This is a genomic window from Luteococcus sanguinis (assembly GCF_039527675.1).
GTDB classification, from domain to species: domain Bacteria; phylum Actinomycetota; class Actinomycetes; order Propionibacteriales; family Propionibacteriaceae; genus Luteococcus; species Luteococcus sanguinis.
The window spans coordinates 1-49,250 of record NZ_BAAAKI010000011.1 but is presented as its reverse complement, the minus strand read 5'-3'; the positions used below and the strand labels follow the sequence as shown (position 1 = coordinate 49,250).

Below are 49,250 nucleotides of genomic sequence, written 5' to 3'. Positions count from 1 at the left end.
GCGCGGCCAGGTAGCCCTGCAGACGAACCGACGCCGTTCCGTCCTTGGCCTCATGGCCGATGACCGCGATCCGCCGACGACCCAGTGACAGCAGGTGTTCCACCATCGCGCGCGATGCGGACACCGAATCGACGGCGACGTGGTCGTAGCCGTCGGGGACGGCCCGTTCGCCCAGCAGCACCATGGGCGTCTGGGCATCGCGTCCGTCGAAGTCTGCTGCCCGAAGGGAGAGAGGCGAGAAGATCACTCCGTCGACCGCGTGCCCCTTCATGCCGTCCAGCACGACCTGCTCCTCGGCCCGGGAACCGTTCGTGACGTCCATCAAGGCGATCCACCCGAGGTCACGGGCGATCTCGGTGAACCGCTGCGCCAGCTCGGCGAAATAGGGAGAGTCGATCTGCGGGATTGCGAGGGCGATGAAGCCACTGCGCCCGTACTTGAGTTGGCGAGCGGCGATGTTGGGTCGGTAGCCAAGATCATTGATGGCTGCCTGCACCTTGGCGCGGGTACTCGCCTTCACGTGCGGGTAGTCGTTGACGACATTGGACGCGGTGCGCACAGAGACTCCCGCCCGCTCTGCCACGTCGATCAGTCGAATCGCCATGGTGGGAGCCTAGCCACGTGCCGACCTGTTGCGTCACAAAATTGCAACGGAGGAAAATTGTTTCCGAAAAGTCTGGACACACCAGTTGCAGCGTTGCAAAGCTTGATCAAAGCACTGGCCGGGCACCGGAGCCCGACCCATGGACGTCCTTGACGTAGAGGGCGTCACGACCCAGCGGAGGCTTCCATGAACCATCCCTCGACCACCTCGCTCACCCGCCGCGGCATCATTGGCGGCGGGCTCGGCCTTTCGGCGGCCGGCCTGCTGAGCGCCTGCGGTGGCGGCAAGAGCGCGACCGGTGATTCCGTCGCGACCGGCGCCGCCGCGAGTGCGGCCGCCACGGCCTACGACGGCCCTGAGGTCACCCTGTCCTTCTGGAACGGGTTCACGGGCGGTGATGGCGCCTACATGAAGAAGTTGGTCGACAAGTTCACGGCCGAGCACCCGAACGTGAAGATCACCACCCAGACGATGCAGTGGGCCGACTACTACGCCAAGCTGCCGACGGCCGTCCAGGCCGGCAAGGGCCCCGATGTCGCGATCATGCACGTCGACTCGGTGGCCACCAACGCCGCCCGCAAGATCATCCAACCCCTCGACGACGTCGCCAAGGCACTCAGCCTGACCGAGAGCGACTTCGCGCCCGTCCCGTGGCAGGCCGGCATCTACAACGACGTGCGCTACTCCATCCCGCTGGACGTGCACCCGATGGGCTTCTTCTACAACAAGGACGTCATGGACAAGGCGGGTCTGGACGCAGACAAGCCGCCAACCAACAATGACGAGTACATGGACGCGCTGGACAAGCTGAAGGCCAAGGGCATCCAGGGCCACTGGGCCAGCCCCTTCCAGTTCACGGGCGGCATGTCGCTGTACGCGCTGGTGCACCAGTTCGGCGGCTCCCTCTTCTCCGACGACGCAGCCACCGCCACCTGGGACTCCGAGCAGGCGGTCAAGGCCTTCACCTGGTGGACCGACCTGATCAAGAATGGCCACTCGCCCGCCAAGGTCGCCCAGGACGCCGACATCATCGCCCTGCAGAACGGCAAGACGGCCTTCAACTGGAACGGCATCTGGTCCATCAACAGCCTCAACGAGAAGACGGGGCTCAAGTGGGGCGTCGCCGCTCTCCCGACGATCGGTGAGAAGGCGGCTGACTGGGCCGGTTCGCACCAGTTCGTCCTGCCCACCCAGAAGACGGCCGACCAGAACAAGTCCACCGCCAGCCGCGTCTTCCTCAACTGGATCTCGCAGCAGTCGCTCGAATGGGCCAAGGGCGGCCAGGTTCCGGCCCGCAACTCGGTGCGCGACTCGGCTGAGTTCAAGGCGCTCACCGAGCAGGCCACCATCGGCGCCCAGATCAACGACCTGGTCTTCCCGCCCGCCGTGCCCGGCATCGCGGACGTCATCGGTGAGTTCTACAAGTCCTGCAATGAGGTCACCCTCGGCTCGAAGGACGCTGCCACCAGCCTCAAGGAGTCGGCGGCTCGCGCCACCAAGATGCTTGAGGCCAACAAGAAGAAGTACCAAGGATGAGTTCCCCCGCGCTCGGTCCCGCCCTCGGCCAGCCGGCCGGGGGCGGGACCCCCGCGTCGGTGGCCAGGGGCAAGCGGGTGCATGGAAACCCCTTCATCCCATGGCTGTTCCTGGCGCCCTACCTGCTGCTGTTCATGCTGTTCGTGCTGGTGCCCGCCGGTTACGGCCTGTGGATCAGCCTCCATGACTGGGACTTCACGCTGCCGGGGCGCCCGTGGGTCGGCGCGGAGAACTACACGAACCTTTTCGACCCCGAGTCGGTTGCCTACGACGACTTCTGGAATGGCATGAAGAACACCGGCCTGTTCACGCTGATGTCCGTGCCCCTCCTGATCACCGTCCCGCTGCTGCTGGCCCTGCTGCTCAATCGCCAGTTCCCGGGACGTACCTTCTTCCGCGCCATGTTCTTCGCCCCCTATGTGCTTGGCGTGGCGGTCATCGGCCTGATGTGGCGCTACTTGCTGGACGGCAACTTCGGCATCGTCAATCGGCTGCTGCACACCAACATCCAGTGGACCACCGACCAGCCCTGGGCGTGGATTGCCCTGGTCGGCGTCACGGTGTGGTGGACGATGGGCTTCAACGCCATCATCTACCTGGCCGGTCTGGGCGACATTCCACCGGAACAGTACGAAGCAGCCTCCCTCGACGGGGCGAACACATGGCAGCAGTTCCGAAACATCACCCTGCCCGGCCTGCGGCCGGTCCTGATCTTCATCATGATCACCACGATCCTGGCCAGCGCCAACATGTTCGGCCAGTCGTACATGATCACCACCGGCGGCCCGGCGCAGTCGACGCAGACCGCGATCATGGTTATGACCGACCTCGGTTTCAAGCAGAACCGAGCCGGCCAGGCCGCGGCGGAGAGCTACCTGCTGGCGTTGTGCCTCGGGCTGGTCTCACTGCTCCAGTTCTGGCTGATGCGCGACAAGGACGCTGCTGCCGCCCGCAAGGTGGCCAAGGCGGCCGATCGTCGGCGCGCCAAGGGCGTCCAGGTCGATGGGTCCGTCGAGGCCTCAAGGGAGTTCGCATGAACCGCACGCCCCGCAACCCCCTGTTCTGGCTGATGATGGTGGCGTTGACGCTCGTCTTCATCGGCCCGCTGCTGATGGTCATCCTGACCTCCTTCAAGACCCGCAGCGAGTCCCAGCAGGTGCCGCCGACCTTCATCCCCGAGACCTGGACCCTGGGTGCCTACCGCACGCTGCTGAGTGACGCGGGTTCGCCGGTGATGCAGTGGTTCGCCACCTCGTTGATCGCCGCCAGCCTGCACGCGCTGCTCGTCGTCACCGTCGCATCCATGGCTGGCTATGCATTGGCCAGGATGCACTTTCGTGGACGCACTGCGATCTTCGGCCTGATCCTGTCGACCATGTTCGTCCCGGGCTTCATCTTCCTGATGCCGAACTTCGAGATGATGAGCAAGCTCCAGTGGCTCGACACCCTCCAGGCCCTGGTGGTGCCCGGCGCGGCCGGTGCCTTCGGGGTGTTCTTCATGCGCCAGTTCTTCACCGCCCTGCCCGTGGAGCTCGAGGAGAGCGCCCGCATCGATGGTGCCGGGCCGATGACCACTTTCTTCCGCATCGTCCTGCCCAACGCCAAGGCCGCCGTCATGACGCTCGTCGTCCTGAGCTTCCTCGCGAACTGGAATGACTTCGTCTGGCCCCTGTACGTCATGTACGACAAGCTCACCCTCCCGATCGGGTTGAGCCGGCTTCAGGGTGCGTACACGATCGACTACCCGGTCGTCATGGCCGGCGCATCGATCGCCGCCGTCCCCGTCCTTGTCATCTACGTGTTCTTGCAGCGCTACATCATCCAGGGCGTCGCCAGCTCTGGCCTGAAGTGAACCCATTCCCACTCCACAAGGAGACGATGATGAGTGCTCCCACCACTCGTACCGCTCGATCGCTTGCCGCCGTCGCCATCGCTGGCTTGATGCTGACGTTCTCGGCCGCTGCCCTGACCACGGCCAGTGCGGACACGCCCGCCACCTACACCAACCCGGTCTCCCAGTCCTTCGCGGACACCTATGCCGATCCGTCGGTCATCCAGGGCAAGGACGGATGGTGGTACGCCTACGCCACCGCCGACCCGCTCCGCGCCGGTGAACCCAGCGTCGTGGGCCACATCTCGCGCACCAGGGACTGGGTGAGCTGGGACTACATCGGCCCCATCTTCACCGACGCCAACCGCCCGTCCTATGCAACCGAGTCCGCCGGGCTCTGGGCGCCGGACGTCCGGTACATCGACGGACGGTACGTCATGTACTTCAGCGTCACCGACACGACGCTGAACGACGGCGTCGACAACGCGATCGGTGTGGCCACCGCCCCCACTCCCACCGGCCCCTGGACCCCCACCGCCTCACCGATCGTGGCGCCTCGGGCCAACAACCCCGGTGACTACTTCTGGACCATTGATCCCAGCGGCTTCACGGACACGGACGGCAACCAGTACCTGTCCTGGGGCTCGTACTACGGAGGCGTGCACATAACGCGCGTCTCTGACGACGGGCTGACGCGCGTCGGTGAGCCGACCCAGATCGGCCACTGGGACCGTTACGAGGGCAGCTACATCGTCGAGCACGACGGTTGGTACTACCTGATGGCGTCCTCGGCGAACTGCTGCGCGGGGCCCACCACCGGCTACTCCGTGTTCGCGGGGCGCTCCCGATCGCCGATGGGGCCCTACCTGGACCAGGACGGGCTGGACCTCAACGCGTCCGTGACCGGTGGCACCATCGTCGTCACCCAGAACGGAAACACCTGGGTGGGGGCTGGGCACAACGCCATGTTCACCGACGCATCTGGGCGTGACTTCCTCGTCTACCACGCCATCGACCGCAATGACCCATGGCTGGCCAAACCCTTCGGCATCAACAAGCGCCCCATGCTGATCGATCGCATCGACTGGATCGATGGCTGGCCGCGGGTGAATGCCGGCTTCGGGCCTTCGGACGCCCCGATGGCCGCACCGGTGGTGAACTCCTTGGTGGGTGCAACCCCGGCGTCGCCCGCCGACGGGATGTCTCGGACCACTCCCGTGGCCGACCCCCAGGGCGGCGTCTCCGCCCTGGTCAACGGCACCTCGTCCACCTCCGCACTGCCGGCCGGTGACGTCCGCGTCCGGATGGACGTGAAGTCAGGCGCGAAGACCCAGGTCTTCCTCGGTTCGGGCCGTGACCAGGTGAAGGTGGTCATCGACCCCATCGCGCACCAACTCAGCCTTCAGGTACGTGGACGGGTCGTCACAGACGGGCTCCCGGAGCTCACGGGTTGGGCCAGCGTCGTGGTCGAGGTGGATCGTGGAAACCTGACGGCCCATGTATCGCCGGAGGACTTGTCCGACCCGGCGGCGATCGTCCGAACCACGGTGGCGGGCTTATCGCTCCCCGCCGCGCCGGTACGTGTCATCGGCAATGGTCTGGTCGACAACTTGACTGCCGCCCGACCCGCGGTCGAGGCCGTGGCCCTGAGCCCGCAACCGGCCCGCGGTGCAAGCTTCTTCACCGACGAGTTCAACGCTTCGATGGATCCCTCATGGCAGTGGGTACGCCCGCAGGCTGACGTCTCGCTCACCTCCGACTCACTGGTCTGGCCACTCAGGTCTGTCGACCTGACCGGCGCGGGGGGTTCGGGCGCGTTGTTGCTGCGCGAGGCCCCGCCGGGCGACTGGATCGCGGAGACGAAGTTCACCCTTGATCTTGGCCAAGACTCGAACGACCGCAACTACCAGCAGGCCGGACTGGTGGTGCACAACACCGATGACGACTTCGCTCGCCTCGGCTCGGTCTCCATCTGGGGCACCCGCACCGTCGAGTTCGGACGCGAGACCGCAGCCGCTCCGGATGGACGGGTCAACTACGGCGGCGCCATCGTCGGGGCGAACGCTGCGACCATGTGGATGCGGATCGCGCACCACACGGCCGCCAACGGTGAGCAGCTCTACCGGGCAGCGATCAGCCGCGATGGCACCAACTGGTCCTGGGGCGCCACGTGGACCTTCGCCGCCGGCACGAATCCCAGGATCGGTCTGTACACCGGAGGCGGTGCAACCCCTGCGGCTGCCGCCAGCTTCGACTGGTTCCGCATCGACACGGCCACCGCTGCCCCGGGTACATGGCCCAACTGATGAATCCGCGCCGCTTCCGGCGGGCAGCGGCCGTGGGTGCCTTGGTCCTGGTTTCCCAGGGTGCCCTGGTCGCGTGCTCGACCGGCTCGACCACGCCTGCGGTCAGCAGTACATCGGCCGCGACCCCATCGTCGGAGACATCCATGTCCGGTTTCACCAACCCCGTCTTCGCGGCCAACTTCCCTGACCCACAGGTCATCGACACCGGCTCGGGGTATCTCGCGATCGCCACCAACGGCAATGGGATGAACGTCCAGACGCTCACCAGCGATGACATGGCCAATTGGGAGCAGGGCGTCGACGCGCTGCCATCGGTGGCCACGTGGTCGACCTCGGGAAAGGTATGGGCGCCGGAGATCATCAGGTGGAGCGATGGGACATGGCGCCTGTACTACACGACCCGCGCGGAGGACCCACAGTGGCAATGCCTCTCGGTGGCCACGTCCGCAACGGCCGAGGGCCCGTACACCGACTCCTCCGCCAAGCCCCTGGTGTGCGAGACGGCAGAAGGAGGGTCCATCGACCAGACCCCCTTCATCGACAGCTCTGGCAAGGCCTGGCTCTACTGGAAGAACGACGGCAACGCGATCGGGGTCGACACCTGGATCAAGGCGCAGCCCCTGTCGTCGGATGGGTTGGCGGTCACCGGCAAACCCACGAAGCTTCTCCAGCAGGACCAGCCGTGGGAGGGGCACCTCGTGGAAGCCCCCGCCGTGGTCGAGGTCGACGGCGTCTTCCACATGCTCTACTCGGGCAACGACTATGGCTCCGCCGACTACGCGGTCGGGCACGCCGTCTCGACCTCGCCCACCGGCCCCTTCACGAAGGACCCAGAGCCGGTGCTGGTCACCAACGAGGTGGCGGCTGGCCCCGGCCATTGCCAGCTGCTGAAGGTGCGTGGGCAGTGGTGGATGGTCTACCACGCCTGGGTTCCCGACTCCGTGGGGGACGAAGTGACCGGGCGCCAGATGTGGTTGTCGAAGGTCACCTTCGACGGCCGCAAGGCTAACGTCGAACCGCCCACCGCCGAGCAGCCAGCCCTTCCCTGACCCCTCCGCGTACGACACTCCCGAAGACACGAAAGAGCAGCCATGAACGAAGCACTCCGCCTGGCCCAGCTGAGCCCCGCCTCGCAGCAGGACGGCACGCATCCCCGTCCCACCCTGTTGCGAGCGGGCTGGTGCAGCCTGGACCGACAGGTCGGCTTCGCCCACGACGACCAGCAGGTCGGGCTGGACGAGCACTGGGAACGTGACGCCGAGCCGTTCGGACGGACGATCCAGCTCCCCTTCGCGCCCGAGACCGAGGCGTCGGGGGTGGGGGAGAAGGGCTTTCATCCCTGCGTCTGGTACCGGATCATCCTCACCGCCGACGACCTTGCCGCGGCTGGCCAGGCGGACGGGCGTCGGCTCGTGCTGCACTTCGGCGCCGTCGACCACGAGGCGATGGTCTTCGTCGACGGGCAGCTCGTCGGCACGCATGTCGGGGGGCAATCGGCGTTCAGCTTCGACATCACGAATGCGCTGGATGATGGTGACGAGCATGTGGTCGTCGTCCGCGCCTTCGAGGACCCGTTGGACATCCGGCTGCCCCGCGGCAAGCAGGACTGGCTCGAGGATCCCCACGTCATCTGGTACCACCGCACGACGGGCATCTGGCGCAGCGTGTGGCTCGAGTCCGTGGCCCCACTGCACATCACCCGGCTGGTCTGGCGGACGTCCATCACCACCGGCACCATCACCGCCCTGGTGGAGCTGAACCGCCGTCCCGCCGAGCCGCTCGATCTGCAGCTGGCGGTGGCGCACGAAGGGCAGGCGCTGGCCGCCACCAGCACGCTTGTCAACGACCGCGTGATCAGCGTCACGATGGAGCTCGCCGGCCAGAACAATGGCGTCAACTACGAACAACTGCTCTGGCAGCCCGGGCATCCCACGCTGCTGGACTGCGCCGCCGTCATCGGGGACGACCAGATCACCGGGTACCTCGGCCTACGAGAAGTCGGAACCACCACGCACCGGATGACGATCAACAACCGTCCCGCCGTGCTGCGCTCCGTGCTGGAGCAGGGCTACTGGCCCGCATCCCACCTCACCCCGCCGTCGCTGGAGGCCATGCGTGAGGAGGTTCAGCTGATCCTCGACCTCGGCTTCAACTCGGCCCGCATCCACCAGAAGGTGGAGGATCCGCGGCTGCTCTTCTGGGCCGACAAGCTGGGTCTGACGGTCTGGGGTGAGAGCGCAGCCGCGTACACCTTCGACTCGGTGGCCGTGAAGCTGCTGACCGGCGAGTGGGTCGACATCGTGCGCCAGTACGAGGGGCACCCTTCGATCATCGCCTGGGTTCCGTTCAACGAGTCCTGGGGCGTCACGCACCTGGCCGACGACGAGCAGCAGCGGGCGTACACCCGCGGACTCTCGGATCTCACCCGAGCGCTGGATCCCACCCGTCCGGTCGTCTCGAACGATGGTTGGGAGCACACCGACTCCGACCTGCTCACCATCCACGACTACGAGTGGCGCGGTGAGGTGCTGGCCGACCGCTACACCGATGCCGGGCTGGACGAGATGCTCAACACCAGCGGTCCCGCCGGGCGAGCCATCGCCGTCGGCGTCGACCAGGGCTACGACATTCCCGTCCTGCTGACCGAGTTCGGCGGCGTGGAGTTCGTCACCCAGCCCAGTGCCGACCAGACCTGGGGATACTCATCGGCGAAGGACGCTGGCGACTTCGCAGACCGGGTGCGTGAGATCATGGACGCGGTGAAGGCGTCCCCGATCCTCGGCGGCTACTGCTGGACCCAGCTGACCGACACCCTTCAGGAAGCCAACGGACTGTGCGACGAGCACCGAGTCCCCAAGCTTCCCATCGAGACCCTCAAGGAGTTGATGGGCGAATGAGCCCCGCGACGGTTTTCGGAACCCTGCCCGACGGACGCGAGGTGCGAGCCCACGAGTTGGTGGCTGGCCGGCTCCGCGTGCAGGTCCTGGAATTGGGCGCCATCGTCAACCGGGTTGAGGTCGACGGCCAGGACGTCGCCATCGGCTTCGACACCCTCGAGCAACAGCAGATGGCCAAGGCCTACTTCGGGGCGGTGGTCGGACGCTACGCGAACCGCCTCGCCAAGGCCCGGTACGCGGTTGACGGACGCGAGTTCCGCGTCACCGCCAATGAGGGTGCCAATGCTTTGCACGGCGGTGTCGAGGGCTTCGATGCCCGGCTGTGGACGGTCGTTGCCAACGATGACGCCTCGATCACGCTGGAACTCGTCAGCCCGGACGGCGACCAGGGTTTTGGTGGCGAGCTGACCGCCCGTGCCACCTACACCGTGGCCGACGATGCACTGCGGCTGGAGCTGTCGGCGACCACCGATGCCCCCACCGTCTGCGCGCTGACGAGCCACCTGTACCTCAACCTCGCTGGTTCGGGGAGCATCGACGACAACATCCTGCAGGTGAACGCCAGTGGTTACGTCCCGATCGACGCGGAATCAATCCCCTTGGGGACCATCGCCGACGTGGCCGGGACCCCCTTCGACCTGCGCCAGCCCACCCGAGTCGGGGACGCGGTGCGGACTGACAACCCCCAAGTCAGCCTTGCCAAGGGCATCGACCACTCGTTCGACATCGACGGGGAGGGCTTCCGCCGGGCGGCTCGGGTGGAGTGCCCGACCAGCGGTCGCGTCGTCGAGGTCTGGTCGGACCAACCCGCGCTGCAGGTGTACACCGGCAACTTCCTGGACGGCCTGTGGACGGCCAGGGGCGGGCGTCGGCTCCGGCAAGGCGACGCGCTGGCCCTGGAGCCGCACGTCCACCCCGACACCCCGAACCAGCCCTGGGAAGGGGATGCCGTGTTGCGCCCGGGCGAGATCTGGAACTCGACGATCGAGTGGCGCTTTGCCGGCTGAGGGTTGGCATGTGGCTGTGCCCCGCGTGGGTTTCGGCACCTCGGGCTGAACCGAGGTATCCGAATCACGCGGCGCACGAGCCGCGCCAGTCAGTGCGCGGTGCGGGCCCGCCAGGCGCTGGTCACCATCTCGTCGATGGAGTGGCGCATCTTCCAGTCCAGGTCGCGGCCCGCGGCGGTGCCGTCGGCGACGATCCGAGCCGGGTCACCCGGGCGACGCTCCGCCAGCACCGGCTCGAAGCTGTGCCCGGTGCCGCGCTGCATGGCGTCCATGATCTGGCGCACGCTCAGCCCGTCGCCGGACCCTAGGTTGTAGACCGGCGCGAGCTCGCGCCCCTCGGCCATCGCCTTCGCGGCGGCGACGTGGCTGGTGGCCAGATCGGCGACGTGCACGTAGTCGCGCACGCAGGTGCCATCCGGGGTGGGGTAGTCGGTGCCGTTGATCCGCGGGGTCTTGCCGGCCAGCAGGGCCTCGATCACCAGCGGAAACAGGTTGTGCGGGCTGGTGTCGTAGACGTCCGTGGACCCTGACCCGACGACGTTGAAGTAGCGCAGCGAGGCGTGCTGCAGCGGGGTCGCACCCTCGGTGAGCGACAGCGCCTTGGCCTGGTCGGCGATCAGCCACTCGCCGATCAGCTTGCTCTGGCCATACGGCGACTCGGGACGGGTGGGGCAGTCCTCGGTGACGATGTCGACGTCCGGGGTGCCGTAGACGGCAGCCGAGCTGGAGAAGACGATCTTGTTGACGCCCTCGTCCTGCATCGCCTGCAGCACGCTCGCCGTGCCTTGCACGTTCTGCTCGAAGCAGTGCAGCGGACGGGTCACGGAGACGCCCGCGTACTTGTAGCCGGCGATGTGCATGACGCCCGCGACGTCGTGCTCGCGAAGGGCCTTGCGAACGGCGCCGGTGTCCTGCACCTGCGCCTGGATGAGGGTCACGCCGTCCGGGACGAACTCCGCGTGCCCGCTGGACAGGTCGTCCAGGACGACCGGAGTGATCCCCTGCTCGATGAAGGCGCGCACCACGTGTGCTCCGATGTAACCGGCTCCGCCGGTGACCAGCCAGGACATGTTTCTCGTGCTCCTCTCCGGGCTGCCGCGGGGACGGGGCACTGGGCCCAGGCGACGGCCATCGTGCTTCGATGCTATCGAGCCTGACAGTGGTCCCGCTGTGGGGATGCTGTGGTGTGGGGGTGGCCCTGCCGGGGACCTCCGCAGGATCGTGGGCATGTCGACGCCCAGCCCATGCGGAGGTCCCCTGGTCAGCTGTCCGTGGTGATGCCACCGCGGCTGAAGACAGCCGACGACCTGCTCAGAGGTTCACGATCATCTTGCCGGTGTTGGCGCCGTCCAGCAGATCGATGAAGGCCTGTGGGGCGGCGTCGAGACCGTCACGGGCGGTCTCGTCCCAGTGGATGGAGCCGTCGGCGATCCAACGGCCCATGTCCCGCTCGAAGCCCGCTCTCGCCTGCTCTGCGTACTTGGCGATCACGAACCCACGCAGCGTGAGCCGCTTGCCGATGGCCAGCGCCAGGTTGTGCGGGGCGGTGGCCGGCTCGGTGGAGTTGTACTGGCTGATGGCCCCGCACATCGCCACCCGGCCGTCGGTGCGCAGGTTCGCGATCGCGGCCTCCAGATGGTCACCGCCGACGTTGTCGAAGTACACGTCGATGCCCTCCGGGGCGGCCTTCGCGAGCTGCTCGGTCACATCGCCGTCGTGGTAGTCGAAGGCAGCGTCGAAGCCGAGCTCCTCCAGGCGGGCGATCTTCTCGGGGGTGCCAGCCGAGCCGATCACTCGGGAGGCGCCCTTGAGCCTGGCAATCTGTCCGACGATCGAGCCGACTGCTCCCGCCGCGCCGGAGACGAAGACCGCATCGCCCTCACGCATCTCGGCGGCCAGCAGCAAGCCCGCGTAGGCGGTCAGGCCGGGCATGCCCAGTACGCCCAGGTAGGCGCTGTCCGGCACGTCCCCGGCTGTCACCGGTCGCACCGCATCACCGGCCAGGATGGCGTGTTCCCGCCACCCCAGGCCGTGGGTCACCGTGGTGCCCACGGGCAGCTGTTCCACACGTGACTCGATCACCGTGGCGACGGCGCCGCCGTCCAGCGGCTGGTCGATCTGGAAGGGGGGCACGTAGGACTTGACGTCGTTCATGCGGCCGCGCATGTACGGGTCCACCGACATGATGGTGTTGCGGACGAGGACCTGGCCGTCGTCGAGGTCGGGCAGGTCGACCTCGACGGTGCGGAAGTTGTCAAGGGTGGGCTTCCCGTCGGGGCGGGAGGCGAGGTGGATCTCGCGGGTGTGTGTGGTCATCCCTGTACTCCTGTGGGTGGTGGTCAGTGGGTCAGCAGGTCGAGGAGACGGCGTGCGGCATCAGCTGACGAGGCCGGGTTCTGCCCGGTGACCAGCGTGCCGTCCGTGACGACGTAGTTGTCACCGTCGGGGCCTTTGCTGTAGCGGGCCCCCGCTTCCTTGAGGGAGTCCTCGACCAGGAACGGAACGATGTTGGTCAGCCCGGCGGCCTCCTCCTCGCCATTGGTGAAGCCAGTCACCGAACGGTCGGTGATGAACGACGTCCCGTCCTGCTTCTTGATCGCATGCAGCACGCCGGGGGCGTGGCAGACCAGGCCCAGCGGCCTGTCGGCGGCGTCGCTGTCGAGGATGATCTGCTTCGAGGTGGGGTCGTCCACGAGGTCCCACAGCGGGCCGTGGCCGCCCGGGTAGAAGACCGCGTCGAACTCGGTCACGTCAACCTCCGACAGAGGGATGCTGGTCGTCAGGGCAGCCTTGGCCGCGTCGTCGGCCTCGAATCGACGGGTGGAGTCGGTCTGCATCTGCGGCAGCGTGCTGGTCGGGTCGACCGGCGGCCGTCCGCCCTTCGGTGAGGCGAGGGTGATGTCGTGTCCGGCATCGCGGAACACGTAGTAGGGAGCGGCGAACTCCTCGAGCCAAAAACCGGTCCTACGGCCGGTGTCACCAAGTTGGTCGTGGGATGTGAGGATCATCAGGATGCGGGACATGGCATTTGCCTTTCGATGTTTCGTGCAGTGGTTCCATGGTCAATGGTGGTTGTGCCCCGGGTTGGGGGCGGGGGTTCACTGCTCAGGGCCCACGGGGTCGGAAACGCGAACCAAGCACTTGTTGATGAACTCGCCGACGCCGTGGTCGCCCAGGTCCCGTCCGAAGCCGGAGCGACCGACACCGCCATAGGGCAGCCCGGCGGGCGGTGGCCTCGGCGAGGCGGGAGGGTCAGTCCTCGACGACGACGACGTCGACGCGGATGTTGCCGCGGGTCGCGTTCGAGTAGGGGCACACCTGGTGGGCCTGGTTGGCGAGCTGCTGCGCCTCGTCGTGGGGCAGGTCGGGGATGACGACCTCAAGGGTGACTGCCAGGCCGAACCCCTCACCGGCCTTGCCGATGCTCACCCGGGCACCCACCGAGGAATCGCCGAGATCCTTGTGCGCGTGGCGGGCCACCAGCTGCAGGGCGGAGTGGAAGCAGGCGGCATAACCGGCGGCGAACAACTGTTCAGGGTTGGCGCCCTCACCGCTGCCCCCCATCTCCTGCGGGGTGGCCAGGTCGAACGAGAGCCGGCCGTCGGCGGTCTGGACGTGGCCGTTGCGGCCCGCGCCGGTGGCGATGGCCTCGGTGGTGTAGACGGGTTCGATCTCGATCATGGTGCCTCCTGGGTGGCGTGGCGTGTGTGCGAGGGCTCGGCTGCCCCGCGGTTGCTAGACAACGTAGCGCGCAATTGGATTGCACACAATCAGATTGTGCCTGATGTTATGCTTGGAGTGTGAGTGACCAGATCCCCGACCTCGAGCAACAGCTCTGCTTCTCCCTGTACAGGGCCAGCAGGGCGGTGACGCGCGCCTACCGGCCACTGCTTGAGGACATCGGCCTCACCTATCCCCAATACCTCGTCATGCTCGTCCTGTGGAACGCCGACAAGCCCGTCGGTGTCAATGACATCGGAGCTCGGCTGCACCTCGACAGCGGCACCCTGACCCCCCTGCTGCGACGGCTGGAGCAGGCTGGTCTCGTCACCCGGTCGTGGAGCGACAACGACGAACGGCGCCGCCTGATCAGCCTGACCCAGGAGGGGAGTTCGCTGCGGCGCAGGGCAACCGGAGTTCCCGCAGGGATGCTCGCGCTCTACCCGGGCCCACCAGAAAAGCTCGTCCAGGTGAAGGCATTCCTGGACGACCTGTCCACCCAACTCGAGTGACAACCACCATCCAGGAGGTTCAATTCCATGCCCACCACCACCACGCCCCGCTCCCAAAAGCTCGCACGGATCGGGCTCGGAGCGTTCATGGTCTACGCCGGCGTCTCCCACCTGAGCTTCAAGCGTCAAGAATTCCAAGCACAGGTGCCCGACTGGTTCCCCGGTGACAAGGATTCCGTGGTCATCGGCTCCGGTGTCGCCGAAGTCCTTGCCGGCACCGCGATGCTGGCGCTGCCGCGTCATCGCCGGCTGACCGGTGTTGCCCTTGCTGGGTTCTATGCCGCGATCTTCCCCGGAAACATCGACCAGTATGCGGCGCGCCGAGACGGTTTTGGCCTCGACACCGATGGCAAGCGACTCGCGCGGTTGTTCGGCCAGCCCGCCCTGATCGCCGCGGCGCTGTGGTCGGCCGGCCTGCCCCGGCCGTAGCAGAAGACCGACTCCCGGCCCCACGCCCGGGGGCCAGCGCAACCGGTCGGCATCTCGACGTCGAGGTGCACGCGCAGCGCACCCCCTGTCAGGGCGGGGACGAGGCGCAGGTGCCTGGGGTGGAGCGACTGCTGTGACAGGGCTCATGGCGGCCGGAGAGTCCGTCGCGTTTGGCCTCGCTTTGGGGACTTTCCGTCGTTCATACACACGGGCGCCGGTCCTGGAATCTCCTTGTTCAGCGCAGGGTTGGTGCAGCGCCGAGCATGGGAGGGCGCCGCCGAACCCTCGTCCGACGGCGCCCGCCGTGCTGTGCTTTGGTTGGCGACGATCAGGTGATCGACGCCTGGTAGATCTCGTCGATGGAGTTGGCGAGGATCTGGTCGAACTCCTCCTCGCTCTGGTCGGCCGACAGACCCTCGGTCAGCGCGCGGGAGAAGGACGCGATCAGCCCGTGGTTGCGGGCCAGGCGCTCGTTGGCCTCCTGACGCGAATAGCCGCCCGACAGGGCCACCACCCGCAGGATCCGCGGATGCGCGATCAGGTCGACGAACAGGTCGTCCTTGGTCGGGATGGTGAGCTTGAGCATCACCTGCTTGTCGTCGCCCAGGGGGTCGAGATGCGCGAGGAGTTCCTCGTGCAGCAGGTCTTCGGCCGCCTCCTTGTCGGGGGCGTTGATGTCGACCTCGGGTTCGATGATCGGCGCCAGCCCGCGGGCCAGGATCTTGTTCGCGACGTCGAACTGCTGCTCGACGATCGCGTGGATGCCGCCCGGGTCGGCGTTCTGGATCACCGAGCGCATCTTGGTGCCGAAGATGCCCTTGTCGACGGCCCGCGCCAGCAGGTCGTCCAGGTCGGGGATGGGCTTCATCATCCGGACGCCCTCGGACGCGTCCTGCAAGCCCTTGTCCACCTTCAGGATGGGCAGGATCTGCTTGTTCTCCCAGAGGTAGGCGGCGGTGTCCTTGCCCTCGACCTGGGAGTCCATCGTCTTCTCGAAGAGGATGGCCGCCAGGATCTTCTCGCTCGTGAACGACGGCGAGGTGATGATGCGTTCGCGCATCTGGTGGATCAGCTCGAACATCTCGGCTTCGCTGCCGTACTTGCTCTCGTCGATGCCGTACAGCTTCAGTGCCTTGGGGGTTGAGCCGCCGCTCTGGTCGAGCGCTGCGACGAATCCCTGGCCAGAGGCCATGCGGCTGGTTTGCGTACTCATGATTCCTCCTGCCTCAAGGCTACGCCGGAAACTATCGTCGGGCCCATGAATGCGACTCCCTGCCTGGTGATCGACCCCGCCGTGCTGCAGCGCACCATCGACGCGATGGCTGCACTGGTCGGCGGGCAGGGGTTGGACCTGCGGCCGCACGTCAAGACCCACAAATGCCTCGAGATTGCCCGTCTGCAGCGTGACGCCGGCGCCCGCGGGATCACTGTCGCGACGCTGGGGGAGGCCGAGGTCTTCGCTGCCGCCGGTTTCGACGACATCACCGTGGCCTACCCGGTCTGGGTGGACGAGAAGTCCGGCGCCCGGCTGCGATGCCTGCGGGAGCAGGCATCCGTCCGGGTGGGTGTCGACTCCGTGGACGGTGCGCGCCAGATCGCCCGGCACTGCCCCGCGGCCCAGGTGCTGGTCGAGATCGATTCCGGGCACCACCGGACGGGTGCCGGCCCGGCCGAGGCGGGAGCGGTCGCCGCAGCCGCGAACCAGGCCGGGCTGGAGGTGGCAGGTGTCTTCACCTTCCCGGGGCACTCCTACTCACCGGAGGCACGCGCCCAGGTCGCCGCCGCCGAACAGGATGCGCTGTCCGCCGCCGTTGGCTCCTTGTCGGCTCAAGGGATCGCGTCCCCCGTTGTCAGCGGCGGATCCTCACCCAGCGCCCAGTTCGTCCGTTCCGGTGTGCTGACCGAGCTGCGTCCCGGCGCCTATGTCTTCAACGACGCCCAACAGTGGGAACTCGGTGCCTGCACGGCAGGCGACATCGCCCTGACCGTGCACGCGACGGTCGTCAGCCATGCCGGCGGACGACTGGTGCTGGACGCAGGATCCAAGGCCTTGGCAGCCGACCGTCCGGCGTGGGCCAGCGGATCGGGACGCCTGCTCGACCACCCGGACGCCCGCATCGTCATGCTCTCGGAGCACCACGCCGTGTGCGAGCTGGATGGCCCGCTGCCGTCGCTGGGCAGCACTGTGCGCGTGGTTCCCAACCACTGTTGCAATGCGGTGGCCCTGGCCGACGAGTTCGTCGTCGGGAACTGGGACGGGGAACGACTGGACGAGGTGGACCGCTGGCAGGTTGATGCCCGCAACCGCAACCACTGACCGGGCCAAAGCGCTGGAATTGTCGCCCAAGATTTTCCAGAACGGGTGCTGGGGTCGCTCTCCACGGATTTGGGCGACTCATCCTGCGTTTCCAGACGAGCATCTGCCTTGGGGTGAAGTGGCAGAGTCGCTGGTGACGAGCATTTCCGGCCCGAGCCGACGTCGACAACGACGAGCAATGGAGGAAGCATGGAAACCACCACCCTTGGCCATTCCGGCATCACGATCCCCCGGCTGTGCATCGGCGGGATGAGCTTCGGTGAGGTCTTCCCCGACTTTCACCAGTGGGTGATCGGCCAGGACGAGACCCAGGCGGTGATCCAGCGGGCGCTCGAACTGGGCGTGAACTTCATCGACACCGCCAACACCTACGCGCGTGGCACGAGCGAGAAGTTCATCGGCGAATCACTACGACGGCTCCAGGTGTCCCGGGAGAGCGTCGTCCTCGCGTCCAAGGTCTACTTCAACGACGGACACCTATCCAAGGAGGCGATCGAGCGGGAGATCACCGGCACGCTGGAGCGGCTCGGCACCGACTACCTGGACCTCTACATCATTCATCGCTTCGACTACGAAACGCCGATGGAAGTGACGATGGAGGCGCTGCACGGTCTGGTTGCCGACGGACGGGTGCGCGCGCTCGGTGCATCGGCCATGTACGGCTACCAGTTGCACAACCTTCAGGCGGTGGCCGACCAGAACGGCTGGACGCGCTTTGCCAGCCTGCAGAACCACTACAACCTCCTCTACCGCGAGGACGAGCGCGAACTGATCCCGGTGGCGCGCCAGTACGCAATGGCGCTGACCCCCTACAGCCCGCTCGCCTCCGGACACCTCACGCGCCCGACCTGGGATTCCGACTCGGTGCGCTCGACCACCGACGGCACGATGAAGCAGAAGTACGACCGCGGACGAGAGCTGGACATGCCCGTCATCGAGCGCGTGGCGAAGGTCGCGCGCGACCACGACGTCCCCATGGCCGACGTGGCACTGGCCTGGCAGTGGGCCCGCGGTGTCGAGGCGCCGATCGTGGGTTGCTCCAAGCCGAGCCGGGTGGACGAGGCCGTGCGAGCTCTGGCTCTCCAGCTGTCCGAGGATGAAGTCTCGTTCCTGGAGGAGCCCTACGTGGCGCACGAGTTGGTCGGTCCGCTGGTTCGTCCGGGCGAGAAGGAACTGGCCGGGACGGTCACCAAGCGGAGCTGACCGGCCACGATCCCGGCCTGACCAGCCACGATCCCTGAGCCTCTTGAGGGGTCCTCAAGCCAGCTGCACTGAAGAACGGACGACTCGGCGCACTTGAACGATCCAGTCGCGGATGTGGTTCGCTCACGTCCGATTCTCAGTGGGATGGAAGCGCGCGTGCCCCTCGACGGTGACTGCAGCTGCCATTCATAGCCGCCGCGACCGCAGTCAGTGCTGCATGTCGACGAAGCGCGAGTAATGCCCCTGGAAGGCGGTGACGATCGTCGCCGTCGGACCATTTCGGTGCTTGGCGACGATCAGGTCTGCCTCACCGGCGCGAGAGGAGTCGCGGTCGTAGACGTCCTCCCTGTTGAGAAGGATTACCATGTCGGCGTCCTGCTCCAAGGAGTTGTGGACGATGATGCCGTCCGCGATGAAGTTGTGGGTGCCCAGCACGGTGGCGTCGTAGACCTCCTGCTCGCCGATGGGCTCGATGCTCTTCACGGCATCCCAGTAGACGTCACTGGTCGCGTGCGCCTGCAGGTGCTCATCCTCGAGCAGGGTCGCGACCCCGGCGAGGCGCTGCCAGCTTGGCGCGTGCTTCCACGGGGTTGATCCGCAGAACTGGATGGACATGGTTTTGGCCTTCACGTTGGTGAGTGCCAGGTAGACCTCGTCGCACTTGGCCCCACGGTCGCCGTGGACTCCGATCTGCTCGCAGAAGGTCCTCTGCTGGTCCACCCCGTTGATGATCAGGTGGTAACCGTCCCGATGGGCTCCTTGCTTGACGGTCTTGATTCTGGCGACGATGCCGAACCGCAGCAGTAGGCGTGCGACATCGTCGACGAGACGCCGACTCGTGGACGCGTAGTAGATGCGTCCCTGTCCGGCACGGTCGTCCCAGCGCACCGATCCGTCCGTCGCCCACAGGTGATGCAGGAACAGTGCGACCTGCTCGTTGGGAGCCCGGAACACGCGCTCAGGGACGAACTTCTCGTGGCTCTGCAGACCAAACAGTCCCAACTCGTCCAGCCACGCCGCGATCGGGTTACGGCGCCCATGCGTCAGCCGGTAACCGGCGGGCAACCGCAGGGTGGTCACCCTCGCAGCCGCGTACTCATCACGGATTCCGGTGATGCCGAAGCGGCGCTTGGCGGCCGCTGATACGGCGGCGAGGTTGTGCTCGTCGATGGACGCGTAACGGATCGGCTGGCGTCGTACGAACGACCCGTCCCCGATCAGGTGCCCGAGCAGCACCACCTCGTCCTCGTCCATGGTCTGAGGCTGAATCGGCTCTGGGGACGTGCGGGGTGTCGCCAGTCGGGTTCCCTCCACCAGCTCACCAAGGGGCATCCATCCCTCCCAGGTGAGGAAGGGATGGTTTGCCGTCGCGTCGATGACGCGACCGGAGGTCAGTGTCAGGCGAAAGACCGGCTTCGTTCCACTGGGGAAGGCATGGGTCATCGTCGCTGGCACCAGCCGATGGTTCTCGTCGAGCGACCACACGGGGATGTTGCGTTCGGCGCCCGCCAACAGCTCGCCCATCGTGATCTCGGCGCCCGTGTCCGCGCGCAGAACCCGCGTTCCAGCGGTGAGGCAGCCTGACTCGCGAAGGTCGGACAGCATCGGCTTCTTGTCCGTGCGCTGTTCCGGGCCACGGTTGAGCTGCGACAGGGCAATCACGGGAAGCTCCAGCTCCTTGGCCAGCAGCTTGATCTGGCGGCTGAACTCCGAGACCTCCAGCTGACGGCTCTCGACCTTCTTGCCGGAGGTCATCAGCTGCATGTAGTCGATGATCACGAGCTTGAGGTCGTTGCGCTGCTTCAGCCGCCTGGCCTTCGCGCGGATCTCCATCATCGTCAGGTTGGGGGAGTCGTCGATGTAGAACGGTGCCTCCGAGACCTGCGCGGTCTTGCGGACGACGCGCGACCAGTCCTCCTCGGTCATCTTGCCGCCGCGGATGTGGTTCAGCGCGACCTGTGCTTCGGCCGAGAGGAGACGCATCACGATCTCGGTCTTGCTCATCTCGAGCGAGAAGAAAGCCGTTGTCAGATGGTGTTTGATGGCTGCCGCTCGGGCAAAGTCCAAGGCCAAAGTTGACTTGCCCATCGCGGGCCTGGCGGCAATGATGATCATCTGACCAGGATGCAGACCGTTGGTGAGCTCATCGAGCTCGGCGAATCCGGTCGGGACGCCGGACATCAAGCCGCCGCGGTTTCCGATGGCCTCCATCTCGTCGATGGTGGGCTCGATCAGCTGGGACAGGGGGGTGTAGTCCTCGGAGGTCTTGCCCTCGGACACCTCGTAGATCGCCTGTTGCGCCGCGTCGACGATGTCCGTGACGTCGCCCTGGCCCTGGTAGCCCAGCTGGGAGACCTTGATGGAGGCCTCGACCAACCGTCGCAGCACCGCCTTGTCGCGGACGATCTCGGAGTAGTAGCCGGCATTCGCGGCGACCGCGACCGATGCCAGAAGGTCGTGCAGGTACAGCGCGCCGCCGACCCGCTCCAGTTCGCCTCGCTTGCCGAGTTCGTCGGCAACGGTGATGGGGTCGACCGGCTCACCGCGTCCGTACAGGTCGAGCATCGCGTCATAGATCAGTTCGTGCGCAGGACGGTAGAAGTCGCGACCCTTGACCACCTCGACGACGTCGGCGATGGCGTCCTTGCTCATCAGCATCGCCCCGAGCACGGACTGCTCGGCCGCCAGGTCCTGCGGCGGGGTGCGGTCGATGCCGGCCGGTGCCTGGCCCATGCCGGGGTTCTCGCCCATCGCTGCTCCTCACTACGTCCTGCGCCCGGCGTGCCCAGACCCTCGACGACAGTCTTGCGAGAGCCACTGACAGATTTTCGGCATCGGCAGGCTCCCGCGCAGGGACACGGTACCCGCTCCGGGGGCAGGGCAGCACTGCCGCATGTTCCTGGGCTGAAGAGTTTTCCACAGGCCCTGTGGAGAACCGGCAAGCGTTTGTGGAGTGCCCTGGGGACCCCCTGTGGACAAGCCAGTCCGGCCTGTGGGCAACGTGCTCCCGCAAACTCCCAACTGCCCGCCGACTAGGACAAATGTCCGCCGGGGAGCAATTTCCCAACAATGCCTGGCTGTGCACAATGTCACACGCCCAGAACGAGACAAGGGTTTGACACACACCCCATCGGGTGCGCTATAGGGCACTTCGTGGGCCTCTTGTCCACAGCGGGTGTGCACAGACCGGGCGTCTCGATGGCAAGCTGATCAAGCACTTCCCTGCTCGGAGCCTGATGACCTTGGCGTGCGCCGGCATTTGGGTTTGAGTACCCCCATGGGGTATGATCGGGGCATGTCCGAAGAGCATCCCACCCATGGCTACATCCACGACAAGGATGCCTACCTCAAGCGGCTCCGCCGCATCGAGGGTCAGGCGCGTGGCCTGCAGAAGATGATCGAGGACGACAAGTACTGCATCGACATCTTGACGCAGATATCTGCCACCACCAGCGCACTTGAATCAGTGGCCCTCGGGCTGCTGGACGAGCATCTCAACCACTGCGTCCGCCATGCGGCTGAGCAGGGTGGACCGGTGGCGGACGAGAAGATCCGCGAGGCCAGCCTGGCGATCGCCCGGCTCGTCCGCTCCTGAGGGTCTGCATCCAACCAAGCCCAACCAGCACGATCAACGAACAGCACCAATACGGAGGATTCCATGATCAGCAACTACATCGTCACCGGCATGACCTGCGGTCACTGCGTCAACCACGTCACCGAGGAGGTCTCGGCCATCGACGGCGTGCAGTCGGTCGACGTCCAGCTCGAGGGCGGCACCATGGCCGTCACCTCCGACGCCCCGGTCGACCTGGAGCTCGTCAAGGACGCCGTCGCCGAGGCCGGCGAGTACACCGTCGTCCCCGCCTGACACCGACTGACAAGCGCCTGACTGGCCCCGAGCCTGACTCCGGGGCCAGCCCCTCTCGCGGGGGCCAGGCGCACACCCCTCCAGCACGGAAGAAGCAGCTGTTGCCCACCATGACCACGGACGCACGCCACACCGTCGAACTCGACCTGCAGGGCATGACCTGCGCGTCGTGTGCTGCCCGCATCGAGAAGAAGCTGAACCGAGTCGACGGCGCCCGCGCCACCGTCAACTACGCCACCGAACGGGCCACGGTGCTGGCGCCGAAGACCGTCAGCAGCGATGACTTGATCAAGGTCGTGGAGAAGGCCGGCTATGGCGCGAGCATCCCGGTGCCCGATGCCCCATTGCCCGACCACGCCGCCGACCTGAAGCGTCGGATGATCCGTTCGATGATCTGGTCGATCCCGGTGGTCGCGATGGCCATGGTCCCCGCCCTGCAGGTGCCGGGCTGGGCCTGGGCCTCCTGGATCCTCGCCACGCCGACCGTCTTCTGGGCGGGTTGGCCCTTCCACAAGTCGACCTTCGTCAACCTGCGGCACGGCACGGTGACCATGGACACCCTGGTCACCATGGGAACCTTCGCCGCCTACTTCTGGAGCATGTACGCGCTCTTCTTCGGCTACGCGGGCTACCTGCCCTACAAGCACGATTTCGAGCTGCACCTGGGGCACAGTTCACCGTCCGGCAACATCTACTTCGAGGCTGCCGTCGCGATCATCTCCTTCCTGCTGCTCGGACGCTGGATCGAGGCCCGCTCCCGCCAGCAAGCAGGCTCTGCCCTGCGGTCGCTGCTGGAGATGGGCGCCAAGGAGGCGACCGTCCTGGAGGGCGGAGTCGAACGCCTCGTCCCGATCGGCGCCGTGCGCGTGGGCGACGAGTTCGTCGTCCGTCCCGGTGAGAAGGTCGCCACCGACGGCGAGGTGGTCGAGGGCCACTCCGCCGTGGACAACGCGATGGTCACCGGTGAGTCCGTGCCGATCGAAGTGGGCCCCGGCGACATGGTGATCGGTGCCACCACCAACACCTCCGGACGACTCGTCGTGCGCGCCACCGCCGTCGGCACAGACACCCAGCTCAGCCACATCGGACGACTCGTCGAGCAGGCCCAGACGGGAAAGGCCGCGGCCCAGGCGCTGGCCGACCGCATCTCCGGGGTCTTCGTCCCCATCGTCATCGCGATTGCGTTGGTCACCTTCGTCGGGTGGAAGTTCGTCGCGATGACTGGCACCGCCTTCGCCTTCACTTCCGCGGTCGCCGTGCTGATCGTGGCCTGCCCCTGTGCCCTCGGCCTGGCGACCCCGGTCGCCCTGCTGGCGGGCACGGGACGAGGTGCCCAGCTTGGCATCGTCATCCGCGGCCCGCAGGCGCTGGAGCAGGCCAACGACGTCAAGCAGGTCTTCCTCGACAAGACCGGCACCCTGACCACCGGCGAGATGTCCGTCGCAGCGACCACGCCCGCCGAGGGCACTGCCGTCGACGAACTGCAACGCGTCGCCGCCGCCCTCGAGGGCCACTCCGAGCACCCGATCGCCCGCGCCATCGCGTCCCTTGCCGACGCCAGTGGGGCGCAGGTCACCGAGTTCACCAACATCCCCGGACGCGGTGTCCAGGCCACTGTCGACGGACGTCCCTCGCTGGCCGGCAACCCGGCCCTGCTGCGGGAGCAGGGGTACGAGATCCCGGCCGAGCTGACGGCCGAGGTGGCAGCGGCCGAGGCAAAGGGGCAGACGGTGGTCCTCGTCGGATGGAACGGGCAGGCTCGCGGAGCCTTGGCTGTCAGCGACACTCCCAAGGCCGACGCGGCCCAGGCCATCGCCGCCTTCAAGGCGCTCGGCCTCACCACCACGATGCTCACCGGCGACAACGAGGCGGCAGCGCGCGCGGTCGCCGAACCGCTGGGCATCGACCACGTCCGCGCCGGCCTGATGCCGGCCGACAAGGTCGCCGCCGTCGAACAGGGCCAGCGCACCAGCCAGGTCGCCATGGTGGGCGACGGGGTGAACGACGCCGCTGCCCTGGCCCAGGCCGACCTGGGCATCGCGATGGGCTCGGGAACCGACGCGGCCATCAATGCCAGCGACATCATCTTGATGCAGCACGACCTGCTGCTGGCCGCGGACGCGATCCGGCTCAGCCGGCGCACCCTGGCCACGATCCGCGGCAACTTGTTCTGGGCCTTCTTCTACAACCTGATCGCGATCCCGGTGGCCGCCTTCGGGCTGATGAACCCGATGCTGGCCGGCGCGGCAATGGCGTTCAGTTCGGTGTTCGTGGTGATGAACTCGTTGCGTCTGACCACATTCCGTCCCACCCACTGAAGCACCCGCACGATCACCCCGCACGGGCCCTGTAGTCACCCGTCGCCCGCTCAAAGGGATGTTCCGGGGTGACACGATGAGGCGGTCGAGAGGCTCATCGGGCCCACCGACAGGTCCAGGGACTCGAAACTGCATGGCTGAGTGGCGAGGTCGCCCGGACCAGGCACGGCGGTGGCCGGGGGCTCGGGGGCCCCGGCCACTGTGTTGATCAGGCCACTGTGTTGATCAAGCCGCTGTGCGGATCAGGCCACTGTGTTGATCGAGCCGCTGTATTGGGCGGCTTGTTTCTCGTCGTCGGACCGGTTCAGCGTCCGTAGACGGCCTTGGCCTTCTCCAACGCCGACACATAGCCGGCGCGCTCGTAGGCGTCCACTGGAATGTCCCGCGGCACGGCCAGCATCCCGCGCGCCTGGTCGAGCGTGAGCTCCTTGCGGCGCAGCCAGGTCTCCAGCCCCTCGACCAGCGTGGTGGCGTACTCGGCTCCATGCCGCACGAGCGCCGAGGTGGTCATCACGACGTCCGCACCGGCGAGGATGTACTTCACGACGTCTTCGCTGGTCTCCACGCCCGTGGTTGCGGCGAGGGAGGCATTCACCCGTCCGCGCAGGGCCGCGATCCAGGTGCGGGGGAGCCGCGCCTCGAACGGGCTCGAGAGCACCAGGCCCGGCTGGACGACCAGCTTCTCGATGTCGATGTCAGGCTGGACGAAGCGGTTGAACAGCACCAGGCCGTCGGCTCCCGCCTTGTCCAGCTGCACCGCCAGGTGGCCGAAGGAGCTGAAGTAGGGCGACAGCTTCACAGCCACCGGTACGCTCACCGCGTCCTTGACCCCCTGCAGGATCTCCAGGTGGCGTGCCTCAACCTCGGCGCCGGAGATGTTCACCTCACCCGGCACCAGGTAGATGTTCAGCTCGATGGCCGCGGCACCCGCGTCCTGCATACGCCGGGCCACCTGCACCCAGCCGCCGGAGGTGGCGCCGTTGACCGAGGCGATCAGCGGTACGTCCACCGCCTTCGCGCCGGCCTCCACCAGTTCCAGGTAGCGGGAGGTGATGCCGCCCTCATTGGCCGGCACGGTGGGGAAGTAGCTCATCGCCTCGGCGAAGCTCTCCTCGTGCACCTCGGTCAGCTGCTCCGCGCGGGCCTCCTCGTGGCGCAGCTGCTCCTCGAACAACGAGTACATGACGACCGCTCCCACCCCCGCATCTGCGAGCGCCTTCACGCCGTCCACGTTCTGCGACAACGGGCCGGCGGAGGCGACGACGGGGCTCTTCAGCTGCAGACCGAGGTAGTTCGTGCTCAGGTCGACCTCACCCGCCGCGATGGAGCGCCCCGAGGAGGGCTTTGGCGTCGACTGCCGCTCGACGATCGGGACGATGCCCGGTCGCAGCTGGTCGGTCGCATTCGACCCGGCCGCCGACTTTGCAGCGGCGGAGGCCATGGCGGCGCGAAGCGCCTCACTCATCTCGACCATCAGGCGTCCTTTCTGGCATCGGCGGCGAAGGCCTCGGCGGGTGCCGTGGCCATCTGTTCGTACTCCATCCAGCGGCGCTCCACCTGGCCCTGGGCCAGCTCCAGCAGGCGCTGGGCCTCCTCGGGATCGGTGCGCTGCAACATCTTGAAGCGCAGCTCGGCCTGGTGGTACTCCTGCAGCGAGAGGCGCGGACGCGGGGAGTCCAGCAGGAAGGGGTTGCCCCCGTCGTTGCGGATCACCGGGTTGTAGCGGATCAGCGGCCAATGGCCGGAGTTCACCGCCTTGTACTGCTGCTCCAGGCCCTTGCGCATGTCGATGCCGTGGCTGATGCAGTGGCTGTAGGCGATGATCAGGCTCGGCCCGTCATAAGCCTCCGCCTCACGGAAGGCCTTCAGTGTCTGTTGCGGGTCGGCGCCCATCGCGACGCGGGCGACGTAGACATTGCCGTAGGCGATCGCCTGCAGCGCCATGTCCTTCTTGTTGGTCACCTTGCCACCAGAGGCGAACTTCGCCACGGCACCCAGGGGCGTCGACTTGGAGCTCTGGCCACCGGTGTTGGAGTAGATCTCCGTGTCGAGCACCAGGACGTTCACATTGCGTCCCGACGCCAGTACGTGGTCCACGCCGGCCGAGCCGATGTCGTAGGCCCAGCCGTCGCCACCCACGATCCACACGCTGCGGCGCAACAGGTGGTCTGCGACGGACGCGAGGTCTGCGACCTCTGGTCCGTCCAGGGTCTTGAGCACCGTCAGCAGCCGGTTCAGGCGCTCGGCCTGCCGTGCCAGGTCGCTCTCCAGCAGCTGCGGGCCGTTCAGCAGGCCGTCGACCAGTTCGTCGTCCGCAATCTCCCCGCGCAGCTGCTGCAAACGGGTGCGCGCCAGATCGGCATGCATGTCGGCGGCCAGGCGCATGCCCAGACCGAACTCGGCATTGTCCTCGAACAGCGAGTTCGACCAGGCCGGTCCGCGTCCAGCGGCATTCTTCGCCCACGGCGTGGTCGGCAGGTTGCCGCCGTAGATGGACGAGCAGCCGGTGGCGTTCGCGACGGTGGCCCGGTCGCCGAAGAGCTGGGTCAGCAGCTTCAGGTAGGGGGTCTCACCGCAGCCGGTGCAGGCTCCGGAGAACTCGAACAGGGGCTCCAGGAACTGCGTGCCGCGCACCGTGCCGAAGTCGACGCGGGAGCGGTCGTTGACCGGGATCGTCTCGAAGAACTCGACATTCTTCTTCTGTTCGGTGCGCTCGAGGACGGGCGCCAGGTTGATCGCCTTGCGCTGGGGCTGGCCGATCGGGTGCACCGGGCAGGCCTCGACGCACAGCCCGCAACCGGTGCAGTCCTCCGCGTAGACCTGCAGGGTGTACCGGGTGTCGGGCAGGCCAGCCGCATCGATCTCGGCGGAGGCGAAGGTCGCCGGGGCGCCCTCCAGCGTGCTCGGGTCGTAGTACTTCGCGCGGAGCACGGCGTGCGGGCAGACAAAGGAACAGTTGCCGCACTGGATGCAGCTCTCGGAGTCCCACACCGCGATCAGGTCCGAGATGTTGCGCTTCTCGTACTTGGTGGTGCCGGACGGGTAGGAGCCATCCACGGGCAGCGCCGAGACCGGGAGGTCGTCGCCGCGACCCTCCAGCATCCGGGCCGTCACCTCGCGCACGAACTTCGGGGCCGTCGAGGGCACTGCCGCGAGCAGGTCGTGCTCACTGGTGGCGGTCGCAGGCACCTCGACGTGGTGCAGGTGCTCCAGCGCCGAGTCGACCGCCGCGTGGTTCTTGGCGACGATTTCTGCCGACTTCTTCGAGTAGGTCTTGGTGATCGCCTTCTTGATCTTGTCGATCGCCTCGTCACGGGGCAGCACGCCCGAGATCGCGAAGAAGCAGGTCTGCAGGATCGTGTTGGTGCGTCCGCCCAGACCGGCCTCCCGTGCCACGGACGACGCGTCGATCGCGTAGACGTCCACACCAAGATCAATGATCTTGGTCTGCATCGACTTGGGCAGGTGCTCCCAGGCCTGGTCGGCCGCATAGGGCGAGTTGATCAAGAGGGTGGTGCCCGGACGCGCGAACTCGAGCACGTCCACCCGCTCCAGGATCGACCAGTGGTGGCAGCCGATGAAGCCGGCCTTGTTCACCAGGTAGGGCGCCCGGATCGGCGTCGGCCCGAAGCGCAGGTGCGAGACGGTGCGCGAGCCGGACTTCTTCGAGTCGTAGACGAAGTAGCCCTGGGCGTAGGTGTCCGGGTCGGAGCCCAGGATCTTGATCGTGTTCTTGTTGGCGCCGACGGTGCCGTCCGAGCCGAGGCCGTAGAACAGCGCGCGCAGCGTCTTCGGGTCCTCGATGTCGAGGCTGGCGTCGTAGTCCAGGCTGAGGTGGGTGACGTCGTCGTTGATGCCGATGGTGAAGCGCGGACGCGGCTTGTCCTTGGCCAGCTCGTCGAACACGGCCACCACCATGGCGGGCGTGAACTCCTTGCTCGACAGGCCATAGCGGCCGCCGGTGACCAGCGGCATCGTGCTCCGCTCGCCCTTGCTCAGGGACTCGCCCAGCGCCGTCACCACGTCCTGGAAGAGGGGTTCGCCGTTGGCGCCCGGCTCCTTGGTGCGGTCGAGGACGGCGATCCGCTGCACGCTGGCGGGGATCGCGGCCAGCAGCGCTGCGGTCGGCATCGGGCGGTACAGGCGCACCTGCGCGCAGCCGACCTTGCGGCCCTGGGCGTTCAGGTGGTCGATGGTCTCGCGCACCGTCTCGGCGCCCGAGCCCATGATCACCACGATCCGCTCGGCCTCGGGGTCACCGAAGTACTCAACCAGGTTGTACTGGCGCCCGGTGCGAGCGGCGAAGCCGTCCATCACGTTCTGCACGACACCAGGTGCCCACTCGTAGTAGAGGTTCGCGGTCTCGCGGCTCTGGAAGTAGGTGTCGGGGTTCTGCGCGGTGCCGCGGATGAAGGGGTTGGCGGGCGACAGCGCCCGGGCCCGGTGCTCCTGGACGAGCTTCTCGCTGACCATTGACTTCAGCACCTCGTCCGACAGCCGTTCGAGGGTGTTGAGCTCGTGGCTGGTGCGGAAGCCGTCGAAGAAGTGCACGAAGGGGATGCGCGTGTGCATGGTCGCGACCTGGCTGATCAGCGCCATGTCGTGCGCTTCCTGCACCGAGGCGGACGACAGCAGGGCGACGCCCGTCTGGCGCACCGCCATCACGTCCTGGTGGTCACCGAAAATGCTCAAACCCTGCGTGGCAAGCGAACGCGCAGCGACGTGGAAGACCGTGGAGGTCAGCTCACCGGCGATCTTGTACATGTTCGGGATCATCAGCAGCAGGCCCTGGGAGGCGGTGAAGGTGGTGCACATGGCACCGGCCTGCAGTGCACCGTGCATCGCGCCGGCCGCGCCGCCCTCGGACTGCATCTCGACCACCGTTGGCACCTGGCCGAAGATGTTCTGGCGTCCGTGGGCCGCCCACTCGTCGGCCAGCTCGGCCATCGTCGACGACGGCGTGATCGGGTAGATCGAGCACAGCTCGTTCAGCCGGTAGGCCACGTCGACCGCAGCCTCGTTGCCGTCCACGATCAATCGTTCGCCCGGCTCGATGGGGGAGGCGCCATGGCCGCCAACCTGCGCGAGGATGCCGTGCGCGCTCTCCGGGATCGGCGGGGCCAGCGTTGCCCCGTCCTCCATCCGGTAGGCAGAACTGGTGGCCACGAGGGCCTCGGCCTCCGGCTGGGGAGGAAGCACCTGGGTCATGTCAGTTCTCCGGAATCATCTCGATGGCGTGTGCGGGGCACTGGTCGAAGCAGCTGGCGCAACCGGTGCACTTCTCGTAGTCGAAGCGGTAGCGGTGGTCCTTGCCGAGCTTGATGATCGCGTCCTCGGGGCAGGCCCCCAGACAGCCGTCGCACTCGAAACAGTTGCCGCAGCTCAGGCAACGCTTGGCCTCGAACACGGCCTCCTCGTTGGTGAGGCCCTGGACGACCTCGTCGAAGGTGGTGCCCCGGGTCGCGGCGTCCAGCTCGGGCTGTTCGCGCCGGTCGTGGTCGCCGAAATACCACAGGTGCAGGTCGTCGAAGCCGACGATCGGGTGCTTCATGGGCGCGCTGCCCGCGAACTGGTTCAACCAGGCGTCGATCTGCTTGGCGGCCTTCTTGCCGTGGCCCACGCCGATCGTGACGGTGCGCTCGGAGGGCACCGCGTCGCCGCCGGCGAAGATGCCGGGCACGTCGGTCATCAGCGTGTTCGGGTTGACCTGGACGACGTCCCCGTTGAAGCCCATGCCGGGAATCGCGTGCAGGAAGGCGGTGTCGGCGTCCTGGCCGATCGCCAGGATCACCGTGTCGGCCTCCAGCTTCTCGAACTGGCCGGTGCCACGGGCCTTGCCGTTCTCGTCCAGTTCCATGATCTCGACGGTCAGCTCGTCGGGGTCCATGGACGAGATGGTGCGCAACCAGTTCATCCGGACGCCCTCGCGCTCGGCCTCCTCGGCCTCGAAGGTGTGGGCGGGCATCTGCTCGCGGGTGCGGCGGTAGACGATCACCGATTCCTCGGCGCCGAGGCGACGGGCGACTCGCGCGGCGTCCATGGCGGTGTTGCCGGCGCCGTAGACGGCGACCTTGCGTCCGATCACGGGACGCTCACCGGAGGCGACGTCACGCAGGAAGCTGACGGCGTCGACCATCCGTCCGGCATCCTGGTTGGGGATGTCGACCCGCTTGGACAGGTGGGCGCCGACGGCCACGAAGACGGCGTCGAAGCCGCCCTCCTTCTGTTCGGCGAGCAGGTCGCTGACCGAGTGGTTGAGGGTGATCTTCACGCCCATCTCGACCAGGCGCGCGACCTCGGCGTCCAGCACGTCGCGGGGGAGGCGGTAGGCGGGGATGCCGTAGCGCATCATGCCGCCGGGCTGCTCGGAGGCGTCGCGGATCTCGACCTCGTGGCCCAGCCTGGTGAGGTGATAGGCGGCGCTCAAACCGGAGGGTCCAGCGCCGATCACGAGCACCTTGTAACCCGTACGGGCGCGGGGCTTGTCGAACTTCCAGCCCTTCTCGATGGCGCAGTCACCAAGGAAGCGCTCGACCGAGTGGATCGAGACCGAGCCGTCCAGTTCCACGCGGTTGCAGACGTTCTCACAGGGGTGGTAGCAGACGCGTCCGTGGATCGCGGGGAAGGGATTGTCGCGGGTCAGCTGGCGCCACGCGGCCTCCTCCTGACCGTGCTTGATCAGCCGCAGCCACTCCTGGATGTTCTCACCCGCCGGGCAGCCGGCATTGCAGGGCGGCAGGAGGTCGACGTAGATAGGCATCCTCGTCCGAACCGGGCCCACGCGACCGGCGGTGCTCGCCAGGTCGGGAAGCTGGGTGATGTCGCGCGGGTCGTTGGCCATCGTCTCCCTCTCTCTCGCCGACGAGACGGGCTGGCAGCCTCGCCGGGCTGGGCGCCGGGCGCCCAAGTACTACCGATGGTAGTTCCGGGCCTTCCAGCGCTTTCGAGGGGGTCCGGGAAGTGACGGGTCGTGGCATCCGGAGGCGCGATGGAGCTGGCGAGCACCATCGATGCTGTTGAAGGCTCGAACTGTGCCTGCCCCGCGTGGCAAGGCTGACCGGGTTCAGAGTTCGTCAACCCAGTCTTCAGGCATCCCGAGGCTGGCCCGATTGGTCAGTGGATTCGGCAGGAAGGCTGTGTCGAGCAGGTCGACCACTTTCTCCGGCCACGTCGTTCCTGGCGACGTGGAGCGCAGTAGGCGGGCCATGACGACGAGTGCGCCGAACAAGCGTTCGCTCTGCCCGGCGGGAAGCAGCTTCAGTTCTGGCTGCGTCCTCAGCGCCGAAGTTGGTGCGGGTGTGAATGATTTGTTCCACAAGCGCGCGTGATGGGCGCAGGTGTTGCGGATGATGGTCAGCTGCTCCATCCATCGGACGAGAGGCGGCGTCTTCCGTGCGGTCCTGCTTTGCGATTGGGACAGGGCGGCAAGGTCGACTCGAACCCCGAATCCTTCGGAGATCTCGAGCTGATCCTTGGCTGGAAGCCCCTCCAAGAGCCGGGAGACGTCGGCGAAGTCCAAGACCTCTGCGAGTACCCAGAAGGGATACTGCCCATAGGTGTCCCGGTAGTGCTTGATCGACTCATTGTGGTGCGCGGCGCGGTCGATGCGCTTGTGTGCAGTCTCCAGCCAGCGCGCGTGATTGAAGGTCGGTCTGAAGTGGCGCGGGTCGGTATGGGCGAGGCTTCCGTGACTGTAGAGCTGCTGCCCCACGCGGGCGCGGAGGGAGACCTCGATGCGTTCCATACCGTCGTGGACCAGAGTTCGTAGCTTGCGGTCCGCCTCGTACAGGCTCGTCACGTGCTTGAAATCGGTGCCTGCGCGGAACGCATCGCCGCGAACTCCCGAACTGTCAACGACACGGGCTGGGTACCAGTAGGCAGACAATCGGTAGTAGCTGACGTTGGCGAACCACTGCTGTGCCAAGGCTTCATCCACGCTCATGCCACGAGAGCGAAGCAATGCGACATGCTGGCCGGTGGTCATAGCCGTCTTCAACTCTTTGGGCACGTGCGGGGCTCCGGTGGTCAAAAGAGATCCAGCCCACTCCCGACCAGAGTCGGGGCGGGCTGAACGATTGCTCAAAGACTAGCACCCGCGCGGCCTGAAGAGTGCGGCATGGGGCAGCTGGCGTCCGGTTTTCAGTCGGACGGAGTGGCAGGAACGGACGGATTGGGTCGCCACATCCGGAACATCGGACGTCCGAACCACGCCGGCCCGCAGTTCACCTCCAAACCATCGGGGACGAAGCCATTGCGGGAGTAGAAGGCCTCGGCGCGGGGGTTCTCGCGCAGGATCCACAGCCAGGCGCCGCGTCCGTCGGGTGCCGCGGCCTCGAGCAGTCGCTGGCCCAGGCCGGTGCCGTGGGTGGACGCGCGGGTGTAGATGTGGTCGAGGTTCAGCTCCACCGGCGGGGGCGGGTTGTCGTAGAGGTGACTCTCCCAGTGGGGTACCCCCAGCCCGGAGCTGACGATCCCGGCCACCTCGCCGTCATCGTCCAACGCCACCCAGTGGGTGCGTTCGGGTTCGCGTCCGTCGGCCAGCGCATCGGCCATCCGCTGCAGTTCCGTGCGATGCTCCTCGATGCCGGCGACGATGTCGTCGCGACGACTGGCCGCGAACTCGGGCGGCATGATGTGCGCGTAGGTCTCCGCCAGGCTCTCGACATAGCAGTGGGCATAACCGGGCGCGTCGTCCGGTGTCGCGAGCCGGATCGTGTACGAGGGGGAACTCACTTCTGGGCGTCGATGGCGGCCTCGAGCCGCTCAAGCTTGGCGGTCATCTCGCCCGAGTAGCCAGGACGAATGTCGGCCTTGAGCACCAGCGAGACGCGCGTCCCATACTCGCCGACCGCCTCGCAGCAGCGCTTCACGACGTCCATGCACTCGTCCCACTCACCCTCGATCGTGGTGAACATGGAGTCGGTGCGGTTCGGCAGACCGGAGTCACGGATGATCTGGACGGCCGCTGCGACGGCATCGTGGACGGAGGCATCGGGCTGTTCGCCGCCCGAGGGGGCGACAGAGAAGGCTACGAGCATGGCTCCGATTCAACACCAGCCCGGCGCGCTCCCACCAGAGGTTTCAGTCCACGAGCCCCATCAGCCGGGCGCGGTCGATGGCCTCGACCCGGTTCGACCCCCCGAGCTTGCGGTGGATGCGCCGCAGGTGGGTCCGGTCATCCACGCCCGTCATCTTGAGCTTCACATTCTGTCACCCACGCCATTACCTGCGATCGGGTCGGGGCATGGAATCGGCCCTGACGTGCCCGGGCAGCTCCACCACCCGGTCGCAGCGCTGGATCAGTCGCGAATCGTGCGTGACAAGGATTGTGGCCCGGGTGGCGGTGGCCCGCCACAGGTCGTCCACCAGTGCCTCGGCGGTCTCGGCATCCAGGTGTTCGGTGGGCTCATCGAGTAGCAGGGCCTGAGTGGTCGACGCCACCAGCACGCGGGCCAGGGCAACCCTGCGGGCCTCCCCGCCTGACAGTGAGCCGCCGTGCCAGCTGACCAGGCGCGAGGGGTCGAGGTCGACTCCGGCTGCACGGAGGGCGTCGCGTACCTGGTCATCGGTCGCGTCCCGGTTGCCGATCCGCACATTCTCCGCGATCGAGGTGGCGAACAGGTGGGCGTCCTGGGCCAGGTAGCCGACCTGTCCGGACGTCGTGACCTCCCCGGCCACCGGATCGATCAGGCCCATCACGGTGGCCAGCACCGTGGTCTTGCCGATGCCCGAGGGCCCGACCAGGGCGACGCGTTCACCGGCGCGCACGGTCAGGTCCAGGTGTTCGACGACGGGTGGCTGGCCCGGCCACCCGGCCGACAGATCGCGCAGGGTGATCGACGGTTCGGCTGCGGCGGAGGCCTCGGGACGGTCGCCGCGTCCGACAGCGGGTGCCGCCAGCATCTGTGCGACCCGCGCCAACGCCGTGCGGCTGCGCGTCCACGTCTGGCCAGCCAGCGCAAAGGTCCCGAAGACCTCGTGCAGCGCCAGGGGGGTGAGGACGACGACCGCGAGGGCCCGACCCCGCATCCGCCCGTCGTGCACGGCGTGGGCGCCGAACCACAGCGCTCCAATGACCGCGGCACCGGCCGCCAGTACCTGACCGCCGGTGGCCAGCCCGCGCACCCAGGCGGACCGGCGTTCGGCCCGCTCGAGGCGACGGTGAACCGCGAGCACCTCGGCCAACTGGTCGTCCGTGGCTCCGAAGGCCACCACGTCTGCGGCGGCCTGGGAGAGCTCGTCGGCCCGGTCGGCCAGTTCGCCGCGGGCGGGGACGATTGACGCGTCCGCCCGGCGGCTGGTGGCCTGCGCCAGCCATGGCAGCAGCACCGAGGCAACCAGTGCGGAGGTGAACAGCACCGCTGCCGAGGCCGGGTCAAACAGGGCCAGCCCGGTGCAGGTGAACAACACGACCAGCGCGGAGGACAGCATCGGGACCGCCACCCGGACGATCGCGTCCTGTACCGCGTCGACGTCGGCGACCAACCTGGTGAGCAGGTCCCCGCGGCGCCGTCCGAGCAAGGTGGTGCGGCTCAGCGCGTCATAGGACCGCAACCTCAGTGCTCCCTGCAGCCGCAGCGACAGGTCGTGGCCGACGATGCGTTCGGCATACCGGGCGACACCACGGCTGATGCCGAAGAAGCGGACGGCCACCGCGGCGGCCTCCAAGTAGAGCACCGGCGGGTGTTCGGCCGCCCGGCTGAGCAGCCAACCGGAGACCGCCATCAGCGCCACCGAGGCGCCTGACGCCAGGGCTGCCAGCAGGATCGTCAACGTGAACCGTCCCCGAGCTCCCGGGGTGGTGCGCAACAGGTCCCGGACCAGGGCGATGGGTCCGAGCTCTTGGGAGGTCGCTGGTTCCTGGGCTCGGGTGGCCGGAGGGAGCCCTCCACCGGCTCGGGGATCGTTGGGGGTGGCTCGGGGCTCGGTCTTCTGGGTGGGGGTGGCCGCAACGAGCCCTCGACAGGCTCGGGGATCGTTCGTGGCCGGTCGGCGATCGGTGCCGAGGGTGATGACCCGGTCTGCGGCCGCGAGCACGGCGGGGCGGTGGCTGACAACCAGCGCCGAGGCCCCACTGGCGCGGATAGCCTGGAGCACGGTGGCCTCGGTGTCGGAGTCCAACCCCGCCGTCGGCTCGTCCATGACCAACAGGTCGGCGGCGCCGCTGCGAATCCGCAGCAGGGCCCGCGCGATCGCGACCCGGCGGCGCTCACCGGCCGAGAGACCCTGCGCATCGTCGCCCACCTCGTGGTCGAGGCCGATTCCCGGTGCGCCCGCATCGTCCAGGGCCGACCGCAGCGTCGCCTCGTCGGCCGAAGGGTCGCCCATCCGCAGGCTCCGAGCGACCGCGCCGCGCAGCAGCCCGGGCTCCTGCCCGACCCACGCGACGCGCGTCCGGTCGACGGCGACGGTGCCGGCGGCAGGGTCGAGGAAGCCCATCGCCAGTGCCAGCGCGGTCGACTTCCCGCCGCCGCTGGCTCCGGTCAGGGCCACCACCTCGCCGCGCGCGACCCGCAGGGACAAGTCGTCCAGCACGGGGGTGCTCCCGTGGGAGAAGGCGAGCTTTCGCAGGTCGAGGGACAGGCCTGCCCCGGGCGCGCTGCTGGGGGCCGGACCCTTCTCGGCGGCCTCGATGATCGTCAGCGCCTGGTCGGCGGCGGCCATCCCGTCGGCCGCATCATGGAAATGTGTGCCCACCTGCCGCATCGGCAAGTAGGCCTCGGGCGCCAGCACCAGGATGAACAGCGCCTCGTCCAGGCCCATGTTCCCGTAGACCACCCGGAAGCCGACGCTCACCGCCACCAGCGCGACGCTCAAGGTGGCCAGGAGTTCCAGGGCGAAGCTCGACAGAAAGCTCACCCGTAGCGTCTTCATCGTCTCGCGCCGGTTCGCCTCCTCGGTGATGGCCAGGCCAGTGCGTTGCCCGCGCGCCCGTCCGAAGGCCTGCAGCGTCGGCAGGCCGGTGACCAGATCGGCGAAGTGGTTCGCGAGGCGGTCCTGCACCTTCCAGCGGCGCGCGACCTGTGCCTGCGTCGTCCAGCCGATGAGCGCCATGAACACCGGGATCAACGGCAGTGTCACGGCGATCACCACGGCACTCAGCACGTCCTCCCGCGCGATCACGCCCATGATCAACAACGGCACGACAATGGCCAGCACCAGCTGGGGGAGGTATTTCTGGTAGTACCCGTCCAGCGCGTCCAGGCCGGTGGTGACCAGCCCGACGAGCGTGGACGAGGAGGTCCGCTGGTCGAGTGGACGCGCAAGTCGGGCGCGCAGCAGGTCTTCGCGAAGGCCGGCCTTCACCGCGGCGGAGGCGCGGTGGGCGAGCCACTGGTTGGCCCAGGCGAGCACGCCCCGGACGGCGAAGACCCCGGCGAGCAGGGCGAGCCAGGTCGGCAGACCGGTCAGCTCGTGGGTCGCGAAGACGGACGTGATGGCGACGGCCAACAACCGCGCCTGCGCGATCAGCGCGATCGTGGAGACCACCCCCACGACGGCGAGGGCGACCAGGAAGAACCTGGTCGCCCTACCGCGCCGCACGAGGCGGGGATCAATCGGACGTGCCACTCAGTGCCCCAATCCAGTCATCCAGCACCAATCATTCGTCCAGCACCAATCCAGGCATCGGCTCAGTGGGCCGCGAGGGGCAGGTTCTTGGTGCTGAGCCGACGACGGAAGACCCAGTAGCTCCAAGCCTGGTAGCCGAGCACGACAGGCACGGCGGTGCAGGCTGCGATCGTCATGATCTTCAGCGTGTAGGGGGAGCTGGAGGCGGTCGTCATGTCGAGCGGGTGTGCGGGGTCCAGGCTGATGAAGCCGAGGTTGCCGTACATCTTCACGAAGATGTCCACCACCAGGAAGACGATCGCCAGACCGGTGAACAGGAAGGCCATGCCGTCGCGTTGCTTCGTCGCCATCAGCCAGGACGTGACCAGGCAGGCCACCGCCAGCAGTCCGGCCAACCAGCAGATCAGGGTGGCCGCCGAACCCAGCCAGCTGCTGTCGCCAGCGGGCCAGGCCAGGTTCTGCCAGACCACGAAGACCGCCATCAGCGCAGCTGCCGCGAGCTGTGCCTTCGTCGCGAAGGAGTTGGCGTTGTGCCGCACGTCCCCGCGGGTCTTGAGCGCGATGAAGACCGCACCGTGGGCGAGGAAGAGGACGACGAACAACACGCCCCCGAGCAGGCCGAAGGGGTTGAACAGGCTCCAGAAGCCTTGGGCGACGAGCACGTCGGAGCCGACCTTGATGCCCTTCACGAAGTTCGCGAAGCCGATGCCGAAGACCAGTGCGGGCAGGAAGGAGCCGATGGTGGCGCACCAGTCGAAGGCCGCCTTCCAGCGCAGATCGTCCCGCTTGGCGCGGTACTCGAACGCCACCCCGCGCAGGATCAGGCCGACGAGCACGAGGAAGAGCGGCAGGTAGAGGCCGCTGAACAAGGAGGCGTACCAGCCGGGGAAGGCGGCGAACATGGCGCCACCGGCGGTGAGCAGCCAGACCTCGTTGCCGTCCCAGAGCGGGCCGATGGTGTTGATCATCACCCGGCGGTCGTCCTCATTGCGTCCCAGGACGGGCAGCAGCATCCCGACGCCGTAGTCGAAACCCTCCAGGAAGAAGTAGCCGAGCCACAGCACGGCCGACAGCAGGAACCACATCATCTGCAGGCCGGTGGGCTGCGTATGCATGAGCGTCAACATGTCTCGTCCTTCTCAGTAGGCGAAGGACAGAGGGGCGTCCTCGTCCTCGATGACCTCGACGGGGGCCACCTCGGGCAGCCCGGCACGGTTGTACTTGAGGATCAGGCCGAACTCGACGACCGCGAGCACGCCGTAGATCAGTGTGAACAGCACCATCGTCAAGATCGCCTCACCGAGGCTGACCGAGGGGGAGACCGCGGTCAGGGTGGGCAGCACGCCGGCGACGATCCACGGCTGGCGGCCCATCTCGGTCATGATCCAGCCGAAGCTGATCGCGAACAACGGCATGAACGGCAACAGGGCCATCGACCACTGCCACAGCCGGGTCGGCATCGGGTTGCGCCCACCACGCAGCGCCCACAGGACCCATGCGCCGACCAGTGCGCCGAGCGCACCGAGGCCGATCATCAGGCGGAAGCTCCAGTAGGTGACCGGAACATTCGGCGTGACCTTGACGTCTTGGGTCTTGAGGATGTCGGCATAGGTGGCCTGCAGCTCGGTCTTGGTGCCGTCCTCGCGCAGGAAGCCCTGTTCGGCGTACTGGGCCTTCAGATCGTCGATGCCCTGTACGGTGCCGTGCACGGTGCCGGTGGCCATGAAGCTGAGCAGGTAGGGAACGCGGAGGCTGAACAGCTCGTCCTCGCCGTTGAGGGAGCCGATGGTGAACACGGAGAAGCCGGCCTCGTCCGTGGTCTGGTACAGGGCTTCGGCGGCGGCCATCTTCATGGGCTGCGCCTCGGTCATCGCCTTGGCCTGCAGGTCGCCGGTGATCATCGTCGCGACGGACGAGACGAGCAGCACCCAGGCGCCGAACTTGGCCGCCCAGCGCCAGGTGGTGACGTCGCGTTCGACGTGCTCGGCCTTGACGTGGGTGCCGGTGTAGCTGAGGTCGGTGCCGGCGGGGGCGTCCGTGCGCGCCTTGTTGAGGCGTGCGAGGTGCCAGCCGGACAGGCCGGCGACCAGGCCGCCGGCGACCATGTAGGCGGCAGCGATCTGGTGCGGGAAGGTGGCGACGAAGACCGGGTTGGTGAGCAGGGCCCCGAAGTCGGTGAGCTCCGCGCGGCCATTGCGGAAGGTGGCGCCGACCGGGTTCTGCATCCAGCTGTTGGCGGCCAGGATGAACACGGCCGAGAGCATCGTCCCGATCGCGGCCAGGTAGATCGCCATCAGGTGCAGCTTCTTGGGCAGGCGGTCCCAGCCGAAGATCCACAGCCCGATGAAGGTGGACTCCAGGAAGAAGGCGAGCAGGGCCTCAAGCGCCAGCGGGGCGCCGAAGACGTCCCCGACGAAGCGCGAGTACTCCGACCAGTTCATGCCGAACTGGAACTCCTGCACGATGCCGGTGACCACACCAGCGGCGAAGTTGATCAGGAAGAGCTTCCCGAAGAACTTGGTGAGGCGCAGGAAGTTGTCGTTGCCGGTGCGGTACCAGATCGTCTGCAACACCGCGACGAGCATCGACAAGGCGATGGTCAACGGGACGAACAAGAAGTGGTAGACCGTCGTGATCCCGAACTGCCATCGGGCAATGATCTGAGCGTCCATGGGGCGGAATGTACTACGGGGTGTAGGAGCATTCAAAAGTGTTCCCTACACTGCCGCCATGGCGATTTTCGGGGAGCTCGAGACGGCGGTCTTGAATGTCTTGTGGGCACAGGGAAAGCCGATGAGGGCGCGCGACGTGCACGAGGTCTTGACCCGTGATCGAGAGCTGGCCTACACCACCGTCATGACGGTGCTGGACCGGCTGGCCAAGAAGCACGTCGTCGAGCGGGAACAGCCAGCTGACGAGCGCTTCTGGCTCTACACCCCGGCTCAGGGCAGGGCCGAGACCTATGCCGCCGCCGTGGCCGCGCTGCTGGACGAGGCGGGCGCCGACGCCCCGCGTGTGGTGGAGATCATCGGGCGTAGGTCAGCTCTGTGAAACGTGCCTGTGTGCGCGGGCGGTGATTTCGATCAAGGTTTTTCCTGCCATGGCGAACCCCAACGACTTCACCGGCAATCGGGACGGAAAGTGGCGCCCGTCAGAACAACTGGCAAAACGCCACTTCGCTGGCGGTGGGCAATGACCCCACATCCGGTCGCAATTGCCGGTCGCGATGGTTCGTATCGGTCGGGCGCATGAACGCTCAGGCGCACGTCGAGCATGATGGGGCCATGACGATCCACGCCGAGCATCCCTTCGCGTCCAGCGGTCGCGACCTCGGACGACAGATCCGCGCCCGCCTCGGTGGGCGGGTCGCGCTGTTGACCACCGGGCAGGGGCGTTCGCGCGTGGGGCTCACGGTGTCGAGCGTGCTCGTCGCGGGGGGAGAGCCTTGGCGGGCGGTGGTGCTGCTCGACCCCGACTCCGACCTCGCCGAATCCCTTGAGGTGGGCTCGCCGGCGGTGCTGCAACTGCTGTCGGGCCCGCACCGTTACCTGGCAGATGCCTTCGCGGGCCTCGCGCCGGCCCCTGGCGGGCTCTTCACGCTGGGCGACTGGGAACAGACCGAGTGGGGCCCCCGGCTATCGGAGGCGGAGAGCTGGGCAGGCGTTCGCGTCGAGTCGCGGCGCACGATCGGTTGGTCCGAGGAGTTCGTCCTTGCGCTGGAGGGTGGGGCGGCGGGAGAGTCCGCTGAGCCCCTGCACCACGTCCGGGGGGCCTACCGGACGCTGTGAGCCCGCAAGGACGCCGAAACCGGAGTTGGTCTGCACTAAGTGCGGTGCAGACCAACCCCGGTTCGCGTGTGGTCCTTCAGGCGAAGTCGGCCTTGCTGATCAGGCCGTGCACCCCGGTGGTCCTGTCGACGAACTGGCTCACGTAGAAGTCGCTGGCCGCCGAGAGGTAGGCGTAGGCGACCTGCCGGGGAACGCCGAGGTCGAACTCCAGGTGGTCGAGGGCATTCACGACCGCGCGCCGCATGGCGATGTTGAGGTCGGACGATGAGCCATTGCTCAGCCCGTCCGGGTCGCTCAGCCCAATGGGGATCCACGAATCGGCCGTCTCACCGAAGGGGTGGCGATAGGCCACGGAGGGGGCGTCCCCCGACCCGGGCTTGCAGACCGTCAGCCGGAAGGTGCCCCGCAGCGACCCCTCCATCGCCGTCAGCGCTACCTCTCCCGAACCCATGGCGTGGTGGGGGTCGCCGACATAGAACAACGCACCCTCTGCGGTCACCGGCAGGTAGAAGGTCGAACCGATCCCGAGGTGCCGGATGTCGATGTTGCCGCCGCCCAGCGTCGGGGGCACCGAGTGGGCCGAGGGATCGGTGAGTGTTCTGGCCTCGGACCTTGCGACGCCCATCATGCCGAAGAAGAGCTTGGGGGCGAACGACAGCGTGCGCGAGCCGGCCGCCATCCGCGCTCGCCCGCCCTTGATGGAGGCGAACACCGACACATTGCCGTAGGTCGCCGGATCGCCGGTCTCGCGGTGGTCGCTTGCGTGGGGTGGCATCACCTCGGCAAGGCTGATTCCCGCCGGGGCCGCGCCGTTGGCGCCGACGGCCAGCGTTCCCTTGCCGTGGCGCGAGGAGACGACGCCGTAAGGCACGCGCGTGCGCAGGTCGACGGTCTCGATCTTGAGCACGTCCCCGCGCTCGGCGCCCTCGACGAACACCGGTCCGGTCACCACGTGGGGGCCATCGGCGTCGAAGTTGCGCGGGTGACGGTTGTAGTGGGCGGCCACGTCAATGGCATCGCTGAGCACATTCCGACGCGACACACCGTGCTCGCCGAACCATGCGACCGGGTCGCGTCCCTGGTCTTCGAGGATGCCCTCATGGCTCAGCGCGTCGATGGTGATGGTGCGCCCTGACCGCATGCGGCTGACGGGCGCAGTGTGCACGGTGGGCACGTAACCCCAGATGACCTCCTCGGTCGCCGAGGCGAGGTAATGGTCGCCCACGATCGTGCCGCGGTGCGGCTGCAACGGCGCCCCGCCCACCACCTCCCTGCCAGAACGGGCCGAGCCCTTCCTGGACGAGCCGGCAGCAGCCGTGGCGGGGGAGGCAATGCTGCCGGCGCCGATGGCGGTGGCAGCGGCCGAGGTGGCCAGGAAGCCTCGCCGCCCGAGCACATGGGCCAGCGTCGTGGCGGCTTCGGGCGGGGTGGGGGCGTTGTGGGGGACGTGCACGGTGGGACCTCCGGGTTGTGGGGCTGGAGCCCCGACGCTAGGGAGCCCGGCGACGCCCCTTGTGACGCGCGGGTTAAGGCCGTGTTACGCCGCTCGTTGCCACCGTCCAGGACGAGGGTCAGGCCGCGTCGACCTGTGTTGCCGCCGAGAACTGCGACTGGTAGAGGTCGTAGTAGTGCCCCTTGGTCTCCAGCAGCTCGTGGTGCGTGCCCTGCTCGACGATCGCGCCGTTCTCCATCACCAGGATCAGGTCGGCATCGCGAATCGTCGACAGCCGGTGCGCGATGACGAAGGCCGTCCGATCAGAACGCAGCGCCGTCATCGCCTGCTGGACGAGCATCTCGGTGCGCGTGTCGACGCTCGAGGTCGCCTCGTCGAGGATCAGTAGCGAGGGGTCGCTCAGGAAGGCCCGCGCGATCGTGATCAGCTGCTTCTCGCCCGCCGACACATTCGAGCCTTCCTCATCGATCACCGTGTCATAGCCATCGGGCAGGGCGTGCACGAAGCGATCGACATAGGCGGCGGTGGCGGCGGCCACGATCTCGTCCTCGGTGGCGTCGGGCTTGCCGTAGGCGATGTTCTCGCGAATCGTGCCGCCGAACAGCCAGGTGTCCTGCAGGACCATGCCCATCTGGCCGCGCAGTTCGCGGCGTGGCACGGACGAGATGTCGACCCCGTCCAGGGTGATGCGCCCGCCCTGCAACTCGTAGAAGCGCATCAACAGGTTCACCAGCGTCGTCTTGCCGGCACCGGTGGGGCCGACGATCGCGATGGTCTGGCCGGGCTCCGCGATCAGGTTCAGGTCGTTGATCAGCGGACGCTCGGGCAGGTAGCGGAAGTCGACGTGGTCGAAGACAACCCGTCCCGTGACCGGCTGGGCCAGCGCGCCGGTCGCGTCAGGCGACTGCTCCGGTGCGTCCAGCACCTGGAAGACCCTCTCCGCCGAGGCGACGCCCGACTGCAGCAGGTTCGCCATCGAGGCCACCTGCGTGATCGGCTGGGTGAACATCCGCGAGTACTGGATGAAGGCCTGCACGTCGCCCAGGCTCATCGAGCCCGAGGCCACCTTCAGGCCGCCGATCACGGCGATCGCGACGTAGTTCAGGTTCCCGACGAAGAACATGATCGGCATGATGATGCCGCTGATGAAGGAGGCGCCGAAGGCCGAGGTGAACAGACCGTTGTTGTGCTTGGCGAAGGTCTGCTCCACCTCGCGCTGGCGGCCGAAGACCTTGACCAGCGAGTGGCCGGTGTAGGCCTCCTCGACGTGGCCGTTGAGCTCGCCTGTCGACTTCCACTGCTGTGCGAACATCTTCTGCGAGCGCTTGCCGATCAGGCCGGCGACGACACCCGAGATGGGGACGATCAACAAGCTGACCAGCGCCAGCTGCCAGCTCACCCAGAACATCATGATCATCACGCCGACCAGTGTCAGCAGCGCGTTGAGTACCTGCGACAGCGTCTGCTGCAGGGTTTGCGAGATGTTGTCGATGTCATTGGTGACGCGGCTGAGCAGCTCTCCGCGCGGCTGCTTGTCGAAATAGCTCAGCGGCAGCCGGTCGAGCTTCTCGCCGACCTCCTGGCGGATCCGGTAGATGGATCGCTGCACCACGCCGTTGAGCAGGTAGCCCTGCAGGTAGGCCAAGATCGCCGAGGCGACGTACAGACCCAGGCACCACAGCAGGATGGAGCCGACGTGGCCGAAGTCGATGCCCTGGCCGGCGACCACGCCCATCTTCTCGACCATGTCGGCCATGTCACCCATGCCGTTCTTGCGCATCGCGTCCGCGATCACGCTGGCGGGGGTGCCGGCGGGGAAGCTGTTGCCCAGCGACTGACCGATGGCGCCGGAAAAGATGGCGTTGGTGGCACGGCCCAGGATCTTCGGACCGACCACCGCGAAGGCAACGCTCAACGCTGCCATCGCGATCACCATGGTGATCAGTGCGCGCTCGGGGCGCAGGTGCCCGAGCAGGCGCCTCAGCGAGGGGATGAAGGCGACGGGCTTCTCGACCACTCGTCCCATGCCCATCGGGCCGTGGCCGGGGCCGTCGCCCTGGTTGGCCGGGACGTCGGGGCGCTCGGGCGCAGTGTTCGCGTCGACGGCCGCGGCGGCGGCCTGGTCGGCATTCAACGTGCTGGTGGTTGCCCCCAGCGCGTGCTGGGGTGCGGTGGGTGCGAGGGCGTCGACGCCCTGGTCTTCCGGGGTCTCGTCCATCGCGTGGCGGGGGGTGGTGCTCATGCGGCTGCCTCCTCGGCGCTCAGCTGGGAATCGACGATTTCGGCGTAGGTGGGGCAGGTCGCCAGGAGTTCGTCATGGGTGCCGCGCCCGGCGATCCGTCCGTGCTCGAGCACGAGGATCTGGTCGGCATTGCGGATGGTCGAGACGCGCTGGGCGACGATCAGGACGGCCGCCCCGGCCGTCCAACCAGCCAGTGCGGCGCGCAGCCGGGCGTCGGTGGCGACGTCGAGGGCGCTGAAGGAGTCGTCGAACACGTAGACGTCCGGACGCTTGACGAGCGCGCGGGCGATCGACAGGCGCTGGCGCTGACCGCCGGAGACGTTGGTGCCGCCCTGGGCGATCGGGGCCTCCAACTGCCCGTCCATCTCGCGGACGAAGTCGTCGGCCTGGGCCACCTTGAGAGCCGCCCACAGTTCCTCGTCCGTCGCGTCGGGCTTGCCGTAGCGCAGGTTGCTGGCGACGGTTCCGCTGAACAGGTAGGGCTTCTGCGGGACGAGTCCGATCCGGCTCCACAAGGTGTCGGGGTCGAGTTCGCGCACGTCCACGTCGTCGACGAGCACGGTGCCCTTGGTCGCGTCGAACAGGCGCGGGATGAGGCTGACCAGGGTCGTCTTGCCCGAGCCGGTGGCACCGATGACGGCGGTGGTGCGGCCGGGGGTGAGGTCGAAGTCGATGTCACCCAGCACGGGCTGATCGGCGCCGGGGTAGCTGAACTCGACGCCCCGCATGGAGAGCTCACCGGCGACGCCCACCTCGGTGCGGCCGTTGATCGGCGGCACGACGGACGATTCGGTGTCGAGCACCTCGACGATGCGTTCGGCGCAGACGGACGCGCGGGGGGCCATCACCATCATCATCGACGCCATCATCACGCTCATCAGGATCTGCATCAGGTAGGTGAGGAAGGCGGTCAGCTGGCCGACCTGGATGTGGCCTTCGGCGATCCGGTGGCCGCCGAACCACATCACGCCGACGCTGGAGACATTCATCACCAGCATCACGAAGGGGAACATGAAGGCCATCAGGCCGCCGAGCTTCGTGGCGGTGTCGGTGAGGTTGGCGTTGGTCTGCTCGAAGCGCTTGGCCTCGTGCGGTTCACGGATGAAAGCGCGGACGACGCGGATGCCGGTGATCTGCTCGCGCAGCACCCGGTTCAGGTCGTCGATGCGGGTCTGCTGCACCCGGAACAGCGGGCCGAGGCGCCAGATCAGGGCGCCGATGCCGGCCGCGAGAACGAGCACGGCCGCGACGATCAGCCAGGTCATGCCCATGTCTTCGCGCAGCGCCATCACGACGCCGCCGACCATCGTGATGGGCGCGCTGATCATCATGACCAGGCTCATCAGGACGATCTGCTGCACCTGCTGCACGTCGTTGGTGTTGCGGGTGATCAGCGAGGGCGCCCCGAAGTGGTTCACCTCGCGGGAGCTGAACGACAGCACCTGGCCGAAGATCGCCTCGCGCAGGTCACGCCCGAGCGACATGGCGACGCGGGCGCCGCACCAGGTGGCGCCGATCTGCGCGGCGACCTGCACCAGGGAAACGGCCAGCATGTAGCCGCCGTGCACCCAGATGTAGCGGGTGTTGCCCTGCGCGACCCCGGTGTCGATGATCCGGGCGTTGAGGTTGGGCAGGTAGAGGGAGGCGATTGTCGCGACGAGTTGGAGCACGGCGACCACCGCGACGAGCCCCAGATAGGGGCGCAGGTAGCGGTTGACGAGCTTGATCAGCATGGTTCTTCCTTGGCGATTCCGCCGAGCAGCAAGGCGGCGAGCTGGCGAGGGTCGGTGAGGTGTTGGTCGGTGAAGTGGGGGTGCGCGGTGGTGAAGGCCATCGCGCGAAGCAGTGAGGCGGCCTGCTCGACCGGGCAGTTGAGCCGGTGGGTGTCGGGTTCGAGCACGCGGACGATCGCGTGGTGCAGCTGCTCGCCTTGTTCCCGGTGGCGGGCCATCGCCTCGGGGTCGTGATGTGGGCCGGCGTCGTGATGTGGGCCGGCGTCGTGGCGCGGGTCGGTGCCCGGGCCAGACGGGCGGTCGTCGGCCGGGAGGGAGAACAGGGCGGCGAAGATCGCCGAGGTGTCGTCGATGGTCCGGCGCAGGGCAGTGAGCGCAGCCACCGTCCGTTCCGTCAGGTCGAGGGAGCGGTCGATGCCATCGAGCTCGTCGCACAAGTCGGTGGGGTCCATCATGGCGTCCAGCGTCGCCTCCACCAGCTCGCGCTTGGTGGCGAAGACCCGGAACAGCGTGCCCTCGGCGATCCCGGCGGCCTCGGCCACCTGTCGGGTGGTGAAGCGTCCGCCCTCGGCCAACAGCAGGGGCCGGGCGGCACGGACGATCTCGGCCCGGCGTTCATCGGGGGGTAGTGCAGGTGCGCGTCGTCTCACGGGGTCCAAGAGTAATGAGTGAGTACTCACTCACACAAGATGGCCGACGTCGTTGTCGATCCGGCGCTGGTGCCCTCCGACGTCACCGCGACCAGCCCTTGTTCGCGCAGCATGGCGGCCGATCTGCCCGGGGCCAGCTTCCGGACGTGGTGAACGTCCCGCTGGCCCCAGACGTGATCGACCGGCTGCTGGGCAAGGCCCGGCTACTTGTCGAAGCCGTCGTCCTGCGCGTTGTTGATCAGCGAACCGCCGGTCTGGCGGTTGTGCTCCTCGGCGGCGCGGGCGCGTTCGTCCAGCGTCCCGACGGTGGAATCACCATCGATGCCCAGCTCGGGGTTGCGCGGGTCGACCACGGGCTCGGCGCTGTTGTCCTCGATGGTCTCGACGAAGTCCTTGTCGCGGGTTGTCCCGGCGGTGTCGGCGTTGTACTCGGTCATGGCTCCTCCTTCTGTGAGGGCCCCGGCAGCCAGGGCACGATGTTGACACTAGGCAGCACCGGCCCACCGCGCCACAGACAACCGCTCGGGTTCGCGCAGGGCTCAGCGCACGTCCTAACCTTGACCGGTGACCGACACGACTGCGCCCGAGCCCACTGCCCCCGCCAACAACCCCGAACTGCCCGAGGGCGCTTCGGTGAGCGAGCAGATGCTGGTGCGGCGTGACAAGCGCGAACGCATCCTCGCCGAGGGCAAGCAGGCCTACCCGGCCGACCTGCGCCGCACCCACACGCTGGCGCAGGTGCGCGCGACCTGGGGCCACCTGGAACAGGGCGAGGAGACCACGGACGAGGTGACCATCGGCGGTCGCGTCGTGTTCATCCGCAACACCGGCAAGCTCGCCTTCGCGACCCTGCAGGACGGTTTCACCCACGCCGACTCCGGTGAGCGGTTGCAGGTGATGCTCTCGCTGGCAGAGGTTGGCGCGGACGCCCTGGCGGCGTGGAAGGCCGAGGTCGACCTGGGTGACTTCGTCTGGGTGCGCGGACGCGTGATCAGCTCGCGCCGCGGTGAGCTGTCGGTGATGGCCGCCGAGTGGCGGATGGCGTCCAAGGCCCTTCGTCCGCTGCCCACGCTGCACAAGGAATTGTCGGAGGAGGCGCGGGTCCGCCAGCGCTACGCCGACCTCGTGGTTCGTCCCGAGGCCCGTGACATCGTGCGCAAGCGTGCCGCCATCACCCGCGCAGTGCGCGAGACCCTCGACGGCCAAGGCTTCATCGAGGTCGAGACGCCGACCCTGCAGCTCGTCCACGGCGGTGCCGCCGCGCGTCCGTTCAAGACCCACCTCAACGCCTTCGACATCGACATGACGCTGCGCATCGCGCTGGAGCTCTACCTCAAGCGCGCGATGGTGGGCGGCGCCGACCGCACCTACGAGATGGGCCGCATCTTCCGCAACGAGGGCATCGACTCCTCGCACTCGGCGGAGTTCACGATGCTCGAGGCCTACATGAGCTGGGGCGACCAGTTCACGATCGCGGAGGTCATCACCGACGTCATCATGGCCGCCGCCGATGCGGCCGGCACGCACCAGATCGAGACCGAGGCCGGCACCATCGACCTGGACGGTGAATGGCGCTGGCTGAGTTTCTACGAGGGCCTCTCGGAGCACCTGGGCGAGACGATCGATATCGACACCCCGGCCGAACGACTGGTCGAGCTGCTGGAGGCCCATGAGGTCGACCACGACCCCACGTGGAGCGCCGGGAAGCTGGCGATGGAGCTCTTCGGCGAGCTGGTGGAGCCCGGCCTGCTGCAGCCCACCTTCGTCTGCGACTACCCGGCGATCGCCCAGCCGCTGGCCCGCCCGCACCGCAGCAAGCCCGGCCTGGTGGAGGCCTGGGACCTCATCATCGGCGGCATGGAGCGCGGCACCGGCTTCTCGGAGCTGGTCGACCCGGTCGTCCAGCGGGAGGTGCTGACGGCGCAGTCGCTGGCCGCCGCCGCGGGTGACCCCGAGGCGATGCAGCTGGACGAGGACTTCCTGGCCGCGCTGGAGTTCGGCTGCCCGCCGATGGGTGGTCTGGGGCTCGGCATCGACCGCCTGGTGATGCTGTTCACCAATGCGGGCATCCGGGAGACGATCCTGTTCCCGCTGCTCAAGCCGCAGGGCTGACCGCCGGGCCCGCGACCGTCGGCATTCCAGGCATCACAGCGTCCGGACGAGCATCCCTGAGCCTCCCCTGTCCCCGGCCTGGTCGCGACTAGGTGTTGGTGGCAGACAGGTTCATGACAGTCGGGTGATGGGAGCTTTCCCGCCGAGTGCTCTG

39 protein-coding genes and 1 pseudogene are annotated in these 49,250 nt (G+C 67.5%); 18 read left to right on the top strand and 22 right to left on the bottom strand.

From position 1 onward, the window contains the following. Window positions 1-604, bottom strand: a 604-nt coding sequence (locus ABD089_RS08610; RefSeq protein ID WP_343885920.1) for a LacI family DNA-binding transcriptional regulator, incomplete at its 3' end; no start/stop codon positions are given. 186 nt (window positions 605-790) lie between these two features. Here ABD089_RS08610 and ABD089_RS08605 point away from each other — a divergent pair. The 7 genes from ABD089_RS08605 to ABD089_RS08575 all read left to right on the top strand — a co-directional run bounded on the left by ABD089_RS08605 (window position 791) and on the right by ABD089_RS08575 (window position 10,181). Beyond that, window positions 791-2,140 carry an ABC transporter substrate-binding protein gene (locus ABD089_RS08605; RefSeq protein ID WP_343885918.1) on the top strand — a complete coding sequence of 450 codons (1,350 nt, stop codon included), beginning with the start codon at window positions 791-793 and terminating at the stop codon, window positions 2,138-2,140. Then, window positions 2,137-3,177 carry a carbohydrate ABC transporter permease gene (locus ABD089_RS08600; RefSeq protein ID WP_343885917.1) on the top strand — a complete coding sequence of 347 codons (1,041 nt, stop codon included), beginning with the start codon at window positions 2,137-2,139 and terminating at the stop codon, window positions 3,175-3,177. The genes ABD089_RS08605 and ABD089_RS08600 overlap by 4 nt, the downstream gene beginning before the upstream one ends. Continuing rightward, window positions 3,174-3,992: a carbohydrate ABC transporter permease gene (locus ABD089_RS08595; RefSeq protein ID WP_343885916.1), complete on the top strand. Its 819-nt coding sequence runs from the start codon at window positions 3,174-3,176 to the stop codon at window positions 3,990-3,992. The genes ABD089_RS08600 and ABD089_RS08595 overlap by 4 nt, the downstream gene beginning before the upstream one ends. Window positions 3,993-4,021: 29 nt before the next feature. Further along, window positions 4,022-6,277 (top strand): glycoside hydrolase family 43 protein, encoded by a 2,256-nt coding sequence (locus ABD089_RS08590; RefSeq protein WP_343885915.1) that lies wholly within the window; start codon window positions 4,022-4,024, stop codon window positions 6,275-6,277. A 143-nt stretch (window positions 6,278-6,420) separates the two neighbouring features. Beyond that, entirely contained in the window at window positions 6,421-7,326 is a 906-nt protein-coding gene (locus tag ABD089_RS08585) for a glycoside hydrolase family 43 protein (protein ID WP_343885914.1), read from the top strand. A gap of 42 nt (window positions 7,327-7,368) precedes the next feature. Beyond that, the gene (locus tag ABD089_RS08580) at window positions 7,369-9,174 is read left to right on the top strand and encodes a glycoside hydrolase family 2 protein (RefSeq protein WP_343885913.1); all 1,806 of its coding nucleotides are present in this window, start codon (window positions 7,369-7,371) and stop codon (window positions 9,172-9,174) included. Next, window positions 9,171-10,181, top strand: a complete 1,011-nt coding sequence (locus ABD089_RS08575; RefSeq protein WP_343885912.1) for an aldose epimerase family protein — start codon at window positions 9,171-9,173, stop codon at window positions 10,179-10,181. Before ABD089_RS08580 ends, ABD089_RS08575 begins: the two co-directional genes overlap by 4 nt. An 89-nt stretch (window positions 10,182-10,270) precedes the next feature. On the opposite strand, the gene galE is transcribed toward ABD089_RS08575, so the two are convergent. From galE to ABD089_RS08555, 4 genes are all read right to left on the bottom strand, one after another. After that, entirely contained in the window at window positions 10,271-11,251 is a 981-nt protein-coding gene (galE, locus tag ABD089_RS08570) for a UDP-glucose 4-epimerase GalE (RefSeq protein ID WP_343885911.1), read from the bottom strand. Window positions 11,252-11,492: 241 nt separating this feature from the next. Then, window positions 11,493-12,497, bottom strand: a complete 1,005-nt coding sequence (locus ABD089_RS08565; RefSeq protein WP_343885910.1) for an NADP-dependent oxidoreductase — start codon at window positions 12,495-12,497, stop codon at window positions 11,493-11,495. Between the two features lie 23 nt (window positions 12,498-12,520). Beyond that, window positions 12,521-13,204 (bottom strand): type 1 glutamine amidotransferase domain-containing protein, encoded by a 684-nt coding sequence (locus ABD089_RS08560; RefSeq protein WP_343885909.1) that lies wholly within the window; start codon window positions 13,202-13,204, stop codon window positions 12,521-12,523. Between the two features lie 229 nt (window positions 13,205-13,433). Beyond that, on the bottom strand, window positions 13,434-13,862 hold the full coding sequence (locus ABD089_RS08555) for an organic hydroperoxide resistance protein (protein ID WP_343885908.1): 429 nt from the start codon (window positions 13,860-13,862) through the stop codon (window positions 13,434-13,436). A 119-nt stretch (window positions 13,863-13,981) separates the two neighbouring features. Here ABD089_RS08555 and ABD089_RS08550 point away from each other — a divergent pair, with 119 nt between their 5' ends. Next, window positions 13,982-14,413 carry a MarR family winged helix-turn-helix transcriptional regulator gene (locus ABD089_RS08550; protein WP_343885906.1) on the top strand — a complete coding sequence of 144 codons (432 nt, stop codon included), beginning with the start codon at window positions 13,982-13,984 and terminating at the stop codon, window positions 14,411-14,413. Window positions 14,414-14,440: 27 nt separating this feature from the next. After that, window positions 14,441-14,842 (top strand): DoxX family protein, encoded by a 402-nt coding sequence (locus ABD089_RS08545; RefSeq protein ID WP_343885905.1) that lies wholly within the window; start codon window positions 14,441-14,443, stop codon window positions 14,840-14,842. Between the two features lie 328 nt (window positions 14,843-15,170). On the opposite strand, the gene ABD089_RS08540 is transcribed toward ABD089_RS08545, so the two are convergent. Beyond that, on the bottom strand, window positions 15,171-16,055 hold the full coding sequence (locus ABD089_RS08540) for a fructose bisphosphate aldolase (RefSeq protein WP_343885903.1): 885 nt from the start codon (window positions 16,053-16,055) through the stop codon (window positions 15,171-15,173). Window positions 16,056-16,100: 45 nt separating this feature from the next. Between ABD089_RS08540 and ABD089_RS08535 the strand changes: the two genes are divergently transcribed. Further along, the gene (locus tag ABD089_RS08535) at window positions 16,101-17,159 is read left to right on the top strand and encodes an alanine racemase (RefSeq protein ID WP_343885901.1); all 1,059 of its coding nucleotides are present in this window, start codon (window positions 16,101-16,103) and stop codon (window positions 17,157-17,159) included. Between the two features lie 189 nt (window positions 17,160-17,348). Further along, a complete protein-coding gene (locus ABD089_RS08530) occupies window positions 17,349-18,362 on the top strand; it encodes an aldo/keto reductase (protein ID WP_343885900.1) in 1,014 nt (337 codons plus the stop codon). A 207-nt stretch (window positions 18,363-18,569) separates the two neighbouring features. Here the strand turns inward: ABD089_RS08530 and ABD089_RS08525 are convergent, their stop codons facing one another. After that, window positions 18,570-21,095, bottom strand: coding sequence for a replicative DNA helicase (locus ABD089_RS08525; RefSeq protein ID WP_343885924.1), 2,526 nt, complete (start codon window positions 21,093-21,095; stop codon window positions 18,570-18,572). 562 nt (window positions 21,096-21,657) lie between these two features. Between ABD089_RS08525 and ABD089_RS08520 the strand changes: the two genes are divergently transcribed. The 3 genes from ABD089_RS08520 (at window position 21,658) to ABD089_RS08510 (ending at window position 24,548) form a co-directional block, all read left to right on the top strand. Next, on the top strand, window positions 21,658-21,957 hold the full coding sequence (locus ABD089_RS08520; protein WP_343885899.1) for a metal-sensitive transcriptional regulator: 300 nt from the start codon (window positions 21,658-21,660) through the stop codon (window positions 21,955-21,957). 63 nt (window positions 21,958-22,020) lie between these two features. Continuing rightward, complete coding sequence (locus ABD089_RS08515) at window positions 22,021-22,230, top strand: heavy-metal-associated domain-containing protein (protein ID WP_343885898.1); 210 nt, start codon at window positions 22,021-22,023, stop codon at window positions 22,228-22,230. Window positions 22,231-22,340: 110 nt separating this feature from the next. Continuing rightward, window positions 22,341-24,548 (top strand): heavy metal translocating P-type ATPase, encoded by a 2,208-nt coding sequence (locus ABD089_RS08510; protein ID WP_343885923.1) that lies wholly within the window; start codon window positions 22,341-22,343, stop codon window positions 24,546-24,548. A gap of 304 nt (window positions 24,549-24,852) precedes the next feature. Here ABD089_RS08510 and ABD089_RS08505 read toward each other — a convergent pair whose 3' ends face one another. The 10 genes and pseudogenes from ABD089_RS08505 to ABD089_RS08460 form a co-directional block, all read right to left on the bottom strand. Then, window positions 24,853-26,022, bottom strand: a complete 1,170-nt coding sequence (locus ABD089_RS08505; protein ID WP_343885897.1) for a dihydroorotate dehydrogenase-like protein — start codon at window positions 26,020-26,022, stop codon at window positions 24,853-24,855. Next, window positions 26,022-29,756 carry a pyruvate:ferredoxin (flavodoxin) oxidoreductase gene (gene nifJ, locus ABD089_RS08500; protein ID WP_343885895.1) on the bottom strand — a complete coding sequence of 1,245 codons (3,735 nt, stop codon included), beginning with the start codon at window positions 29,754-29,756 and terminating at the stop codon, window positions 26,022-26,024. The genes ABD089_RS08505 and nifJ overlap by 1 nt, the downstream gene beginning before the upstream one ends. Window position 29,757: 1 nt before the next feature. Continuing rightward, window positions 29,758-31,455 (bottom strand): NAD(P)-binding protein, encoded by a 1,698-nt coding sequence (locus ABD089_RS08495; RefSeq protein WP_343885893.1) that lies wholly within the window; start codon window positions 31,453-31,455, stop codon window positions 29,758-29,760. 156 nt (window positions 31,456-31,611) lie between these two features. Further along, on the bottom strand, window positions 31,612-32,532 hold the full coding sequence (locus tag ABD089_RS08490; protein ID WP_343885892.1) for an Abi family protein: 921 nt from the start codon (window positions 32,530-32,532) through the stop codon (window positions 31,612-31,614). Window positions 32,533-32,687: 155 nt separating this feature from the next. After that, window positions 32,688-33,281, bottom strand: a complete 594-nt coding sequence (locus tag ABD089_RS08485) for a GNAT family N-acetyltransferase (RefSeq protein WP_343885891.1) — start codon at window positions 33,279-33,281, stop codon at window positions 32,688-32,690. Further along, entirely contained in the window at window positions 33,278-33,586 is a 309-nt protein-coding gene (locus ABD089_RS08480) for a thiamine-binding protein (RefSeq protein WP_343885890.1), read from the bottom strand. The genes ABD089_RS08485 and ABD089_RS08480 overlap by 4 nt, the downstream gene beginning before the upstream one ends. Window positions 33,587-33,770: 184 nt before the next feature. Beyond that, complete coding sequence (cydC, locus tag ABD089_RS08475) at window positions 33,771-35,378, bottom strand: thiol reductant ABC exporter subunit CydC (RefSeq protein WP_343885922.1); 1,608 nt, start codon at window positions 35,376-35,378, stop codon at window positions 33,771-33,773. A gap of 174 nt (window positions 35,379-35,552) precedes the next feature. Next, window positions 35,553-37,061, bottom strand: a pseudogene (gene cydD, locus ABD089_RS08470) (thiol reductant ABC exporter subunit CydD); the annotation flags it as partial. 119 nt (window positions 37,062-37,180) lie between these two features. Further along, entirely contained in the window at window positions 37,181-38,245 is a 1,065-nt protein-coding gene (gene cydB / locus ABD089_RS08465) for a cytochrome d ubiquinol oxidase subunit II (RefSeq protein WP_343885889.1), read from the bottom strand. 12 nt (window positions 38,246-38,257) lie between these two features. Next, window positions 38,258-39,790 carry a cytochrome ubiquinol oxidase subunit I gene (locus tag ABD089_RS08460; protein WP_343885888.1) on the bottom strand — a complete coding sequence of 511 codons (1,533 nt, stop codon included), beginning with the start codon at window positions 39,788-39,790 and terminating at the stop codon, window positions 38,258-38,260. A 58-nt stretch (window positions 39,791-39,848) separates the two neighbouring features. Between ABD089_RS08460 and ABD089_RS08455 the strand changes: the two genes are divergently transcribed. Continuing rightward, entirely contained in the window at window positions 39,849-40,169 is a 321-nt protein-coding gene (locus tag ABD089_RS08455) for a BlaI/MecI/CopY family transcriptional regulator (protein ID WP_343885887.1), read from the top strand. A gap of 233 nt (window positions 40,170-40,402) precedes the next feature. Next, on the top strand, window positions 40,403-40,906 hold the full coding sequence (locus ABD089_RS08450) for a flavin reductase family protein (RefSeq protein WP_343885886.1): 504 nt from the start codon (window positions 40,403-40,405) through the stop codon (window positions 40,904-40,906). A gap of 76 nt (window positions 40,907-40,982) precedes the next feature. On the opposite strand, the gene ABD089_RS08445 is transcribed toward ABD089_RS08450, so the two are convergent. The 4 genes from ABD089_RS08445 to ABD089_RS08430 form a co-directional block, all read right to left on the bottom strand. Then, entirely contained in the window at window positions 40,983-42,359 is a 1,377-nt protein-coding gene (locus ABD089_RS08445) for an acetamidase/formamidase family protein (protein ID WP_343885885.1), read from the bottom strand. 118 nt (window positions 42,360-42,477) lie between these two features. Beyond that, window positions 42,478-44,601, bottom strand: coding sequence for an ABC transporter ATP-binding protein (locus ABD089_RS08440; protein WP_343885883.1), 2,124 nt, complete (start codon window positions 44,599-44,601; stop codon window positions 42,478-42,480). Further along, the gene (locus tag ABD089_RS08435; RefSeq protein WP_343885882.1) at window positions 44,598-46,334 is read right to left on the bottom strand and encodes an ABC transporter ATP-binding protein; all 1,737 of its coding nucleotides are present in this window, start codon (window positions 46,332-46,334) and stop codon (window positions 44,598-44,600) included. The genes ABD089_RS08440 and ABD089_RS08435 overlap by 4 nt, the downstream gene beginning before the upstream one ends. Further along, window positions 46,328-46,984 (bottom strand): TetR/AcrR family transcriptional regulator, encoded by a 657-nt coding sequence (locus tag ABD089_RS08430; RefSeq protein WP_343885881.1) that lies wholly within the window; start codon window positions 46,982-46,984, stop codon window positions 46,328-46,330. The genes ABD089_RS08435 and ABD089_RS08430 overlap by 7 nt, the downstream gene beginning before the upstream one ends. Before the next feature lie 18 nt (window positions 46,985-47,002). On the opposite strand from ABD089_RS08430, the gene ABD089_RS08425 reads away from it, so the two are divergent. Continuing rightward, window positions 47,003-47,137: a hypothetical protein gene (locus ABD089_RS08425; protein WP_343885880.1), complete on the top strand. Its 135-nt coding sequence runs from the start codon at window positions 47,003-47,005 to the stop codon at window positions 47,135-47,137. 50 nt (window positions 47,138-47,187) lie between these two features. Here the strand turns inward: ABD089_RS08425 and ABD089_RS08420 are convergent, their stop codons facing one another. Next, the gene (locus ABD089_RS08420) at window positions 47,188-47,421 is read right to left on the bottom strand and encodes a hypothetical protein (protein ID WP_343885879.1); all 234 of its coding nucleotides are present in this window, start codon (window positions 47,419-47,421) and stop codon (window positions 47,188-47,190) included. A gap of 208 nt (window positions 47,422-47,629) precedes the next feature. Here ABD089_RS08420 and lysS point away from each other — a divergent pair, with 208 nt between their 5' ends. Further along, window positions 47,630-49,096: a lysine--tRNA ligase gene (lysS, locus tag ABD089_RS08415; protein ID WP_343885921.1), complete on the top strand. Its 1,467-nt coding sequence runs from the start codon at window positions 47,630-47,632 to the stop codon at window positions 49,094-49,096. Window positions 49,097-49,250 lie beyond the last annotated feature (154 nt).

Coding starts and splice junctions, on each gene's coding strand:
- ABD089_RS08605 (WP_343885918.1), top strand. CDS start 791: ATGAACCATCCCTCGACCACCTCGCTCACCCGCCGCGGCATCATTGGC.
- ABD089_RS08600 (WP_343885917.1), top strand. CDS start 2,137: ATGAGTTCCCCCGCGCTCGGTCCCGCCCTCGGCCAGCCGGCCGGGGGC.
- ABD089_RS08595 (WP_343885916.1), top strand. CDS start 3,174: ATGAACCGCACGCCCCGCAACCCCCTGTTCTGGCTGATGATGGTGGCG.
- ABD089_RS08590 (WP_343885915.1), top strand. CDS start 4,022: ATGAGTGCTCCCACCACTCGTACCGCTCGATCGCTTGCCGCCGTCGCC.
- ABD089_RS08585 (WP_343885914.1), top strand. CDS start 6,421: ATGTCCGGTTTCACCAACCCCGTCTTCGCGGCCAACTTCCCTGACCCA.
- ABD089_RS08580 (WP_343885913.1), top strand. CDS start 7,369: ATGAACGAAGCACTCCGCCTGGCCCAGCTGAGCCCCGCCTCGCAGCAG.
- ABD089_RS08575 (WP_343885912.1), top strand. CDS start 9,171: ATGAGCCCCGCGACGGTTTTCGGAACCCTGCCCGACGGACGCGAGGTG.
- galE (WP_343885911.1), bottom strand. CDS start 11,251: ATGTCCTGGCTGGTCACCGGCGGAGCCGGTTACATCGGAGCACACGTG.
- ABD089_RS08565 (WP_343885910.1), bottom strand. CDS start 12,497: ATGACCACACACACCCGCGAGATCCACCTCGCCTCCCGCCCCGACGGG.
- ABD089_RS08560 (WP_343885909.1), bottom strand. CDS start 13,204: ATGTCCCGCATCCTGATGATCCTCACATCCCACGACCAACTTGGTGAC.
- ABD089_RS08555 (WP_343885908.1), bottom strand. CDS start 13,862: ATGATCGAGATCGAACCCGTCTACACCACCGAGGCCATCGCCACCGGC.
- ABD089_RS08545 (WP_343885905.1), top strand. CDS start 14,441: ATGCCCACCACCACCACGCCCCGCTCCCAAAAGCTCGCACGGATCGGG.
- ABD089_RS08540 (WP_343885903.1), bottom strand. CDS start 16,055: ATGAGTACGCAAACCAGCCGCATGGCCTCTGGCCAGGGATTCGTCGCA.
- ABD089_RS08535 (WP_343885901.1), top strand. CDS start 16,101: ATGAATGCGACTCCCTGCCTGGTGATCGACCCCGCCGTGCTGCAGCGC.
- ABD089_RS08530 (WP_343885900.1), top strand. CDS start 17,349: ATGGAAACCACCACCCTTGGCCATTCCGGCATCACGATCCCCCGGCTG.
- ABD089_RS08525 (WP_343885924.1), bottom strand. CDS start 21,095: ATGGGCCAGGCACCGGCCGGCATCGACCGCACCCCGCCGCAGGACCTG.
- ABD089_RS08520 (WP_343885899.1), top strand. CDS start 21,658: ATGTCCGAAGAGCATCCCACCCATGGCTACATCCACGACAAGGATGCC.
- ABD089_RS08515 (WP_343885898.1), top strand. CDS start 22,021: ATGATCAGCAACTACATCGTCACCGGCATGACCTGCGGTCACTGCGTC.
- ABD089_RS08510 (WP_343885923.1), top strand. CDS start 22,341: ATGACCACGGACGCACGCCACACCGTCGAACTCGACCTGCAGGGCATG.
- ABD089_RS08505 (WP_343885897.1), bottom strand. CDS start 26,022: ATGGTCGAGATGAGTGAGGCGCTTCGCGCCGCCATGGCCTCCGCCGCT.
- nifJ (WP_343885895.1), bottom strand. CDS start 29,756: ATGACCCAGGTGCTTCCTCCCCAGCCGGAGGCCGAGGCCCTCGTGGCC.
- ABD089_RS08490 (WP_343885892.1), bottom strand. CDS start 32,532: ATGACCACCGGCCAGCATGTCGCATTGCTTCGCTCTCGTGGCATGAGC.
- ABD089_RS08480 (WP_343885890.1), bottom strand. CDS start 33,586: ATGCTCGTAGCCTTCTCTGTCGCCCCCTCGGGCGGCGAACAGCCCGAT.
- cydB (WP_343885889.1), bottom strand. CDS start 38,245: ATGTTGACGCTCATGCATACGCAGCCCACCGGCCTGCAGATGATGTGG.
- ABD089_RS08460 (WP_343885888.1), bottom strand. CDS start 39,790: ATGGACGCTCAGATCATTGCCCGATGGCAGTTCGGGATCACGACGGTC.
- ABD089_RS08455 (WP_343885887.1), top strand. CDS start 39,849: ATGGCGATTTTCGGGGAGCTCGAGACGGCGGTCTTGAATGTCTTGTGG.
- ABD089_RS08450 (WP_343885886.1), top strand. CDS start 40,403: ATGACGATCCACGCCGAGCATCCCTTCGCGTCCAGCGGTCGCGACCTC.
- ABD089_RS08440 (WP_343885883.1), bottom strand. CDS start 44,601: ATGAGCACCACCCCCCGCCACGCGATGGACGAGACCCCGGAAGACCAG.
- ABD089_RS08435 (WP_343885882.1), bottom strand. CDS start 46,334: ATGCTGATCAAGCTCGTCAACCGCTACCTGCGCCCCTATCTGGGGCTC.
- ABD089_RS08420 (WP_343885879.1), bottom strand. CDS start 47,421: ATGACCGAGTACAACGCCGACACCGCCGGGACAACCCGCGACAAGGAC.
- lysS (WP_343885921.1), top strand. CDS start 47,630: ATGCTGGTGCGGCGTGACAAGCGCGAACGCATCCTCGCCGAGGGCAAG.